The 57,671-nt window shown below is 48.9% G+C and carries 48 protein-coding genes and 1 pseudogene (1 of these 49 running past the window's edge); 41 read left to right on the forward strand and 8 right to left on the reverse strand.

What is annotated here, in order from left to right; translation table 11 throughout:
• Positions 1-410 precede the first annotated feature (410 nt).
• From HI950_RS18710 to HI950_RS18760, 11 genes are all read left to right on the forward strand, one after another.
• On the forward strand, positions 411-920 hold the full coding sequence (locus HI950_RS18710) for a GNAT family N-acetyltransferase (RefSeq protein ID WP_169089846.1): 510 nt from the start codon (positions 411-413) through the stop codon (positions 918-920).
• A 37-nt stretch (positions 921-957) separates the two neighbouring features.
• Positions 958-1,542, forward strand: a complete 585-nt coding sequence (locus tag HI950_RS18715; protein ID WP_169089848.1) for a GNAT family N-acetyltransferase — start codon at positions 958-960, stop codon at positions 1,540-1,542.
• Between the two features lie 193 nt (positions 1,543-1,735).
• Positions 1,736-2,152 carry a DUF2203 domain-containing protein gene (locus HI950_RS18720; RefSeq protein WP_169089850.1) on the forward strand — a complete coding sequence of 139 codons (417 nt, stop codon included), beginning with the start codon at positions 1,736-1,738 and terminating at the stop codon, positions 2,150-2,152.
• 510 nt (positions 2,153-2,662) lie between these two features.
• Positions 2,663-3,433, forward strand: coding sequence for an IclR family transcriptional regulator (locus HI950_RS18725; protein WP_169089853.1), 771 nt, complete (start codon positions 2,663-2,665; stop codon positions 3,431-3,433).
• Positions 3,434-3,553: 120 nt separating this feature from the next.
• On the forward strand, positions 3,554-4,255 hold the full coding sequence (locus HI950_RS18730) for a type 1 glutamine amidotransferase (RefSeq protein WP_169089854.1): 702 nt from the start codon (positions 3,554-3,556) through the stop codon (positions 4,253-4,255).
• Between the two features lie 53 nt (positions 4,256-4,308).
• Positions 4,309-5,217: an aldo/keto reductase gene (locus HI950_RS18735; RefSeq protein ID WP_169089856.1), complete on the forward strand. Its 909-nt coding sequence runs from the start codon at positions 4,309-4,311 to the stop codon at positions 5,215-5,217.
• Positions 5,218-5,489: 272 nt separating this feature from the next.
• Entirely contained in the window at positions 5,490-6,254 is a 765-nt protein-coding gene (locus tag HI950_RS18740) for an RNA polymerase sigma factor (RefSeq protein ID WP_169089858.1), read from the forward strand.
• 40 nt (positions 6,255-6,294) lie between these two features.
• A complete protein-coding gene (locus HI950_RS18745) occupies positions 6,295-7,293 on the forward strand; it encodes a hypothetical protein (protein WP_169089860.1) in 999 nt (332 codons plus the stop codon).
• Between the two features lie 39 nt (positions 7,294-7,332).
• On the forward strand, positions 7,333-7,740 hold the full coding sequence (locus HI950_RS18750; RefSeq protein ID WP_169089862.1) for a VOC family protein: 408 nt from the start codon (positions 7,333-7,335) through the stop codon (positions 7,738-7,740).
• Between the two features lie 151 nt (positions 7,741-7,891).
• Positions 7,892-8,335: an Rrf2 family transcriptional regulator gene (locus tag HI950_RS18755; RefSeq protein WP_169089864.1), complete on the forward strand. Its 444-nt coding sequence runs from the start codon at positions 7,892-7,894 to the stop codon at positions 8,333-8,335.
• 207 nt (positions 8,336-8,542) lie between these two features.
• On the forward strand, positions 8,543-9,559 hold the full coding sequence (locus HI950_RS18760) for an LLM class flavin-dependent oxidoreductase (protein WP_169089866.1): 1,017 nt from the start codon (positions 8,543-8,545) through the stop codon (positions 9,557-9,559).
• A gap of 451 nt (positions 9,560-10,010) precedes the next feature.
• Here the strand turns inward: HI950_RS18760 and HI950_RS18765 are convergent, their stop codons facing one another.
• The gene (locus tag HI950_RS18765; RefSeq protein WP_411268110.1) at positions 10,011-10,637 is read right to left on the reverse strand and encodes a M15 family metallopeptidase; all 627 of its coding nucleotides are present in this window, start codon (positions 10,635-10,637) and stop codon (positions 10,011-10,013) included.
• Between the two features lie 153 nt (positions 10,638-10,790).
• Between HI950_RS18765 and HI950_RS18770 the strand changes: the two genes are divergently transcribed.
• From HI950_RS18770 to HI950_RS18790, 5 genes are all read left to right on the forward strand, one after another.
• On the forward strand, positions 10,791-11,234 hold the full coding sequence (locus HI950_RS18770; RefSeq protein ID WP_169089870.1) for a MarR family winged helix-turn-helix transcriptional regulator: 444 nt from the start codon (positions 10,791-10,793) through the stop codon (positions 11,232-11,234).
• A gap of 50 nt (positions 11,235-11,284) precedes the next feature.
• Positions 11,285-12,262: a ring-cleaving dioxygenase gene (locus HI950_RS18775; protein WP_169089872.1), complete on the forward strand. Its 978-nt coding sequence runs from the start codon at positions 11,285-11,287 to the stop codon at positions 12,260-12,262.
• Between the two features lie 120 nt (positions 12,263-12,382).
• Positions 12,383-13,996: an S-layer homology domain-containing protein gene (locus HI950_RS18780; RefSeq protein WP_223285378.1), complete on the forward strand. Its 1,614-nt coding sequence runs from the start codon at positions 12,383-12,385 to the stop codon at positions 13,994-13,996.
• A gap of 36 nt (positions 13,997-14,032) precedes the next feature.
• Complete coding sequence (locus tag HI950_RS18785; RefSeq protein WP_169089874.1) at positions 14,033-14,881, forward strand: pirin family protein; 849 nt, start codon at positions 14,033-14,035, stop codon at positions 14,879-14,881.
• Positions 14,882-15,128: 247 nt separating this feature from the next.
• Positions 15,129-16,367: a TraB/GumN family protein gene (locus HI950_RS18790; RefSeq protein ID WP_169089876.1), complete on the forward strand. Its 1,239-nt coding sequence runs from the start codon at positions 15,129-15,131 to the stop codon at positions 16,365-16,367.
• A 67-nt stretch (positions 16,368-16,434) separates the two neighbouring features.
• Here the strand turns inward: HI950_RS18790 and HI950_RS18795 are convergent, their stop codons facing one another.
• Together HI950_RS18795 and HI950_RS18800 are read right to left on the reverse strand one after the other, a co-directional pair.
• Positions 16,435-17,322 carry a DUF6999 family protein gene (locus HI950_RS18795; RefSeq protein ID WP_169089878.1) on the reverse strand — a complete coding sequence of 296 codons (888 nt, stop codon included), beginning with the start codon at positions 17,320-17,322 and terminating at the stop codon, positions 16,435-16,437.
• Positions 17,319-19,184, reverse strand: a complete 1,866-nt coding sequence (locus tag HI950_RS18800) for a 3-oxoacyl-[acyl-carrier-protein] synthase III C-terminal domain-containing protein (protein ID WP_169089880.1) — start codon at positions 19,182-19,184, stop codon at positions 17,319-17,321. The genes HI950_RS18795 and HI950_RS18800 overlap by 4 nt, the downstream gene beginning before the upstream one ends.
• Positions 19,185-19,619: 435 nt before the next feature.
• Here HI950_RS18800 and abc-f point away from each other — a divergent pair, with 435 nt between their 5' ends.
• Positions 19,620-21,434 carry a ribosomal protection-like ABC-F family protein gene (abc-f, locus tag HI950_RS18805; RefSeq protein ID WP_169089979.1) on the forward strand — a complete coding sequence of 605 codons (1,815 nt, stop codon included), beginning with the start codon at positions 19,620-19,622 and terminating at the stop codon, positions 21,432-21,434.
• A 105-nt stretch (positions 21,435-21,539) separates the two neighbouring features.
• On the opposite strand, the gene HI950_RS18810 is transcribed toward abc-f, so the two are convergent.
• Positions 21,540-21,848 carry a thioredoxin family protein gene (locus tag HI950_RS18810; RefSeq protein WP_169089882.1) on the reverse strand — a complete coding sequence of 103 codons (309 nt, stop codon included), beginning with the start codon at positions 21,846-21,848 and terminating at the stop codon, positions 21,540-21,542.
• An 85-nt stretch (positions 21,849-21,933) separates the two neighbouring features.
• On the opposite strand from HI950_RS18810, the gene HI950_RS18815 reads away from it, so the two are divergent.
• The 16 genes and pseudogenes from HI950_RS18815 to HI950_RS18885 all read left to right on the forward strand — a co-directional run bounded on the left by HI950_RS18815 (position 21,934) and on the right by HI950_RS18885 (position 36,776).
• Positions 21,934-22,239: a hypothetical protein gene (locus HI950_RS18815; RefSeq protein WP_169089884.1), complete on the forward strand. Its 306-nt coding sequence runs from the start codon at positions 21,934-21,936 to the stop codon at positions 22,237-22,239.
• 711 nt (positions 22,240-22,950) lie between these two features.
• Positions 22,951-23,544, forward strand: a complete 594-nt coding sequence (locus HI950_RS18820) for a TerD family protein (protein ID WP_169089886.1) — start codon at positions 22,951-22,953, stop codon at positions 23,542-23,544.
• 26 nt (positions 23,545-23,570) lie between these two features.
• Positions 23,571-24,152, forward strand: a complete 582-nt coding sequence (locus tag HI950_RS18825; RefSeq protein ID WP_169089888.1) for a TerD family protein — start codon at positions 23,571-23,573, stop codon at positions 24,150-24,152.
• Between the two features lie 94 nt (positions 24,153-24,246).
• Positions 24,247-24,825, forward strand: coding sequence for a TerD family protein (locus HI950_RS18830; protein ID WP_169089890.1), 579 nt, complete (start codon positions 24,247-24,249; stop codon positions 24,823-24,825).
• A 24-nt stretch (positions 24,826-24,849) separates the two neighbouring features.
• Complete coding sequence (locus HI950_RS18835) at positions 24,850-25,428, forward strand: TerD family protein (RefSeq protein WP_169089892.1); 579 nt, start codon at positions 24,850-24,852, stop codon at positions 25,426-25,428.
• 76 nt (positions 25,429-25,504) lie between these two features.
• Positions 25,505-26,785 carry a TerD family protein gene (locus HI950_RS18840; RefSeq protein ID WP_169089894.1) on the forward strand — a complete coding sequence of 427 codons (1,281 nt, stop codon included), beginning with the start codon at positions 25,505-25,507 and terminating at the stop codon, positions 26,783-26,785.
• Between the two features lie 24 nt (positions 26,786-26,809).
• On the forward strand, positions 26,810-27,601 hold the full coding sequence (locus HI950_RS18845) for a TerC family protein (RefSeq protein ID WP_169089896.1): 792 nt from the start codon (positions 26,810-26,812) through the stop codon (positions 27,599-27,601).
• Positions 27,602-27,700: 99 nt separating this feature from the next.
• Positions 27,701-28,906 (forward strand): HpcH/HpaI aldolase/citrate lyase family protein, encoded by a 1,206-nt coding sequence (locus HI950_RS18850; RefSeq protein WP_169089898.1) that lies wholly within the window; start codon positions 27,701-27,703, stop codon positions 28,904-28,906.
• 76 nt (positions 28,907-28,982) lie between these two features.
• Positions 28,983-30,152 (forward strand): annotated as a pseudogene (locus HI950_RS35920) (phosphoribosyltransferase family protein); the annotation flags it as partial.
• A gap of 81 nt (positions 30,153-30,233) precedes the next feature.
• The gene (locus HI950_RS35925) at positions 30,234-31,331 is read left to right on the forward strand and encodes a cysteine protease StiP family protein (RefSeq protein WP_223285392.1); all 1,098 of its coding nucleotides are present in this window, start codon (positions 30,234-30,236) and stop codon (positions 31,329-31,331) included.
• Positions 31,328-32,125, forward strand: coding sequence for an HAD family hydrolase (locus tag HI950_RS18860; protein WP_169089902.1), 798 nt, complete (start codon positions 31,328-31,330; stop codon positions 32,123-32,125). The genes HI950_RS35925 and HI950_RS18860 overlap by 4 nt, the downstream gene beginning before the upstream one ends.
• 42 nt (positions 32,126-32,167) lie before the next feature.
• Positions 32,168-33,190: an ATP-grasp domain-containing protein gene (locus HI950_RS18865; protein ID WP_169089981.1), complete on the forward strand. Its 1,023-nt coding sequence runs from the start codon at positions 32,168-32,170 to the stop codon at positions 33,188-33,190.
• Between the two features lie 195 nt (positions 33,191-33,385).
• Complete coding sequence (locus HI950_RS18870; RefSeq protein ID WP_169089904.1) at positions 33,386-34,081, forward strand: hypothetical protein; 696 nt, start codon at positions 33,386-33,388, stop codon at positions 34,079-34,081.
• Between the two features lie 26 nt (positions 34,082-34,107).
• Positions 34,108-35,205, forward strand: coding sequence for a toxic anion resistance protein (locus tag HI950_RS18875; RefSeq protein ID WP_169089906.1), 1,098 nt, complete (start codon positions 34,108-34,110; stop codon positions 35,203-35,205).
• A 314-nt stretch (positions 35,206-35,519) separates the two neighbouring features.
• A complete protein-coding gene (locus HI950_RS18880; protein WP_169089908.1) occupies positions 35,520-36,083 on the forward strand; it encodes a hypothetical protein in 564 nt (187 codons plus the stop codon).
• A 102-nt stretch (positions 36,084-36,185) separates the two neighbouring features.
• A complete protein-coding gene (locus tag HI950_RS18885; RefSeq protein WP_169089910.1) occupies positions 36,186-36,776 on the forward strand; it encodes a thymidine kinase in 591 nt (196 codons plus the stop codon).
• A 115-nt stretch (positions 36,777-36,891) separates the two neighbouring features.
• Here the strand turns inward: HI950_RS18885 and HI950_RS18890 are convergent, their stop codons facing one another.
• Complete coding sequence (locus HI950_RS18890) at positions 36,892-37,338, reverse strand: tellurite resistance TerB family protein (RefSeq protein WP_169089912.1); 447 nt, start codon at positions 37,336-37,338, stop codon at positions 36,892-36,894.
• A 328-nt stretch (positions 37,339-37,666) separates the two neighbouring features.
• Here HI950_RS18890 and HI950_RS18895 point away from each other — a divergent pair, with 328 nt between their 5' ends.
• The 7 genes from HI950_RS18895 (at position 37,667) to htpG (ending at position 51,590) form a co-directional block, all read left to right on the forward strand.
• Positions 37,667-45,229 (forward strand): glycoside hydrolase family 3 N-terminal domain-containing protein, encoded by a 7,563-nt coding sequence (locus HI950_RS18895; protein WP_262985712.1) that lies wholly within the window; start codon positions 37,667-37,669, stop codon positions 45,227-45,229.
• Positions 45,230-45,540: 311 nt separating this feature from the next.
• Positions 45,541-45,741, forward strand: a complete 201-nt coding sequence (locus tag HI950_RS18900) for a hypothetical protein (protein WP_169089914.1) — start codon at positions 45,541-45,543, stop codon at positions 45,739-45,741.
• A complete protein-coding gene (locus tag HI950_RS18905) occupies positions 45,725-46,564 on the forward strand; it encodes a glycosyltransferase family 2 protein (RefSeq protein WP_169089916.1) in 840 nt (279 codons plus the stop codon). Before HI950_RS18900 ends, HI950_RS18905 begins: the two co-directional genes overlap by 17 nt.
• Before the next feature lie 8 nt (positions 46,565-46,572).
• A complete protein-coding gene (locus tag HI950_RS18910) occupies positions 46,573-47,271 on the forward strand; it encodes a glycosyltransferase family 2 protein (protein WP_169089918.1) in 699 nt (232 codons plus the stop codon).
• A gap of 5 nt (positions 47,272-47,276) precedes the next feature.
• Positions 47,277-48,401 carry a glycosyltransferase gene (locus tag HI950_RS18915; RefSeq protein ID WP_169089920.1) on the forward strand — a complete coding sequence of 375 codons (1,125 nt, stop codon included), beginning with the start codon at positions 47,277-47,279 and terminating at the stop codon, positions 48,399-48,401.
• A gap of 13 nt (positions 48,402-48,414) precedes the next feature.
• Positions 48,415-49,473: a polysaccharide pyruvyl transferase family protein gene (locus tag HI950_RS18920; protein ID WP_169089922.1), complete on the forward strand. Its 1,059-nt coding sequence runs from the start codon at positions 48,415-48,417 to the stop codon at positions 49,471-49,473.
• A 236-nt stretch (positions 49,474-49,709) separates the two neighbouring features.
• Positions 49,710-51,590 (forward strand): molecular chaperone HtpG, encoded by a 1,881-nt coding sequence (htpG, locus tag HI950_RS18925; protein ID WP_169089924.1) that lies wholly within the window; start codon positions 49,710-49,712, stop codon positions 51,588-51,590.
• Between the two features lie 30 nt (positions 51,591-51,620).
• On the opposite strand, the gene HI950_RS18930 is transcribed toward htpG, so the two are convergent.
• The 3 genes from HI950_RS18930 to HI950_RS18940 all read right to left on the reverse strand — a co-directional run bounded on the left by HI950_RS18930 (position 51,621) and on the right by HI950_RS18940 (position 56,782).
• Positions 51,621-53,162, reverse strand: coding sequence for a diguanylate cyclase domain-containing protein (locus tag HI950_RS18930; protein WP_317618405.1), 1,542 nt, complete (start codon positions 53,160-53,162; stop codon positions 51,621-51,623).
• Between the two features lie 181 nt (positions 53,163-53,343).
• Positions 53,344-54,972, reverse strand: a complete 1,629-nt coding sequence (locus HI950_RS18935) for a response regulator transcription factor (protein ID WP_169089926.1) — start codon at positions 54,970-54,972, stop codon at positions 53,344-53,346.
• Positions 54,962-56,782 (reverse strand): cache domain-containing sensor histidine kinase, encoded by a 1,821-nt coding sequence (locus tag HI950_RS18940; RefSeq protein WP_169089928.1) that lies wholly within the window; start codon positions 56,780-56,782, stop codon positions 54,962-54,964. Before HI950_RS18940 ends, HI950_RS18935 begins: the two co-directional genes overlap by 11 nt.
• 195 nt (positions 56,783-56,977) lie before the next feature.
• Between HI950_RS18940 and HI950_RS18945 the strand changes: the two genes are divergently transcribed.
• Positions 56,978-57,671, forward strand: the 5' portion of a protein-coding gene (locus tag HI950_RS18945; RefSeq protein WP_169089930.1) for an ABC transporter substrate-binding protein. The gene runs 674 nt beyond the window's last position; only the first 694 of its 1,368 coding nucleotides appear in the window; the start codon lies at positions 56,978-56,980; its stop codon lies beyond the right edge, outside the window.

Consider the following 57,671-nt stretch of genomic DNA (forward strand, 5'->3'; position numbering starts at 1 on the left):
GTGGCGGAATGGCAGACGCGCGCGACTCAAAATCGTGAGGGAAACCGTGGAGGTTCGAGTCCTCTCATCGGCACCATTTACATCCGTTCAAACTCTTAAGATCAATGTGATCTTAGGAGTTTTTTTGTTTGCAGCATGGTTGCTTTCTAAAGGGATTTTCTGTAAGCTATGGTGAATGTGCTACCTGTAATAATACAGAAAGAAAGGAAGTGTGCTCATGATATTTGGGGTATTTTCTTCAATTATGTTCATCTTTTACGGTCTACTGGGGCTTATGGGCATATATTGTCTGTATTTATTGATCAAATTTTTAATTCGGGCTATTCAAGCGCTGGATATTCATTTGGATGAAAAGAGAAATAGACATTTATAAAGAAAGCGAATTTTTATGTTGATGAGGGGGAAGAACGATGTCATCTGATTTTATAATTAGCGAGCTGTCCGAAATATCGGAGAAAAGGCTAAGAAGTCTTGCAGCATTACTCGTTGAGGTAGTCGATGAAGGAGCCTCCATCGGTTTTTTGCCTCCATTAAACGTGGCAGAAGCGACTTCGTATTGGTCACAGGTCATCAATGATGATGTTATTTTATGGATCGCAGAGCGGAACGGAGAAATTGTCGGTTCCGTTCAATTGCATCTTTGCTCGCGTCCCAATGGAACCCACCGCGCTGAAATTGCGAAGCTCATGGTGCATCCGCAAGCCCGCCGTAAAGGGCTGGGACATATTTTGATGGCTGCGGCTGAAGAAAGGGCGCGAGCGGAAAATCGCAGTTTGCTCATCTTAGATACGCGGGCCGGCGATCCCTCCAATCGACTATATCGCTCAATGGATTATATAGAGGCAGGGCGAATACCCAGATATGCAAAAGCTGCAGATGGGGAGCTTCATGACACGGTGTATTATTATAAAAACGTATAGACGCCATCATTAAACCTGGTTTAGGAGGCATGCCTTTATGAGCGAATTGATTTCCAATCCCTTATTGCTATCCATTCCCGAAAGTATTGAAAGCGATCGACTGCTCATCCGTGCACCGAAATGTGGAGACGGCATTCAGCTTAATGAGGCGGTCATTGAAAGCATAAACGAGCTTAAGCCATGGATGCCATGGGCTCAAAGCATTCCGACTGTTGAGGAATCCGAAATCGTCATTAGGCGCGCCCGCTTAAGGTATATGGAGCGCACCGATTTGATGCTCTTGCTGTTCTTGAAGGAAACGGGTCAGCTCATCGGCAGCAGTGGCCTTCACCGAATCGATTGGGAATCACGGAAGTTCGAGATCGGGTACTGGGGCCGTACAGCTTTTAATGGCAACGGTTATATTACGGAAGCAGCTGAAGCGATTACGAATTTTGCTGTCCACGCTCTTAACGCCAATCGCGTTGATATACGCTGCGACTCACGCAATCAACGAAGCGCGCGAGTAGCGGAGCGATTAGGATTTACGCTAGAAGGCATTCTTCGTTCTGAAAAATGCGCAATTGACGGCTCACTGCGAGATACGATGATATTTGCAAAGGTGAGAGGGAAAGAGTTTTGACGACGTTCATGGACACATGGACTCCTCCTCATTTATATTTCCGGTACCTCCCTCATCTTTTTCATTTTTTACTGATGCAATACAGCAAAGGGTCAAATACAGCCGAGCTATGCTTTTGGATGAAAAGAGGTTACCATATTATAAAGAGGTTGATCGAAAAAAGAAGCGCAATCGGATAAGGAGTGTACACAGGATGGGGAACAAAACCTTTACACTGGAAGAAGCCAACGAGCTGCTGCCGCAATTGAAGAAGGATTTAAAGCTGCTTCAGCAATTAACGGCGCAGTTCGAGAACTTATATGTAGATTACCAAAAGGAAAAGGCTGCTTATGAGCAAGCCTTCGCTGCGGTAGAAGGCAGCAAGGACCCGTTCTTCGAGCAGGAAAGCCAGCTTGAATTCATGAAGATGGAGGCGGACCTGCTGATTGACAACTTTTCGCGAAAAGGCGTGCTTTTGAAAATGATCAATCCAGGGCTGATCGATTTTCCAGCCGAGCTGGATGGCGAGGATATTCTCATTTGCTGGAAGGAAGGGGAAGAGCATGTTAGTCATTATCATGGATGGCATGATGGCTTTATTGGCAGAAAGCCTTACCCGGAACAAGACTGATCATAACGATGAAAATGAAAATGATCGGTGAGGGCAAAAAAGCCTTAATCTGGTCATTTTTTTGTTGTTAGGCGGCATTGCATAATGTGAAACCTTTGCCATTTTTGAGGTGCAGCTGCTGAGGATGAGGGAGCAAAGCTGAATGCAGTCCATCAAGGCTTTCTTCCATAGAGAATAGATCTAGAAAGTAGATCTATTCTCCGCAAACCAGTCACAATTACAGAAATAGGTCTAGAAAATAGACCTATCTCAGCGCCTTCACTTACTATATGAACGCTGGAGCGCCGTATGATCACAGATAGATCTAGAAAGTAGATCTATTCTCCACAAACCAGCCACATTCACAGAAATAGGTCTAGAAAATAGACCTATTGCAAAGCGTATATGGTCCCCAACAGCTTTACACCAGCCATTGGGGCTGTCTCAAATGGTTGGATAAGACCTGCGAGATGGTCCCTCTTGCAGCTGGGTCAGCAAGGATGAGATAGAGACGAAATGAGGCGAGCCGCCATGTCAGGCGTAATTACGAAGGCAATTCACATGCTGGATCTTCTGCTTCCGCAAGGAACGGAGAAGGAGATGAGCGTTACGGAAATAAGCAGGGAGCTGGATATGCCGGTTCAAAGCGTTCACCGGATTTTGGCCTCCTTAGTAGAGCATGGGTTCGTAGCGCAGAATGCGAAGACGAAGAAGTACAAGCTAGGCCTGGCGATTATGAAATATGGCTTCCTGATGTGGGACAGCCTGATGCTGCGCACGGTTGCGAGGCCGTTCATGGAGGAGCTTTCGCAAAAAACGAAGGAAACCGTCTACCTCGCTACCCGCGAAAATGCAGAGGGCGTCTATATCGACTCCGTTGATTCACCGCAAATTTTGAAAATATCCGAACCGATCGGGCTTAAGCTGCCCTTGTTCATCGGTGCATCCAACCGTGTGATCCTCGCCTATTTGCCAAGAAAAACGCAGGAAGCACTGCTGGCTGATGTCGACTGGTCGTCGGCGCCCTCGCTAAAGCCTTTGACGCGGCAGTATATAGAGGAAGAGATTTCAACGATACATAAGCAAGGGTATGCAATAACGGCAGGCGAGGCAACGGAGGGAACGACCGGTATCGGTGCCCCGATTTTTTCTTATGAGAACATGGTGATCGGCTCGTTGAATGTGGCAGGGCCTTCCCTTCGATTTATGGAGGATACGATTGAAAGAAACAGCTCTCTCGTCAAAAAATACGCGGATCTCATTTCGAACGAGCTTGGATATCGGTATAAGTTGAAGCGATAAGCTATTATTTATTTTTCATTTCCCATTATTCGGGATAATGGTATTTCGGATACTGAATAATGAGAATATAATAACCTTCATTAGCCGCAGCCCCTGCGTAAATTGGAGGAGAACTGGACGATGAATATGCTTGCTTTTAGACACTTTGAATTTGATGATGATTATGCGCTCCGTTCATGGGCAAGCCTTAGAGGGCATCGGCTGGAGATGCGAGATCCTTCTGTTGAAATAAACACAGCTTGGCTTGATGAGATAGATTTGCTCGTTATTTGCGGCGGACCGATGAGCGTTTACGAGGAGGAGCGGTTCGTATGGCTAGCTCACGAGAAACAGTTTGTGAAGCAGGCGATTAAGCGCGGCAAAAAAGTGCTGGGCATCTGCTTCGGCGCTCAAATGATAGCTGAGCTGTTAGGCAGTCCCGTATATCGCAACGCCTATAAGGAAATAGGCTGGCATACGATTAATCGCACGGGGGAGCAGCATCCGTGGCTCGATGGCTTGCCGGAGCAGCTGGTTTCGTTCCAGTGGCATGGCGACACCTTTGACCTGCCGGCTGAAACGCGCCTTCTCGCCTATTCGGAAGCGTGCAAGGTGCAGGCTTTTGCCTATAGGGAGCATGTACTCGGGCTGCAATTCCATCTGGAGACGACACCGGCATGCATCGAATCGATGTTTGCGCACTGGTCCTCCGAGCTGATCGATGCTCCGTATATTCAGACGGAAGAGCAAATTCGAAGGCAATTCGGTCAAAGCGAGCATTCGATTAAAGCTCTCCACCGTATACTGGATCAGATTACTACCTATGCAGAGGCAGCATGCTGAAGTAGAGATTTATTTTTTAAAATAGGATCGGAAAAGGAAGGGAGTGTTCAAGGATGAAGCGCAATCGTCTAGGAAAATCAGAGCTCTACGTTAGTGAGGTTGGTCTTGGCTGCATGTCGCTTGGAACGGATAAGGAGAAGGCGGTAGCTCTCGTACATGAAGCGATTGACGGGGGCATCAATTTTTTGGATACGGCGGATCTTTATCATGAAGGGCTCAATGAGGAGTTTGTCGGTGAGGCTATTCGTGGGAGGCGTTCAGAGGTAATACTCGCGACGAAAGTCGGCAATCGCTGGGAGCCTGGCAAAGAGGGCTGGACATGGGACCCGTCCAAGGCTTATATCAAGGCAGCAGTGAAGGACAGCTTAAGAAGGCTTCAAACGGACTATATTGATCTCTATCAGCTGCATGGGGGTACGCTGGAAGATCCTATCTCGGAGACCATAGAGGCGTTCGAGGAGCTTAAGCAGGAGGGGCTTATTCGCTATTACGGTATATCCTCCATTCGGCCGAACGTCATTCGAGAGTACGTGGATCGTTCAAATATCGTAAGCGTGATGAGCCAGTACAGCATATTGGATAGAAGGCCGGAAGAGCAGGTGCTTCCTCTTATGGCAGAGAAGGGGATAAGCTTAATCGCCCGCGGTCCGGTGGCAAAAGGGATTTTGACTCCTGAGGGCGCTGGGAAAGCGGAGAAAGGTTATTTGGATTACGGCAAGGAGGAGCTGTCGGTATTGCGTACTGCTTTGCATGAATTAGGAGGAGGCTCCCGTGATATGGCCCATACGGCAATCCGATATGCGCTAGCCCATTCAGCTGTTGCGACAGTTATACCAGGTGCAAGCTCAACTAGGCAATTGCTGCACAATATAGCGGCGAGTGAGGCTGCTCCGCTAACGCCACTTGAATTAGAAGCTATTCAGAGCTTAAGCCGAAACAGCCGTTATGAGCAGCATCGTTAGAATAAATCCGATGAAAGATGACCTGGCAAAGTTGTCATTTACAGAACAAACGTTCTGCGTTATGATCTCTTTGTGGGTATGGAGAAATGTGGAAGCTGCCTGCCGGGCAGCTTTTTTTGAGCCTATAAATAGTGCTCAAAATGGTTCGTATGCTGATTAATACTGAGTTAATACTGACAAACGTTAATATGAAGACAAGCCTCTATAAATATAAATAGAAAAGCGGATAGATATTTGAAGTAGTCGGCATCAGTCATGCAGGGGGGATAGATGTGGAAGTATGGGCACTAGGTTCGGCTTCCTTGACAAGCAGCGAAGCAGAGGCGGGAGGGCAGGAGCAGGCATTAGTCGAGCGGGCTCGATCCGGCGATGAGGAAGCGTTCGGAGAGCTTGTTCGGAGGCACCGTGCCAAAGCGCTAGGGCTTGCAGGGGCGCTGACGAAGGATTCGTTTATGGCGGAGGACATCGTGCAGGAAGCGCTAATACGCGCGTTTTTGCACTTGGGTACGCTTACAGATGCGAGTCGCTTCATGCCTTGGCTCCACCGGATCGTTCGCAATCAAGCCTATATGAAGCTGCGAAGGGGAGGGCCCTACAGCAAGGAAAAGCCATTCATTGGCTTTATGAGCGAGTCGGGGATGACGAAGGACGCTGGGAAGAGCGGGCAGGCGATTGACTGGGGCGATATTGACAGCATCCTGTTTCATCTGACGGATCATGCCTTGTATGAGTCGAATGGACAAAGCCCGGAGCAGCATGTCATGCGCCAAGAAATGCTGCAAAGCATTCATCGGTTGATTCGATGCTTGAACAAGCGGGAACGGGATATTTTCGAGGCGAGATTTTTTGGAGAGCTGCCTCCGGCTGAGATTGCCGTTCTATTCGATACGACGACCGCTAACGTCTACAATACGCTTTCAAGATCCCGCGCTAAGCTGCAGAAGGAGCGCCTGCGCATGTCAATCAGTCTTTACGTAGAGCAGCGTGCAACGCTCGGTTTGCATAGACGCAGGATTTTGGCGCCTCCCCCCTTATAGACGAGAGTAATATGCCTTTGAAATGGAGATGAATGCTTGGATGACGCAGGATAGGGACTGGTCAAAAACATGGACCTCAGCAGCTGCCGCCATTCATGGCGCGGTGAGCTACACGGACAAAAAACATTTTACATTAACGGATGTGATGGGCTTTACCGGCCACGCCTTTCGGATGAACATTGATCCTAAGAGCATTAACGCAGCGGGGCCTACCTCTTTTCCAGGGGGATATATACTCCGTCGCAACCTTTGCAATCTCGGTTTTACGAGCTGCTTGGCCGACCCCTTTATGCCGATTGCGACCGATAAAGTAAACCGGACAATGGCACTCGTTCAGCAATCGATTGACCGAGGGGTTCCCGCAATCTCGTTTGATTTATTTACTCCTGAATTTGGCTTGATTTATGGCTACGATGACGAGAAACAGCTGTTTTATGCGAAGGATGCTGCACATGATGGGACAGTAACCTATACCTCGTTTGCTGATCCCAAGATCGATTTGCTGTTCGTAACAACGATTAGCGAGAGCCTGCCTCACTCGAAATACGAAATTCTCCGCATGGCGTTATCGATGATCGTTGATCATGCAAGGGGTAAGGAGTGGACGCATGTGTTCAGCGATAACTTCGTACAGGGACTTGCTGGTTATGAGGCATGGATTGGAGTGATGGAGCGGCGTTGCGCTGATGAAGCAGGCCTAGCCTACAACGTTGCTGTCATCGCCGATGCGAGGGAATTCGCCGCTCGTTTTCTGCGGCAATTGGCATTCCGCTGGGACGGAACGAACATCGTGGAGCGAACGGTTCGGAAGCATGCGGGCGAAGCAGCCCAGCATTACGAAGTGACGGCGGAAGCGCTCGGTGGTCTCAAGGAGCTGTTCCCCTTTCCTGAAGGCGGCCAGCCGAAGGACCCGGATATCGCCGACCGCGCAATTCTCATGCTTAGGCAAGCGCAGGAGGCAGAGACGAAGGGAGTGGAGCAGCTGGAGCAGCTGTTTCATTTTATGAAGGAATACCATTCGGAAATTTGGGTTAATTGATTTTTATTCAAAAATGACGAGAAATGGAGTGGATACGCGATGATCAAACGAATCGAATGTGCCTATGTGCCTGTATCTGATGTGGAGAGGTCGGCAAAGTGGTATGAGCGTGTTTTGGGCATGAGCCTGCGTTCCGCAATAGAGCCGGGGCGTGGTGCGATAATGGTGATGGAGGAAGGAGGATGGTTATTTCTTCTTCCAAGCCCTGATATGACGCCGCTAACGTTCGCCACGAATGGCTGGAAGGAAGATGGTGAGTCATTCGAAATGTTCCCGCTTTGCTTTGAAACCAATCAGATTCATGCGCTGTTCGCTTCGCTTAAGGAAGCTGGGACATGGGTGGAGCAGGACATTCGGGATGAGGATAGCTGCGGCCTGCAGCTAAATTTCAAGGACCCTGATGGAAATAAATTTCAAGTATGGCAGCAACCGGGACTAATAGGTTAAAAAAGCAGGTTTTGGAGCCCTATAGAGTAGGTGCAGAGAGGGAAGTCTATGCGAGAACTTTCTCTCTGTGCTATTCTTAGATTGGAAGGTTTGACTTTATCAACTGTATGCAATAATATTACAGTATCCTTCTTGAGAGGGAGTCGTGAAAATGAATAGTGAATTTACGGTAGCGGTTCACAGTCTCGTGCTGTTAGCCTACTTGCCTGATCATATGGCCAGCAGCGATACGATCGCTCGTAACGTTTCGACGAATCCGACGCGCATTCGTAAAATTATGAGCACGCTGCGGAAGCACGGATTTGTGAGGACGAAGGAAGGAATCGGCGGCGGATATATTTTGAACTGTGAGCCCGGTGAAGTTACGCTGGCTCAAATTTATCGCGCGATTTCCGGAGGAACGCTGAAGCCGCATTGGTGTTCGGGCAACCCAGAGGTGGATTGTCTCATATCGTCTAATATTCAGGTCGTTATGGATCACTTTTTCTATGAAGCGGAGCAGCATTATGAGGCTTACCTGGAACAAAATACGCTGCAAACGGCTTTGGATAAGATCCGCAAATGTCAGCAGCAGCAAAAAGCACAGCAGGTATAATGTTTGAAGTGGATGTGAGGAATCACGGCTGCTTCATCAACAATTAGCGGTAAAAAGTTAGTAGGCAGTTTTTACCGCAGATTGTTGCTGTCCTCCATAAAAGCAGCTTTTTTATTACTCAATATGTATTTAATATTCATACAGTTAATTTTCGGAAATGGATTCTGGAAGGCTATAATTCCGATTTTAAAGAAAAGGGTGAGCGTTATGTCAGAACAGACGCAAGTAAATTCAACATTTAACATTCCACTGTCGGTGCTCGATGTTTCTCCAATTGTTGAAGGAGGCTCCGTTGCCGAGTCGCTTAGAAATACGTTGGATCTTGCACAGCATGCGGAAAAATGGGGCTACAACCGCTACTGGCTGGCGGAGCATCATAATGCGCCAAGCATAGCAAGCTCGGCAACGTCAATTGTTATCGGGCATGTAGCGGCAGGCACGTCGACAATTCGCGTAGGCTCAGGCGGCATTATGCTGCCGAACCATGCGCCGCTTGTCATTGCGGAGCAATTCGGCACACTGGAGTCTTTGTTCCCAGGCCGTATCGATCTAGGACTTGGCCGCGCGCCAGGCACGGACGGTCTCACAGCAGCGGCGCTTCGTGGGAACAGAAAAAGCAATGGGCATGATTTTCCCGAGCAGCTGGCAGAGCTTCGCGCATTTCTAGATCCGTCCAGCGCAGAGGTGGGCATGCCAGTAAGGGCTATTCCAGGCGAAGGGCTGGACATTCCGATTTGGCTGCTGGGCTCAAGCGATTTTAGCGCTTTGCTGGCTGCGCAGCTTGGCTTGCCGTTTGCATTCGCCGGACATTTCTCGCCAAACTTTACCGTTCCAGCTATGAATCTATACCGCAGCAGCTTCAAGCCATCGGCAATTCTTGATAAGCCAAAGGGAATGGTTGCAGTCAACGTTGTGGCGGCAGATACGGATGAAGAGGCGGCTTACCTCGCGACGTCCATGCAGCAGCTATTTCTTTCTTTTATTCGCAACACGCGTGGTCCTTTGCCGGCTCCGGTTCGCGATATGGATACCGTATGGACGCCGCAGGAGAAAATTGCTTTGCAGCAGCAGCTCGGCTCTTCCATTGTCGGGGGCCCAGATACGGTTCGCAGCAAGCTTAAGCAATATATTGAGGCGACACAAGCAGATGAGATTATGGTTGCGGCTCATATTTTCGAGCATAAGGCACGCTTGCGTTCTTATGAAATTATAGCTGGGCTCTAATGATCGGGTTGGGTGGACCAGATTGTACTCCGTATTATTCAAATGTTGAGAAGTAGCGTAGTGACAGGACATTTTACTATCTGCTAAGTCACCTGTCTTTATGCTGCAATGCAGCAAATAAATTCAGGTGTTCAGAGGCGCTGAGACAAAAGTAAAGGTGAGGCCACGTCAGACTTTGAAGACATTCCCTTCCTGTTAAGAGGGAAGAGCCCAGTTTCACTAAGACAGGTCGCTCGCCAAAAATAGGTCTACTTTCTAGACCTATTTTTGCGATTCGCGTCAGTTTGAGAAGAATAGATCTAGTTTCTAGATCTATTCCCGCTGCATAGCGCCCAACCAACCTGCCCCAATTCCCAACTGCCCATTTGCACGCAAATTAAATAAGCTGTCCTACAAGGTCGAAAACCTTCTGGGACAGCTTATTTTTTGCGAACTCGGAGCTGTTCTTCGATCATTCAGTTGGCGGCCGCTGTCCATTTCGGAGCTGACGGATTGAATAGCCGAAGTCCATCTGCAGGTGCGGGTAGTCAGGGAAGTTATTCCAATCACCGCCCCAAGAGAAGCCAAGCTGCTTCGCAATGGCAACAACCTCCATCCAATCCGCTTGCCCGTTTTTGTTGCCGTCATATTTCATGTCCCACACGACTTCGCCCTTCTTGGTGCGCAGAGCAAAATCGATGGCTAGGCCGTAATTATGATAGGAATGCCCGCCTTGCACCTGCGTAACGACCTTCCCCTCCGCCGTTCGACCTTTAGCGTAAATAGCATCCTGCTCCTCGCTTGAGCGGAAGCCGTCCGTAATGAGAATCTTGATGCCAGCCTTGGCCGTTTGAGCGATCAGTTCATTTTGCTTCGCAAATACGATCGGATGCAGTTCCGTTATCGGAGCAGCGGGAATGATATCGTCGTTAGGCAAGTATGGCTCGAAAGTGAGGATAACTTTCCATAATATGGCCGCAGTTAACGCCAAAATAATCAGAAGAAGAAGCCTGTTACGCTTGCGTTTCGCTCTTGTTACGAGGTCAAGGGGAGTCTGACCAATCGGCAGCGGCTGCCGTGTATAAGGGTTTCGTTCTATCATGCTGGCTCTCCTTACGCTTTATATCCGCCTATCTTAACATATTGCGCTTGCGCTGACCCTAGCCCGTGGTAGGGGATTGGATGTCGACATTTGACTTTTTATCAGTTTAGGTCTAAACTGATACATATAACGAAGGAGCGAGGTGATCCAATGAGTCAAAAGGATACGGAATCTTGTCTTTCGAAACGAGATGAGCGATTAGGCTTAATGATATGGTATCGCTTATCGCGGGTTTATAACCAAAGCCTGAAAGAAACCCATGAGCATTTGAAAAAATGGAACCTGTCTGTCTCCCAGTTTGATATACTCGCGCAGGTTGGGGCAAATAACAGATTGACGCAGCAGCAGTTAGCCGACAAGCTGTTTGTCACTAAAGGAAATATTACGCAGCTGCTTGGCAAGCTTGAGGAGCTGGACTTCGTAAAGCGCGAGCAGGAATGGAAAACAAAATATGTATCCTTAACAGAGAAGGGCAGAGCGCTGTTTAGTGATGTCGTCCCCATGCAGGAGCATTTTCAGGCGTCGCAGTTCAACGCATTGAACCGGGATGAGAAGCGGCAGCTGCTCGACTTGCTCAAAAAAATACAAAATTAAAAGCGTTCAAAGCATCAGTTCTACCCAAAATTGATTAGGAGGTTGTTATTATGCAACTTAAAGGCATTCACCATGTATCCGCGATTACAGGTACCGCATCCGGCAACTTTGACTTTTATACGAAGCTGCTAGGACTTCGCTTAGTTAAGAAGACGGTTAATCAAGACGAGACCTCGGTCTACCATTTATTTTATGGCGATGAGAAAGGAAATCCGGGAACGGAGCTTACTTTCTTCGAATTCCCGATGACGGGCAAAAACCGCGCCGGAACTAGCAGCATTTCATCCCTATCCCTTCGGGTGGCGAATGATGCAGCGCTTCGCTATTGGAAGGCGCGCTTCGAGCAGTTCAGCGTTGACCATGATGAGATCATTGAACGCGCAGGCCGCAATACGATTGCTTTTAGAGATTTTGAAGGGCAGCGTCTCGTGCTCGTATCCGACGAGAATAATGAAGGCGTCAAAGGCGGCATTCCTTGGGACAAAAGCCCTGTACCTGCTGAATTCGGCATTCTCGGACTTGGTCCAGTACAGCTGACGGTTCAAAATCCGGAGCCGACCGTACTCGTTCTAACGAAGCTGATGGGCTTCCGCGAAAAAGGGAAGTATCCGTCCACGATTGCAGGCCAGCCGGATATCGTCGTATTCGAAACCGGCGAAGGCGGAAGCGGGGCCGAGGTTCATATCGAGGAGCGGCATGATTTGCCGCGCGAGCAGCAGGGCCATGGCGGCGTTCATCACGTAGCGTTCCGCGTGGACAACGACGATGAGCTTCGCGAGTGGATTGAGCATATACGCGGGGTTCGCATTCCTAACTCCGGCTTCGTCGATCGCTTCTATTTCCGCTCGCTTTACTTCCGTGAGCCGAACGGCATCCTTTTTGAGCTCGCGACTGATGGTCCGGGCTTCGCTACAGATGAAGATATCAACCACTTGGGCGAATCGCTGGCATTGCCTCCTTTTCTAGAGTCGCAGCGAGCGCAGATTGAAGCGAGACTTAAACCGCTGGAAACCAAATCAAACGGTTAACCTTTTGGATCTCGCATCTCTGGCATTTCGCTTATATCGCATCGCTACCAATAATTTAGCAATGAGTAATAGACGATAGTTTGGTATGATTCGAAGATTCGGCCTTATGGGAGGGTCTTCATGAAGTACAGAAAGAATCGTATTATACTAGCAACATTTGTTCTACTACTTTTGTTAACGATGATCATGCAATCTGCAAGCGCACAAGGCTCTCTGCCTTTTGATGATATTTCGAGAAGCTATGCCAAGCAGGAAATTATCGATTTGTATCAAAAAAAAATAATAACGGGTACATCGGATCGTACCTTTTCTCCAGCCCAATCGATTTCCCGAGCCGAGTTCGTTACCGTGTTAGATCGGCTGCTTGGACTAGAACCTGTAGCATCGCCTGTCTCGCCTTTTACTGACGTGGCTAAGAAGGCATGGTACTATGGCTGGATTCAAGCAGCCGTGCAGCTTGGTTTAGCCGATGGCGTAAGCGCAAGTGCCTTTGCGCCGGCAAAGCCTGTCACGAGGCAGGAGGCAGCCGTATTGCTCTCGCGTGTTTTAAAAAAGGCGGATTACGCTTCGAGCACGATCCTGAACTTCGCCGATGGCAGCCTTATTGCAGAATGGGCGCTCCCGTCCGTTATGACCGTTCGCGAGCTTGGCCTTATGAAAGGCGACGATTCGGGCTATTTCCGTCCAGCGGATGCCATTTCCAGACAGGAAACGGCGGTAATGATCCATCGGGTGCTGCAAAATATGAAATGGGCAGCAGAGCTTGCAGCGAAGCCGAAGGAATCGATAAAGCTTGGCTGGCAGTATGCGCAAACGACGCAGCAATATGAACAAAATATTTTGTCGTCCAATGTGAATACCTTGTCTCCGCGCTGGTACTTTGTAGGGGCTGCGGGAGAGGTAGCCAACGATACCGATTCAACCCTAGTGGCTTGGGCAAAAAAGCATAATAAAAAAGTGTGGCCGATGGTCGGCAATCGCTCCGATCAAGCAGCTACACATCAAATGCTGTCCAGTTCCGGAGCGCGAAATACAGCGATCACGAAGCTGGCGGCATTTGTCCAAAAATATGATCTAGACGGGCTTAACGTCGATTTCGAGAATGTAGCGCCACAGGATCGTACATCGTTAACGGCTTTTATCATCGAATTATCGAAGAAGCTGCATAATATGAACGCCACACTCTCGATTGATGTATCTCCCGACCGGGGAACCGACTGGACGGATGCTTTCGATTATGCCTCGCTTGGCGAGTATGCTGATTATGTCGTATTGATGGGCTATGATGAGCATTGGGGCGGCAGCTCAGTCGCGGGATCTAATGCCTCTTTAGACTATGATAAAGCTGCGATTGACAAGCTATTAAGGCTAGTGCCTAACGAAAAGGTCATATTGGCATTGCCATTCTATAATCGCGATTGGGACTTAAAGAAGGATGGAAGCGTGGAATCCTCCGCATTCATTTCATTTAGCCGGCAAAATGCTCTGATCGCTAATTATTCGATTAGGCCGGTATGGAATGCTAAAGAAGGACAATACACGGCAACCTATGTGAAAAATGGCGTGACTCATAAAATGTGGGTGGAGGACGGCCGTTCGTTAACCGCAAAATACAAGCTCGCAGTTGATGCAAGACTTGCTGGCTTAGCCTATTGGTATATAGGCGGCGAGAGCGCTGATATTTGGTCCAGCATGAGAAATGCCGATCGTTTTTTGGGATATTCGTTTGAGTAATGAGACAGCTTTCCTATCAGGAGGAGGGATAACGTTATGAGCGGGAAATCGCAGATCTATAAACGCAGCATTAAGAAGATACGCACGCCGGAAATTAATCATATAAGCAGCCAGCATCAGAACAGCTTTATTTTGGAGCAAGGGCAATTTGAAGAACATGACCCATTTCTGATTTTGGCGGAGGATTGGTTTCAGAAGGGCTCCTTCGGCGATCATCCCCACCGCGGCATTGAAACGGTAACGTATGTGATCAAAGGACGGCTTGAGCATTATGACAATTCGTCTGGCAGCAGGGAAGAGCTGGCTGCAGGCGATGCACAGTGGATGACGGCTGGACGCGGTGTTATCCATAATGAGGACCCTGTGGAAGGTGAAGTGGTACATTCGCTTCAGCTATGGGTTAACCTGCCGGCTGCCGACAAAATGACAGCTCCCCGATATCAAAATCTAAGGAGCGCCGATATGCCTGTCCGTGAGGAAGCTGGTGCCGTCATTCGTGTCTTTTCCGGCTCATCGGGAAGCGTTCAGTCCGCAACTCAAAATGTAGTCCCTGTTACCATGGTAGAGTTCACGCTTGAGCCCGGTGCTTCGGTCAAGCAGCAATTGCCGGGTTCGTACAGCGGCTTCCTCTATGTGCTTGAAGGGGAAGGGGAGTTTGGCAGCGAGCGAACTAAGGGCAGCCAGCGACAAGTATTAACGCTAACGAGAGAGGAAGGCATCGAGACAAGCGAGCTTGAAATTACAGCCGTAACGAAGCTGCGCGTTATGCTTTATGCTGGTCAACCGCTAAATGAGCCGATTGTCGCCCGCGGACCGTTTGTGATGAACACGGAGGAGCAAATTAGGCAGGCTTATACGGATTATCGGAATGGTAAATTTGTTTAACGTATTGAGAAAGGCATGCCCGTTCATAGCGGCGCGTGCCTTTTTTTTATTGGCGGACAACATTCCTCCGAATTGAAAGCGCATTATATATACTTCCATTACGAGACGCAACGAAAACAATAATGGTATTTTCCGATATTGTTATTGCGCGGGCCCTAATTGTAAAATATGGAACGTCAGGGTCTATTTGACGTAGAAAAAATAATACGGCTTAAAGCCGACCAGTAGTGAAGGAGAGGGTCCATTCATGAAGAAATTCGCAGCATTATTTCTAACACTAGCACTACTATTTTCATTCGTAACAAACGTACAAGCGGAGACCAAGCCCGTATCGGTTTGGGTAGAGAGCCAGCAGGTACAGCTTGGCGGCCTCCAACCTATAGTAGAGAAGGGAACGACGCTAGTTCCGGCGAAGCTGCTGCTAGAGAAGCTTGGCTTTGAAGTAACTTGGGATGAGATGAACCAAGTCATTTCCGGCAAGAAGGACGGACTAGTCCTTTTATTCCAAATCGACAACCTAGGAGCAATGGTTAACGAAATCGAGCAAGGGCTGCTTGTTGCTCCAAAGCTTGTTAAGGGCACTGTTTATATCCCATTGCGCACGGCAAGCGAAGCGGCAGGCTACAAGGTGTCTTGGAACAAAGATAAGCGCACCGTTTCCCTGGAAGTTAAGGAACCGAGCCGCGGCTTCCTATGGAAAACGGAGAACGCAGGCAACACGGTATATTTGCTAGGCTCGATACATATTGCAAACGATGCGATGTATCCGCTTCGCCCAGAAATTCAGAAAGCCTACGAGGCTTCCGACTATTTGGCCGTAGAGGCGGATATTTCGAATGCGAATGACGAAAATATTCAAAAGCTTGTGCTTGATCTTAGCGTCTATAAAGATAATACAACGCTTAAGGATCATATTTCCGCAGATGCCTATAAGAAGCTGGGAGAGATTTTGAAGGCGAACGGCTTGGCCGAAAATGTGCTGGACACGTACAAGCCCTGGAGCGTGTCTTCCACTATCGATTATCTTACTACGGCAAAATCAGGCTTTAATCCGGGAATCGGAATCGATGCTCATTTCTTGCAGCAGGCTATAACGAACAAGAAGCCGATTCTTGAGCTTGAATCGATCGAATACCAGCTTAAAATGTTTGATGGTTTTACAGATAAGCTGCAGGAGGAAATGTTAAACACTTCCCTTGAAAATTATTTTAAAGAGGATTCCGGAATCGAAGAGCTTACAGAAATGTGGGTATCTGGGGACGAGAAGCAGCTGCTTGAGCTGACTAACTCCATTTCGTCCAATGAAGAGTTTAGAAAAGCTCTGCTAACAGACCGCAACGCGCCAATGGTCGATAAAGTTACGGGCTATTTGAACGACACAGCTAAGAAAACCTACTTTGTCGTTGTAGGGGCAGCACATATGCTAGGCGAGGATGGCATCGTGCCATTGCTTGAGAAGAAGGGCTTTACCGTAACTCGTCAATAATACGGCAAATAAAGAAGGCAATCCCGCGAATAGCGGTGATTGCCTTCTTTTTATGATGGGGCGTTTCTTAATAAGAGTCCTGCTGCTGCTGTTTCTGCTTTAGCTCAACGAGCAGCGCATGAAGCTGCTCCGTCGCTAGCCCGTGCAGCACAAGACGAAAGCCTGCTTTCAGCGTCGTTAGCGGTACCATGGGATGCTTGTTATTGATGAGCGCGAGCCGGTCATTGCTGCCGATGATCTTGGACGCAAGGATGCCGATCGTTTCATCCAATTGGAGCGAGTTGGTCGCCCGCCAGAAGTCATTGTCCGTCAGGAACATTTGGTAGACGGGTGTGAAGCATTCAATCGCTGTCGTCAAATCCATAAAGTTGGTCCAGCGCGCCGGCAAGGGCTCAATGGGCAGCGGCGATTCGGTAATCGAGCTGAAATTAAGCATCGCTTGCTTCTTTACGACGAGTCCCTTTTCACGCAGCTCCCGGTTAAGGTTGATGACGAAATTATATAAATTTAAGTCATGAATTAAAAATAGATCATCCTTCACTGGCTCGAGATTCGTCGGCTTGAGCGGATTCATCTCAATCTGGACGCCAGGCACATTGTCGCGTATAAAGCCCAGCACCTCGGAGCCTAGGTAAAAGTGGCGCAGTATCATAAAGTTGGCGCTCGGGCTGACGAAGGTTTTCATTCCAAAATGAAGCACGCGGTGCAGCAGCCGAGACGATGTGAGCGCCTTCGGTACGATGACTTTATAAATTTGCAGCAAAATAATCATCAGCCGCGCGAACGGTCTCAGCAGGGGCAATAGAAATTGCCGCGATTTGCTGGAGCAATCCTTGAGATAAGCTGCCTTCGCCTCCTCATTAAAGGGAATGCTCTGATCCAAGTAGATGGCGAGAAACGGATTCGGATCGTTTTTGTCATGCGGCATATTTTCAAAATAATCGGCTTCACTCATACGTTTCCCAGCTCCTCTAATTGCAGCAGGTAAAGCCTTGCTGTCGTTTTAGCTGTTTTGACGATTCGCGCCGCAATTTCTGCCGTCAGCATGGGATGCGAAACGACGGCCTCAAGCCGCTCAAAATGCTTCTCGTCGGAGTCGCTGTGATAGAGCAGGAATGACACTTCCTCATCGCTAAGACCAAGCTGATCGCGAATCATCTCGCCCCAGTAGCGCGCCATTCGGCAGCCAAGTCCTTCGATAATCCACATGGCTCCGATGAGATCGATTGGATTATCGCGGCTTGCCCGCTGGAACAAATAGGCGGACAACGCCTCGCTGCCGATATTTTTTTCGCCTGCTTGAATCCTAGCGGGATCCCCTCCGACAGCTGCATAGTTGCGCTCTAAAATTTGAAAGTCGCGATGCTCGTCGCGCGCATGGGCGATAAACGTTGAACGAAGATCGATATGCTCAATCGCGATATACGAGGCAGCACGGGCGATCCATTGCGAGCCGTCAATAACCTGCTGGCGAATGTTTTCCATAAGCGCCATATAATCATGAAGCGTGAATTTGTTGCTGTACAGCTTATGAATAACCGGAACATGCGCGAGCTTTTGCTCAAAATCGATCCACACCTGCACGAGCTGCCTTACGAGCTGAGCCTGAACGCGATCTGCTTGATCGTACGCCAGATGAGGCGCTTCGGGCTGCCTCTCCTCGAAAGCAGGCTTCGCTGCATTAGCCTCAGAGCCAACAACGGTCAGCAGCATATACGAGGTTTGAAATCTGCCGCTCTCCGGTACCATGCACAGCACCTGCTCGCCAGCCTTAAGATGCCCCTCATTAAGCAGCTCCTCCAGCATAATATAGATCGACGCCGCGCCGGTATTGCCCTTCGTATAGAGGTTCGTGAACCATTTCTCCTCGGGAATCGTAAGCCCGCCAAGCTTCAGCAGCTTGAATATTTCCTCACGGAAAAAATGGGACGAATAATGGCATACCATCCAATCGATAGCCGCAGGGTCAACCTTGCCCTCCTCCACGAGCTCGAAGAAGCGATTAACCCCGATCTTCGGCATTTCGCGAACGAGCCTAATGTCCTGCTTTAGATTAATGGCGCCGTCACTCGCCGCTTCATGAATGGACGGATAGTCAAGCCAGCAAGCATGCTCATCATTCTCCTTATTGGTTCCAGCATACATGCAGACGTCATAAAGATTCGCATACGATTTGTTGTCGATCCATTCGATTCGAAGCGACAAGCCGCTCGCTGCGGGCTGGTGCTGGAGAACCGCCGCGCCTGCGCCATCGGACAGCATAAACCGCAGGAAGTCGGTATCAAAAGGGATGGGGCGGTCAGCCAATGCCTCCTGCGCTTCGAACCTCGTATGCTTAAACACGCGGCTCGGAAATTCGCTGGCGCAGGAAATCGCTGTCCGCTGCTCGCCGGATTGTACATGCAGATAGGCGTTTTTCATTGCTTGCATGCCGCTGGCGCAAACGCCATGATGGGTCGCGACCTCGATGACCGGCAGGCCCGTTTCGGCATGAACCATGCTGGCGAAGCCCGGCACCAGCATATCGCCTTGCGTCGTGCCGACAGCGAGGAAATCGACCTTGTCGCTAAGCACCTCCTTATTACGCGCAAGCGCATCCTGGATGGCGAGCCCAGCCATTTCCGCATTCGAGTAAAGGCTCTTCTGCTCCTTGTTTATGGCATAGTGCCGATAGCGAATTTGATTTTGCTCGAGGATGCGCCGTTTTGACTTAGAGGCTTTGCCGCCTATTTTGCCAAGATAATGCTCGATTTCTTCATTGCCGACAGGCGGTCCGGGCAAAAACTTCCCGATGCTCGTGATATAAACAAAATTCATGAAGCACCTCCACAATCAAAATATACCTATGTCATATGATCGATGATGCCGCGATTTAAGCCAAGTACCAACTTTATTTGGTACCGCTTGGAAAGTTAGGCTTGAAAACGGATTCGACAGTCCGATATAATAGATGCATATCAAAACTGATGACTGACGGAGGTAACCCAGCCGATGAAGTAAGTACACGATTCCTGCAAACAACTTGTCTAAGTACAAGCGGCGTTCTCGCAAGCGAGAACCGGTCAGGGATACGTGCGTCGATTTGGGGACTTATGGATAGTCAATCAGCAGCGATAGATATGAGATGCATGCCCGCGATTCTGTGGTGTGACGCATCCTTATTTCGTTTACCTGATATTCCCCTGCGTATTCGACCGTGTGCCGCTGGCCACGGTTTTTTATTATGTATTCGGAAATGGGGAATGTTCCTTGATGCTATTAAAAGTGAAACAGATAACGAAAGAATGGGACGGCAATACACTGTTCGAAAATATAAGCTTTGAGGTTAAGGAGGGTGAGCGGCTGGCGCTGTTCGGACGCAATGGCGTTGGCAAAACGACGCTGCTGCAGGGCTTGACCGGAAGGCTATCGCTTGATGGCGGCGAGGTGCAGCGCTTACTGCCTTTAGAAGCATGGGGCTGGCTTGACCAGCAGGCGCAGATGGACTCGTCGCTCACGCTGCTCGAGTTCGTTCAAGCAGGATCGAATCAATTGTTCGGTTTGAAGAGAGCGATGGCTGAGCTGACGCTGCGGATGCAAGAGGAGACGAGCGACGAGCTATTAAGCCGTTATAGCGAGCTGTATGAAAGGTATGCGCAGCTTGATGGCTATAGCTGGGAGATTAAATCGGAAAGATGCTTAACGCAGCTTAGCTTTGACTCATCATTATGGAGCCTGCCATTTGCGAGTCTCAGTGGCGGACAGAAGACGAAAGCACAGCTGGCGGCGCTTATGGTCAGGGAACCGAAGCTGGTCATACTCGATGAGCCAACGAATCATTTGGATTCGGACGCGCTTGATTGGTTGGAGCAATGGGTACGATCGTATCCGGGTACGATCGTTTATGTGTCGCATGACCGGACGTTTATCGACCGTACGGCAACGTCCGTTCTGGAGCTGGAGCGCCATGGCTGCCGCCGTTATCCAGGCGGCTACACCGAATATAAGGCGCAGAAGGAGCTTGAGCTAAGGACGCAGGAGGCGCTGCACAAGAAGCAGCAGCTGGATCGGGAGAAGCTGCTCGAGAGCATTCGGATGTATGCGGAATGGTTCCAGCAAGCGCATAAGGCTGCAGGACAAAATGATTTTTTGAGATCAAAATCGAAGAAAAACGTTTCGCGCCTGCATGCGAAGGAATCGGCTTTAGCGCGGTTAGACAGTGATAAGGTGCAGAAGCCACGCGAGGAATCGCAGCTCCGCATGCATTTGGAGACGGATGGCTTTGCGGCATCGACGCTGCTGCGCATGGAGAATGTTGGTTTTGCTTATGAGGGGCGCGGGCAAGTGTTCAGCCAGCTTAACCTTTCGATAGAACGAGGCGACCGGCTTGCTGTGTTAGGTCCAAACGGGGCGGGAAAGTCCACGCTGCTGAAGCTGGCGACCGGAAACTTAACGCCTACTGCCGGCAAAGTGACCATTCATCCGCAAACGAAGATCGGTTATTTTGAGCAGGAGCTGGATAAGCTCGATAGCGATACAACCATTCTGGATAGTTTGCTGATGATTCCGGAGATGACGCAATCACATGCGCGTACGATTTTGGGCTGCTTCTTGTTTTCGAAGGAGGATGTGTTCAAACGCATTGGGGATTTGAGCATGGGCGAGAAATGCAGAGTCGCGTTTCTGAAGCTGTATTTTGGCAAAGCGAATTTGCTCGTGCTGGATGAACCGACGAACTATCTAGATGTGAGTACACGCGAGCAGGTAGAGGAGGCGCTTTCGCATTATCCCGGCGCCGTTCTTCTTGTGACCCATGACCGCTATTTGATCCGCCAAGCAGCTAATCGCTTGCTTGTGATGGATGGGCATAACGAGCCGAGCTTGTTTCCCGGAACGTATGAGGAGTACACGTCAAAGGATCGCAGCCGATTGCTCTCGCCGGAGGAGCAGCTAAGCCAGAATGAGCAGGAAATGCTTCAGCTTCGTTTAGCTCAGCTCATGAGCAGCACCCAGCCGGACGACCATGAGGAGCAGCGGCAGCTTATGCTGGAAATCCGCAGAGTACGCGAGCAAATAAATAGCCAGTAACGATTTACCCGCAGAAGAAAGCAACCTTTCCTATACTTGCAGCGTTTGTATATTAGTTGAAATAATGGAAATAGGTGGACTTCGGAGCTTGCTAGCGGAGTCCCCTCACTTCAGCATCAGATAGACATGGTCTACGGACTGCATCGCATATTCCTTCTGAATCAGTTCGCCATCCTCGACTATAGCCAAGCACGGAACGCTGGAAATTTGCCACTGCTCACGAAGTCGCGGCGCATAGTTTATATTCAGCTTGTAAAGCGGGACGGAAATGCCGGTCAACTCAGCAATTTCCAGCATGCGTTCGCCGATTTTGCATGTGCCGCACAAAGGGGTAAAGAAATATACAGCAGCTTTGCCGCTTTCGGCTAACAGAATATTCTGCAGAGATGCTTCATTTTGTTCTTGAATAGCCATCCTCATACTCCTTTTTTACGTTTATAAAAGTAATGTACTCTATTCGCATGCGATACACAATAACGATTGATTTCATGGTTACGGGGTGAATACGATCATAAAGAAGAAGAAGATCATTCTTATAAGCGCCGCTATTTTGGTGATTGCCCCTTTGTTTCTAAGCTCTCTATCTCCTGAGTGGACCATTCGCAGGCATATTCTTGCGAGCTTACAGCCAATCAACAGCTTACAAGCTGCCATTACGCCAATGGGAGTAGTGGATGCGGAGTATGGCCATTTGTACAATGTCAGCGGTTATATGTCCAAGGCAACGGGAGATGAACTGGGTGTCGTTTATTTAAAAGAGCTTGGCCCCTTCTGGTATGTGGCAGGTGTAGGAACAGGGCCATAAGAAGAACGGCTTCATGTTGGGATGAGGATAGCTTACAGTGGCTGATGGTTAAAACATGCGAATAAAGGTATGGAATAAAAGGGGAAAAGCTAACTTGGAGTAAATGGCATATGGCGCGAAAAAAAAACGAAGTTGACGTAATGAAAAGAAGGCAGAGAGCCGTTGCGCTTGTTCTGCTTTTTTTATTTATTCGAGAGGAGGAGCGATAGCAAAAACAGTCCATTAATGAGGAGCAAAGCACCAAAGATAAGACCTGTTTTATTCCGTTTTATAAATTCCATACAAACACCTCGTTAATGCGTATTTACTGTTTATAATTATCTCGCTTATTATCTGATTTTTCCACCTTTTTTTTAGAGGACGAGCAGAGAATAATAATATGTCGGTTAGAGAGCTTGGATACGACAGTTTCGGCGGGCCATGATCCCTTTATGTTTCTTTATTTGAAGAAATTTGTAATTGGAATGTCGGTTGTTATAAAATTAAAAGCGTGGTGCTCCAAGATGGAGCCATCTCTGCAATACCGCTTTTCCCATGTGGAGTTTCCGTAAAGAAGAGGTAATATTCAGGTTTTGTAGAATAATGCAGTGATCACGCTTTTTTTTTGGAACTTACATGTCGAATAGGCGTATTGTTGGGTAGAGCTTTTGTAACAATACCTGCTATTAAATGATTCTAGACGTTTACATTATGGAAAGGGGGTGCAATACAATGGGTATCTCTCTCGTTAAAGGTCAAAAGGTTGATTTGACAAAAGGAAATGCCGGTCTTACTAAAGTAATCGTTGGATTGGGTTGGGACCCTGCTGAAGTGAAGGGCGGTTTCTTCGGAATGAAGAAGGCGGCTAACGTGGATTGTGATGCATCAGCTTTATTGCTGGATGCTAACGGCAAGCTAAGCGGCGAGAAAAATCTTGTTTGCTTCTATAATAAGCAGAGCGGTGACGGCTCCGTCGTCCATTCGGGCGACAACATTACGGGCGAAGGCGATGGCGACGATGAGCAAATTATCGTACAGCTTGACCGTGTTCCGGACCATATTCACAAAATTCTTTGCGTGGTCAACATTTACGAATGTGAATCCAGACGCCAAGATTTTGGCATGATCAAATCCGCTTTTATCCGCATCGTGAATCCAGCCAACAATCAAGAGCTTATTCGTTTCAATTTGACGGATAATTATTCTGGTAAAACAGCATTGGTCGTCGGTGAGCTTTACAGACACAGCGGTGAATGGAAGTTTAATGCAATTGGCGAAGGCACTCATGCTGCCCACGTTGATATCTTTGCTCGTCAATACCAATAATTTACCCAGAAAAGAGGTCATTTCAAATGGCAATCAGCTTATCCAAAGGTCAAAAAATCGATCTTACGAAAACAAACCCTGGTCTGACAAAAATTACGGTAGGCTTAGGCTGGGATACTAATAAATATGACGGCGGAAAAGACTTTGACCTTGATGCATCTGTATTTTGCTTGAATGCACAAGGAAAAGCTGGCTCCGAGTCGGACTTCATTTTCTACAACAACCCAAAAAACAGCAATGGCTCCGTTGTTCACACGGGCGATAACCGTACGGGCGCAGGCGACGGCGACGATGAGCAAGTGAGCATCGACCTCTCTGCTGTTCCAGCAGAAACGGACAAAATTGCATTCTGCATCACAATCTATGATGGACAAGAACGCAGCCAAAACTTTGGACAAGTATCCAACGCTTTCGTTCGTATCGTTGACGAGCTAAGCGGCACAGAGCTTATCCGTTACGATCTTGGAGAAGATTTCTCCGTTGAAACGGCTGTAATCGTGGGCGAGCTTTACCGTCATTCCGGCGAATGGAAATTCAGCGCAATCGGAAGCGGCTTCCAAGACGGCCTTGGCGGTCTTGCACGCAACTACGGTCTAGCTACCAACTAATCGTTCCTCAACCCGTAAAGGGTCGCCAGTGGCGGCCCTTTTTTGAGATAAAAGAAGCTTGTTTTATCGCAAATTCCACGAGGAGGCATTAACTATGCCAGTTAATTTATCTAAGGGGCAAAAGGTTGATCTGACCAAATCGAACCCCGGTTTGTCCAAAATTGCGGTAGGCCTCGGCTGGGATGTCAATAAGTACGATGGCGGCAATGCGTTTGACCTGGATGCGACTGCATTTTGCTTGAATGCATCTGGCAAAGTGAATAGCGAGAAGGAATTTATTTTTTACAATAATCGGTCGAATACGAATGGCTCCATTGTCTCCTCCGGCGATAACCGCAGCGGTGAAGGGGCGGGCGACGATGAAAGCATTAAGATAAACCTGTCTGCAGTGCCTGGTGATATTCAGAAGGTTGCCTTCTGCATTACGATCCATGATGCAGGGCAAAGAAACCAAAACTTCGGCCAAGTGGCCAATGCTTATGTTCGCGTCGTAAACGAGGAAACAGGCGAGGAACTGATCCGCTATGATCTAGGAGAGGATTTCTCTGTTGAAACAGCGGTCGTAGTAGGCGAACTCTATCGGTATAATAGCGAATGGAAATTTAGTGCAGTAGGCAGCGGTTATCAAAACGGATTAGAAGGGCTCTGCAGCGACTTTGGCGTTCAAACCTAGCCTACGTTAAGGAGGAGAAGAACGATGTCCATCAATCTTTCCAAGGGACAGCGAATTGATCTTACCAAAACCAATCCAGCACTTACGAAGGTTGTTCTTGGCCTAGGCTGGGATACGAATAAGTATACCGGCGGCGGTGAAATCGACCTGGACGCAAGTGCGTTTCTTCTACATCAGGATGGCAAAGCCAAGGATGAGAAGGATTTTGTTTTTTATAATGCCTTGATTGCTTATAACGGTGCGGTAGAGCATACAGGCGATAATCGTACGGGCGAGGGCGATGGAGACGACGAGCAAATCAAAATTGATTTTCTCAAGGTTCCCGCTCACATTCAGCGAATCGGGATTAGCGTTACGATCCATGATGCCGAGTCCAAGCATCAAAATTTCGGACAAGTCTCAAATGCATTCGTGCGTTTGGTCGACGAGACAACGGGAAGAGAAGTGCTTCGTTATGATCTTGGCGAAGATTTTTCTGTTGAAACGGCAATCGTATTTTGCGAGCTGTATCGTCATGGAGCGGATTGGAAGTTTCAAGCGGTTGGCTCCGGGTTCTCGGGCGGATTGGCTGCGCTTTGCCGCAACTACGGACTATCCGTGTAATTTATATGACGAATAGGGTGGCAGGGCAGGAGCGAATTTGTCACCCTTTTCTATTTTACCGAAGGGCGGTTTACGCATGGAGCTAGCATTAATGAAAGGCCAAAAAGCAGATATTACCAAAAACAACCCTGGTTTTCGAAATCTGCTTATAGGGATGGGCTGGAATAGCACAGCAGGTGTTGATGTTGATTTCTCAGCCTTTCTACTGCGCGCGAACGGGAAAACAGCTGGAGACCAGGATTTGATTTTTTATAGCAATCCGAAGGACGCTAGCGGCTCAATTGAGCTGATAGGCGACAACAAACGAAGCTTTGCAGGGAAAGTCGATAAGGAACAAGTGATGATACGGATCAACGATGTTCCACAAGCAATTGAACGAATTTCCTTTACCTTAACGATCTATGATGGGGAAGCGAAAAGACAAAATTTTTCTAACGTGAATGATGCCTATATTCGGATTGTTGACGAAGGAACAGGACGCGAAATATTGCGCTATGACCTTGGAAAAAATTTCTCTATCGAGACTGCAATTGTCGTAGGAGATTTATATAGATATAATGGCGAATGGAAGTTTAACGCCATTGGATCAGGCTATTCTGGCGGGCTTGCTGCGCTTTGCAATAGCTTTGGCATTGAAGTGAAGGCCGATGCGCCAGCTCCGAGTACGCCGCCAGCACCTGTGAATCCGCCCATTATTTCGGCTAAACCGCCTGTACCTCCTGCACCCGTTTTACCTGAACAAAAAACAGCTCCAGTAAACCTAAGCAAGATTTCGCTCACCAAACGCGGAGATGTCATCAATTTGCAAAAAGGTGCCGGCTCGCTCGGTGAAATCGTCATTAATTTGAATTGGAACCAAAAGAAAGCATCAACTGGATTTTTTGGCCGGTCAAGCGGTGTTGATCTGGACGTGGGCTGCCTGTTTGAATTGAAGGACGGGCTGAAGGGAACGGTACAAGCATTAGGCAATAGGTTCGGTGATTTCGCGAGGGAGCCGTACATTTCTTTGGATGGCGATGATCGGACGGGTTCCATTTCAACGGGCGAGAATCTTAGAATCAATGGCAATAAGGTTGCTGAAATAAAGAGAATCGTCATTTATGCCTATATCTATGAAGGAGCGACTAACTGGGCTGAGGCAGCAGGTATCGTAACGATCTCGCAGACAGGCGGACCGGATATCGAGGTGCGCATGGACGAGCATAACAATCGCAAGGGCATGTGCGCGATCGCAATGATTGAGAACGTGAACGATCAAACCTTCAGCATTCAGCGGCTCGTGCAGTACTTCTCAGGGCATAAGGAGCTTGACGAGGCTTATGGATGGGGTCTCAGATGGGTTCAAGGAAGCAAATAAAGCAATATTCGGAGGTATTTACAGATGGTTGATTTTTTTCAGAGCGTAATAGCGAATTTCGGGAGTTTCTTTCATTGGGACAACCTGTCGCAAGTTTTAACCAATCCTACCAACTGGGGGATTATCGCGACACTCGTAATATTGGAAGGCTTGCTTTCGGCAGATAATGCGCTTGTTTTAGCGGTTATGGTTAAGCATCTACCGAAGGACCAGCAGAAGAAAGCTTTGTTTTACGGTATTATTGGAGCCTATATATTCCGGTTTATTGCAATCGGAGTGGGCGTCTACCTCGTACAAATTACATGGATTAAAGTCGCAGGCGGCTTGTATCTGTTATGGATTGCGCTGAGCAACCTGTTCCATCTGGAATTCAAGCTTGCTCGTGTTGGCAACATTCCGTTAATTCCATACATCGGCAAGAAGGGCGATGGCGAAGAAGCAGAGGTTCAAAATAAAGGCTACGGCTTCTGGCGTACGGTTCTTGCCGTTGAAATTATGGATATCGCGTTTAGTATCGACAGCGTTCTAGCCGCATTCGGCGTGAGCGAAGAGGTATGGGTTCTATTCTTGGGCGGTATTCTCGGCGTACTTATGATGCGCGGCGTTGCTCAGGTGTTCCTAAAACTGATCGAGAAGTTTCCCGAGCTTGAGAAAGCAGCCTTTATTCTGATCATCTTGATCGCTGCGAAAATGATCGGCGGAGCGTATGGCCTGCATGTGCCGCATACCTTGTTCTTCGGCTTAATTATAGCCGTATTTGGAGGCACGCTTATCTATAGTGCAGTACGCAACAAAAAAGATTCAAAAGCCGTCTAGATCGTCACATACAAAGATTGTTGAAAATATCCCTCATTGGATCGCGAGGGATATTTTTTACTCTCAGCTTGGTTCCACAAACTTTTAGGAGGGATAACTTTGAGGTATTTTAACTATCTTACCAATGAAGAAGAGCAAAATTTCTTTTACTCCCTTCCGACTCAGTTCAATAATGATTCTGACAAAGAAATTATTGCTCACGCGATTGGTGCTGCGCTGTATATGCCGGCAACCAAGGATAATATAGCAGACGATTTGGTAGCCGTAAAACACGAAGGACTTGTGTCTATGGTGATAGACCTTGAAGATGCAGTAGGAGATAATCAGCTGGAGCATGCAGAAGAGACTCTGAAAGCAACACTACTTAAAATTGGTCGATATATTTCGATAGGTTTATTGCGAGCCGACCATATTCCACTTATCTTCATAAGGGTGCGGTCCGTGGATCAGCTTAAGCGGCTGCTCTCGTTTTTTGGAGAAGAGATCGAATATGTTACGGGCATTGTGTTTCCAAAATTCAATATGAAAACCGGCGGCGAGTATTTAAGGCTCCTTGCGGAATACAACAAGCGTAAAATGCCATATAGCAACGTGCTGTACGGCATGCCTATATTGGAGAGCTCAGACGTGATTTACCGTGAGAAGCGCGTCGAGACGCTGCTTGGCATTTCGGAGCTGCTGAATGAGTATAAGGAATATGTGCTTAATGTGCGGATCGGCGCAACGGATTTTTCGAGTCTCTTTGGGCTACGTAGAAGTCCGGACCATACGATCTACGATATTGGCGTCATACGAGATTGCATAGCGGATATCGTCAACGTATTTGGCAGGATGGACAACCATTATGTCATCTCCGGGCCTGTGTGGGAATATTTCAAGAGCGATCGCGTATTCAAGCCGCAGCTCAGGCAGACGCCATTTGAGGAGAGCATGGGGCGTCATGGACGGATTTTGCGCATGGATTATATTAATAGATATGTAGACGGGCTCATTCGTGAAGTAGCGATGGACAAGGAAAACGGCATTATCGGCAAAACGATTATTCATCCTACCCACATCAGGCCGGTACAAGCGATGTTTGTCGTTACGCATGAGGAATATATGGACGCCCTGCACATTATGGAAAACAGTCAAGGCGATTATGGCGTTATGAAGAGCCGCTACTCGAACAAAATGAATGAATTTAAGCCGCATATGACTTGGGCCAAACGGATTATGATTAGATCGAACATATATGGGGTGCTAAATGAAAACCAAAATTTCACCTGCTTACTCGCAGAAGAACGGGAATCAGCAATCGTTTAATATTATCGGAGATTTAGAGGTTACGATTGAGGTTACGAGCAATACCTTTCATATTCCGCTAGAGCAGTTATTTCAAATGGCAGCCCGCATTAACAAAAAACGAAGCTTTTTATTCGTAAGCAAAGTACTTGGCAAGCATATTCCGGTCCGTCCTCATGTCTCCTTGCTATCAGGTGCTGCGCTTGGACTGCTGTATCAGCAGTTCAGAGGAAAGCCGCTTCCAATTAAGATCGAACGGCTGCTGCACGCCTTTGAGGCGCCTGAATCGGCCGATGAAATCTATAATTGGATGAAGAGCAATAAGATGGCTGTTGACGAGAAAACACTGTTCATCGGTTTCGCGGAAACGGCCACGGGGCTTGGGCACAGCATGTTCGATATGTTTGGCGGCGATGCCAGCTTCTTGCATACGACAAGGGAAAGTATTGGCTATAAGACCTCCTGCATCGATTTTGAGGAAGAGCATTCCCATGCCACTACGCATCGCTGCTATGCGAGCGACCCCGCTATCTTCGGACAAGCTGAAACGATCATTCTAGTCGACGATGAGATGACGACAGGCAAGACTGCAATCAATATTATTCATGATTTACACGCTAGGTACGGGAAGAAAAATTATATCGTTGCAAGTCTGCTGGACTGGCGTTCAAATGAAGATATTGAGCGATTCAGCGAGCTTGAACGGGAGCTTGGCGTAAGTGTGGACTGCTTATCGCTCGTGTCCGGACAAATCGCAGTAAAGGGCGAGCCCATTGAGAGCACCGGCCATGTAGACGAGCAGCATGAGCATGGGGCAGAGCCGATTATCGACTTCTTGTATGTGAACAGCCATTTCGCCAGCCTTCCTGTCTCTAAGGGGGAGGTTGCCTACCTGAAGCATACGGGCCGCTTTGGCCTGACGGCGGAGGATAGTCATGCACTGGACATGGAAGTTGACCAGGCTGCTGCTTTCCTGCGAGAGCGCCGAGCAGGCGGCAGGACGCTATGTATGGGTACCGGAGAATTTATGTACATTCCGATGCGGGTAGCCGCTAAGCTTGGGGAGGATGTCTGGTACCAATCCAGTACACGCAGTCCGATTCATCCGAATACGAACCCTCATTATGCCGTTCGCTCCGCGTACCGATTCGTTTCCCCTGAGCAGGCCGATGTCATGAACTTTATGTACAACATCCCGCAAGGTCATTATAACGAGATGTTTCTATTTATGGAGCGTGAGGCAGCTGCTGCCCAGTTGGAGGAGCTTAAGCAGGTTCTGCTCTCCCTAGGGATTCCACATGTTCATATCGTTTACTTTAGCTCCAAAAAAATAGCCGATCCTGCTCCTATGGGCAGCTATAAACAGGAGGATGTTATCTTTCTGCTTAAGGATCTTAGCGACATTTCATTAGAGCAGCGAACGGAGGTACGGGAAGCGGCCATGCAAACGGGCGGCCATTACTCGGAGAGCCTCGCTATTGAGTATCAGCCTACCGCCGAATACATTCAATTATTCCAGGACACGCTCGACGATTCTGCTGTCCGAATTGCGAGAGCGGTCGGAACGGTATCCGAAATGATTATCCAGAAAAACGGATTTGACGTTGTCCTCGCTTCCTTGGCAAGAGGCGGTACGCCAATCGGTGTCTTGATCAAACGATATATAAAGCAAATATATGGAGTCGAGCTTCCGCACTACAGTCTTTCGATTATTAGGGGCAAAGGCATTGACGAGAATGCTTTGCTCTACATGAATCAGAAACATCCTGATAAACGGGTGCAATTTGTGGACGGCTGGACAGGGAAGGGCGCTATTCGCAAGGTGCTGATGGCTGCATGCTCCCTCATGAAGCAAAAGCATGGCCTTGAGCTGAATGACGAGCTTGCAGTGCTGGCAGATCCGGGCTATTGCGCGGGCACGTTCGGTACGCGAGAGGATTTCCTTATTCCGAGCGCTTGCCTCAATTCGACCGTGTCGGGTCTTATAAGCCGAACGGTGCTGCGCAGCGATCTCATCGGGCCGGATGACTTTCACGGCGCCAAATATTATAAGCAATGGAAAGACGCAGACCTGACGAGCGTATTCGTGGACACGATCTCTGCTCATTTCAACCAGACCGCTGCGAGCTCAAAAGCAGAGGCGCTTCATATGCAGGCGAATCCCGCACAAAATGATAGTACTTGGCAGGGTCTAAAAGATATTGCGCATATCCAGAGCGATTTCGGCATTACGGACATCAATCTTATAAAACCCGGTGTAGGCGAGACAACCCGCGTTCTCCTGCGTAGAGTGCCGTGGAAAATTCTTGTCGACCGGCTTGATAATGCCAATTTGAAGCATATTCTCCTGCTTGCGAAGGACCGCGGCGTTCCCGTCGAGGAATATCCGAATATGACCTATTCTTGCTGTGGTATCATTAAGTCGATAAAGGGGGAATCGGAATGATTTTTGCAAGCGATTTGGATCAAACGTTGATTTTTTCGGCGAGGTCGAAGGGCGAGGTAGAGATCGAAGAGATGGTTCCCGTTGAGCTGTACGAGGGCAGATATATCTCTTATATGACTAAGCCTGCCATAGAGAAGCTGCAGCAGCTAGCGGACATCGCCCGATTCGTTCCCGTGACGACACGGATACCCGATCAATTCAACCGCATATTCGGTATCAAGGAGTCATTCAGACCTGAATACGTCATCGTAAGCAACGGCGGCACTATTCTCGTGAATGGACAGATCGATCAGGATTGGCAGACATTCGTTCGGGCTGCCGTTAAGCAGCATTGCGCCGAGCATACGGAAATATCAAGCTTGTTTGCGAAGATCGCATCCTCGCATTGGGTGAAATCGAATGACCTGTGCGATGATCTGTTTTATTCGATCGTTGTCGAGAGGGATCAGCTGCCGCATGAGCCGCTTGAGGAGCTGAAGTCGCAGCTTGCGCCGCTCGGCTGGAGCTATTCGCTTCAAGGACGGAAAATTTATTTGGTTCCAGAGAAAGTAAGCAAAGGTGCAGCCATTCAATATGTGAAGGAGAAGCTTGCCTCTTCGTTCGTATACGCGGCGGGAGACAGCCTGCTGGATGAAAGTCTGCTGCTTGCAGCTGATTATGCGATTTCGCCGTCACATGGCGAGTTAAGCCGGTTTTATGATGCGCATCCGCATATTCAATTTACGGAAGCCAAAGGTGCGCTTGCTTCAGAGGAGCTGCTCGATACCATCTTAAAGCATGCACGGATATCATGAACGCTCTAGCCTCACCACTCTTAATGACATGGAAGAAGGTATATAGACATGACACGCGTTTATATGAATCGTTGGTTTTCGGTAGCGTACCATTACATTAATATGATTCGAAATAATCCAGAGGGCGAGCCGTTTGAGTTTTTTGGCACGCATCCTGACACTAACCATATGTCGCTGCTGGCATCCGATCATATCGGTGAGGAGCCGGCGGTCTTTGGCCTTGAGTACGTTCAGTTCTGTGTGGAATTCTGCAAAAAAAATCAAATCGATATTTTCATTCCTCGCCTGCATATGGAGGAAATCTCGCGATACGTGCATCTGTTTGACCAGATTGGCACCAAGGTGATGGTGTGCCGCGATATCGAGCTGCTGGATTCGATGATCGAGAAGGATAAATTTTATGAAGCACTGCAGGGTAAAGAGCTGGTTACGATTCCCGAATACCGCGTAGTCAATACGGCAGAGCAGTTTAAGCTTGCTTATGAGGAGCTATCGGCAGCCGGTCATAAGGTGTGCTTTAAGCCAACGAAGTCGGAGGGCGGAATGGGCTTTCGGATTATCGACAATGAGCGAGACCCGCTCCGTGATCTATATGGTTATGTAACTTTGTCCACTACGTTCGAACAAGCCTATGAAACGTTGTCCTTAACGGATCGCTTCGACAATCTGATGGTGATGGAGCTGCTGGACGGTACAGAATACAGCATCGATTGCGTGGCGAGCGCCGAGGGTGAATTAATTACGGCAATTCCTCGCCGCAAATCGACGGGAAGAACCTATTTGCTGGAGGATACACCGGAGCTGATGGATATTGCCCATCGCATTGCGACGTCGCTGCGTATTCCTTATGCTTTTAACATCCAAGTTCGCTATAATAATGGTGTCCCCAAATTGCTTGAGATAAATCCGCGTATGTCTGGCGGTCTTTATATTACATGCCTCTCGGGCGTGAACATGCCTTACCTTGCTGTGCAAGCGCTTCTAGGCAAAAAAATTGAACCGCCTAACCCGCAGTTCGGTATACAGGCGGGCTACGTTGAGCAGCCGCTCATTATGAAGCAATAAACAAGAAGGGGACGAGAGTTCCCTTTTTTTTATAAGAGCCTATTGGCTATACGAGCTTTTGGCGCCTAGCGTGTTGCCGGACGCCTCGCGCAAGTATTTTTAAAAAATTGACTTACCTGTACCAAAAACGAGATAATTGAAGATAATGACGGATATAGACATTAGGATAAGCAAGCTTAAATTGGAGGTGCAGCAATGAAATCATTAAAAACATCGTTAGGAATCGCGATCGGCAGCTACGCAGTCGCTCTAGTGGTTTACTGGATTTCCTCTCCCTATATAGCCATTGCTATACCAGCGCTTGGCATGCTGATCGCGCTCTCGTTAAAGCAGCGAGGCAGGAAAGAAATCAATCATTCTTCACGCGAGCCTGAGCTGCAGCAGAATCCGCAGAACAACGCCATACAACAGACACCAAGCGCAGCCGCCTCGGCTAGTGTCCCAGCTGCCGCGCAGACTGCTGGAGCAGCAGCAGCTCCGCCGCAGGTTCTAGATCCCGAGCTTGCTTCTGCATTAGAATACATCGGAATCATCGAAGATATGATTTTACTCGAAGGCGAGCAAAATAATTTAGACGATGAAATTGTTCAGAAGACACTTGCCCTGCTGTCGCGTCTAAACCGTTTAATTCCGGATTTAGTCGCTTTGGGCGATTCAAGCATTAATCACAACATTGTGCGCTTGGTACGGAAGGATTTGAACTCGACGATCAATCCTTTTCTGCGGCTAAGCGGCGAGGCGAAGCGCCAAAACAGGCGGCTATTGCTGGACGGCATCAAGGATGTAGATTCCAAGCTTACTTTTTATACGAAAACGATTGAACAGAAGGATCTTATGGAGCTTCGTACGAAGGCTGAATTAATGCAGCAGCGATACCGGCTTACGGACTAATTAAATGAATGAAGGGGGAAATAAGAATGTCACAACAGCTCGTACAATTAAAAAATGAAGACCTCCAGAAGCTGGAGCAAGAAGTACAAAGCACGATGCAGAAGGTAGCGACAACGGATGCGATGCATTTGGATACGCTAATGGATGAGATTACGAAAAAAGGCCAAAAGACGCTTGAGCGCTCCGGGCAGACGCTAACGATGCTGGAGCGTCCGTTATCCGATCTGATGTCAGGCAAGAGGTCTGAGGTAGCGAACAATATGCTCAAGCTGCGCAGCGAGGTTGAGGATTTGAGCAAGAGCAAGCAGCTGAGCCTCGTTCAGAAGCTGCTTCGCAAAGCGCCGATGAAGGCTTATATTTATAAATATCAATCGGCCAAATCGAATGTACAGGTCATCGTGAAGTCGCTTAGGGATGGTCGCGACAATCTTGAAGAGAACGTCGTGCACATGCGCAACCTGAAACGCAGCAGCTTGGACAATGTTTATGACCTGCAGCTGCTGGTCGAATACGGCAATCGCCTCAAAAAAATGTTCGAGGACGAAATTGCGAAGCCGGAGAACGAGCTGCGCAAGACGTATTTGGAGCGCGGTCTTCGCAAGGTCGTTACCAAGCTTCAGACGTACACGGAAATGATTATGCTGTATCAGCAAGCGATTGCTGCAACGGATATTATTAACGATACCAATGATAAGCTGATGGATGCGCTCGACAGCTCGATTGATAAAACGCAGCATTTGATGTCGGTATCGGTGCTCATTGCGAGCGCGATTGATGATCAGATGAAAGCGATTGAAGCGGTCAATTCGACGAATGAGATGTTAGGCAATCAATTTGCCGAGAATGCGCGCCTTCTGAATGAAACGAGCGAGAAGGCTAACCAAGCGTTGACGAAGCCGGCAATGAGCATGGAGCTTGTTGAGCGGGCGATGTCGGATCTCTTCTCGGCCATGGATAAATACGAGAATTCAAACCGCCAAATTATCCAAACCGTATCGCAGCAGACGGAGAAAATGACGCAAATCAACCAAAAGGTCGGACAACGGCTAGGCATTCAAGCCGCGTCAGGCGCAGGTCAAGCCGAGCTTCCTTCGGCATCGGCGGCTAAAGGCTTTTTGGAATAAAAGGCATGTGAATATAGGATGGACGAGCTCTTGTGGAGCTCGTCTTTTTGTTATGCAGCGGGGCATGGGAAGGGATGTCTCCATAATAATAGCTCATAAAAAAGGGACCGCCGGCATAGTTTTAAAGAAAAAACGAGGTGATCATGCTATGTTTGGCGGTATTGCGCTAGCTGCGCTCCTTATTGTTTTAATTGTTGTCGCCAGCTCCGAGAGAGTGGAGGCCATTATGGAGGATTTTAACTAACGGCTATTTGCGTACGACTCTGATTTGGTATAATGGATTGAAATTATACTGTTGATCGGAGGTATTCCACTTGGAATTCACTTATGAGATTATTTCGGAGTCCAATATTAACGTTCGGTTCATTTACGGCGGAGAATGGTTTACCTTTAACCTGTTCAACCGGGACCATCAGTGGGTGCTTCATCCGTTTGATTCCTCGCTGATACGCAACAAAGACATGAGCAGGCTTGTCATTGCAGATCTGCTTCAACATAAGCCCTTCCAAGTTATGCTGGCGAAAGAAGGCATCATTCTATCAGAGCTGAATACATCCATTCCGCTTGGCCAAAACCAGGAAACAGAGGCGGAATATGAGGAGCTTCCCCGCATCGACAGAGGATCTGACCGGATTTTTGACGAGCAGCGTCCTTCTAGCCCTTTTGAGTTCGATATTGATCAACTGATCGAGGAAAATGAGCTTGAGGATTTGGTCCAGCTGGAAGTGCAGCTCATCGAAGCGCGGCAAAACATGTATAATCAAATTTTGCACCGGATGTTCATGGCTAATTTGGGGCCAACCGATCCGGAGTTCCAGAGGGTCCAGCAAATTGTCAAAGCATATGGAGAAGCAAAAACAAGGCTCCTTACGATATAGCATTGTTCGTCGGTGATTGTGCGGCCTTCAAATTTTCCAATCGTTTCGTGTCGTTAAATCCTGTATAATAGGAACACTGAACTTTTTTTGGGGGAGATTTGATTGGCACAGCTTTATTACAAATACGGAACGATGAACAGCGGCAAATCATTTGAAATTATTAAGGTCGCTCATAATTACGAGGAGCAAGGCAAGCAGGTGCTTATTTATTCTCCATCCGTTGGCGCTCGAGACGGTGTGGATCGCGTAGGCTCAAGGGTTGGCTTCGAGCGTGAAGCGATTCCCGTTCATGAGGATACGAATCTCTATGAAAGCGTGAAGGCGCATGTAGCATCGGCGTTGCCGTCAAAAATTTATTGCGTTCTAATCGATGAAGCGCAATTTTTGAAGAAGCATCATATTTTGGAGCTTACTCAAGTCGTGGACGAGCTCAACATTCCTGTCATGGCATTTGGCTTGAAAAATGATTTCCAAAATCAGCTGTTCGAGGGCAGCTATAATCTGCTCGTGCAAGCGGACAAAATTGAAGAGATTAAGACGATCTGCTGGTATTGCGATCGCAAGGCGACTATGGTCATCCGCTTTAATGACGGAGAGCCTATGAATGCAGGTGAGCAAATTCAGATCGGCGGCAATGAGGATTATAAACCGGTCTGCAGGCGCTGCTACAATGAGGCATTTCGCAAGGCGTAGAGCACTATGCAGAAAAGCAATGCAGAACAGCAATACGTACAATGATATGATACATCTGCAATGAAGAAGAACCTCCCAGATCACGTGATTTGGGAGGTTCTTTCGCATGTCGGTATTACAGGCTGAATTCGCTAGGGTTCAGGCCAAGTGTATTACAGATGTCACGAACAGCTGCTTGCTCTTTCGCATCGAAGTCGCCGTCTGCTGCGCCGATCGCGCTGCATACGCCAACGATGACACGCCCAACCTCCGGCTTGCTGCGGAACTTGGCAATCGCTTTAAGCGCCTCTTGCTTGCCAATCATGCCATCAAACTCGATATTTCCTACAAAGTGATTGAAACGATTGATAACATCGCTCATGTCAAAAACTTTGAGCTCCTCGCTGCGGCCAATATAACCAGCCATTTTTTGCTTTTCTGCAGCGTCGATAGTACCGTCAGCGCCTGCAACAATCGCACAGCCCGCAACGACCGCATCCATGAAATCTTTATTTTTGAATTTTTTAACCTGTTCGTTTAGTCCTTGCTTTGTGTTCTGCAGCCATGATGTGAATGAGCTCATATTGCCCAACCTCCAATAGTTAAATTTTTGAATCTCTACCTCTATTGTAGGTTCTAATGGGGTCAATTAGCAAATGCTGTGGGAAAATGTCTGTTTTTGCAATGAAATTCATAGGTCTGGCGAAGTGGAACAATAGGCATGGCTAGTGGCTCGCAGTGAGGCGCGCATTTTTGGAACCGGTTGCAAAATACAAAAAAACAACGCACATAATCGCAAGAATGCGCCATATTTTCAAGGACCGTTCGATTTTATACTTGTAGGTAATCTCGTCTGCAGCAGAAGAGGCTGAGCGGTGAGACGCTACTATAGTTTTGGGGAGGGTTTGGTTTTGAAAAGAAAGATGTCGATGATGACAGTGATGCTGTTGGTCGTTTCGCTGATGACGAGCTTGCTCTCGGTTGGCGCGGCGCCTTCGTCGCAAGCAGGCGGAGCGCTTCCGGCGTATTTGGATCCGGCAGGGAGCGTTGAAGCCCGGGCAGCGGACTTGCTGTCCCGAATGACGCTGGAGGAACGCGCGGGACAAATGATACAGCCGGAGAAAGCGAATATTACGCCAGAGGAGGTCAAGCAGTATTTTATAGGCTCGGTGCTTAGCGGCGGGGGCTCATTCCCAAATGGGAAGCAGCAGGACAGTACAAGAGAAAAGTGGCAGACGCTCATAGACAGCTATCAGGACGGAGCGCTTTCCACGAGGCTTGGCATTCCGCTATTGTATGGCGTGGACGGGGTGCATGGCCATAACAACGTGAAGGGAACAACGTTGTTCCCGCATAACATTGGGCTTGGCGCGGCGAATAATGCTGAGCTTGTGAAGCAAATTGGTGCCGCAACGGCGAAGGAAATTCGGTCGACAGGCGCCAATTGGGATTTTGCGCCGACGATTGCAGCCCCGCAGGACATTCGCTGGGGCCGTACCTATGAAGGCTACAGCGGCAGCCAAGCGATCTCTAAGGCGCTTGGGGCGGCATATATCGAAGGACTGCAAGGTGAAACCGCTGCTGAGCGCAGCCAAACGAAGCATGTCGTTGGCGCTGCGAAGCATTTTATAGGCGAAGGGTATACCGATAATGGCACGAATCAAGGAAATATAACGAAGTATACGGAGGATGAGCTGCTTGCTTCTGATTTGTCGATGTACAAAGCGGCGGTTGACGCAGGCGTACAAACGGTCATGGCGTCCTACCACAGCATTCAAGGCTTAAAGATGCATGCGAACAAGCGGCTTCTTACAGATGTGCTGAAGGGTGAGCTTGGGTTTAAAGGGTTCGTTATTTCCGATTACAACGCGATTCAGCAAATTACGCGTGATCAAGATGGCAAAGCCGTCAGCGGCTTGAAAAATCAGCTGCTCGTGTCCGTCAATGCAGGCGTGGACATGTTCATGCTGACGGGTGATTGGAAGGCGAGCCTGAATCATTTGATCAGCCTCGTGAAGGATGGCAGCATTACGGAGGAGCGTTTGAACGACGCTGTACTGCGTATTTTGAAGGTGAAAATATCTTCAGGCTTGTTCGAAAATCCGAAGGCCGACGCTGATTTGGCAGGTTACTTCGGCGCTGATGAGCACCGCACGCTTGCGCGCCAAGCGGTAGCGGAATCGCTCGTGCTGTTGAAGAACGATGTTGTGAACGGCTCGCCGATCATGTCGCAGCTGAAGGGCATGGACAAAGTTTTTGTAGCCGGTAAAAACGCAAACGATATCGGCAACCAGGCAGGCGGCTGGTCGATTACATGGCAAGGCGCATCCGGGGCGATTACGACCGGAACGACGATTTACGAGGGGCTTAAGGAGGTTGCAGGGGCGGGCAAGACCGTAACCTACAACAAGCATGGCCGAGGCGCAGCGGGCTACGATGTCGCGATTGCGGTAGTCGGCGAAACGCCATATGCAGAAACGGCGGGAGACCGTACAAGCCTGAACCTCGATGAAGAGGATTTGGCAACGATCGCGAATATTCGCGCAGCTGATCCGAGCATCCCGCTTGTCGTCGTACTTGTATCCGGTCGGCCGCTCACGATAGCGGATCAAATGGATGATTGGGATGCGCTCGTGGCAGCATGGCTGCCGGGAACGGAAGGCCAGGGCGTCGCTGACGTGCTGATTGGAGACAAAGCATTCAAAGGGAAAAACCCGATCAAATGGCCATTCTATTTGACGAATTATCCGATCATGACAGAGAGCAGTCCAAATCTGCTGTTCCCTATCGGCTATGGCTTAACGAGCGAACAGGCTACGCCTGCATTGCCGGCTAAGCCGGTTCAGCCGGAGGCGCCTTCGCAGCCACTGCCAGGCAAGCTGGAAGCGGAGTCTTTTGTCGCTAAGAGCAGCGGGCTAAATACAGAAGATACGCAGGATACCGGCGGCGGCAAAAATGTCGGCTGGACAACCGGCGGCGCTTGGCTGGACTATACGGTCAAGGTCAATGAGCCTGGCACATACAGCGCAGCCTTCCGCTATGCGGGCAACGGCGGAGCGACCGGCATGAAGAACAAGACAGAGGAAGGAGCGACAGTCGGCACGCTAAGCGTAGGCTCGACAGGCGGCTGGCAAAGCTGGCAAACGGCTACAGTCGACAACGTCGTGCTGAGCAAGGCTGGCGTGCAGAAGCTTCGCTTGGAGTTTATAGCCGGCGATATCAACTTCAACTGGGTAGAGTTTACGCGTACTGGTGACGTTCCAGCAGGCGGTGGCGGCAGTACGGAGCCGGGCAATGGCGGGGAAGAGCAGCCGGTTCTTGTTGCCGGAGCCGTTGAATCATGGATTTCCAGCGAGCGCGATGCGGGCAACCGCCAGTGGTATTACGCAGATCGTTACCTCGCGGGAGACAAGAAGCTGGAGCAGCAAGCGAATTTAGACTTTACGCTGCCGGATAACAGCAAAGCAACAACGATTACGATCGATCCGGACAAAACCTATCAGTCGATGCTAGGCATTGGATCTTCGATGGAAGAAGCGACGATCCATAATCTTGTGAAAATGTCGCCGAGCAAGCAGGAAGAGCTTCTTCGCAGCCTGATCGACAAGGAAAACGGCATTGGCATGAGCCTCGTTCGCCTTACGATTGGAACATCCGATTTTACAGCGCAAAAGTTTTATTCGTATAATGATTTGCCTGCCGGCGAGACAGACGTTGAGCTGTCGAAGTTCTCGATACAGAAGGATATCGATTTTGGCATTATTCCAACCGTTAAGAAGATGCAAGCGATCAATTCGGATGTGAAGTTTTTCGCTTCGCCTTGGAGCCCGCCGGGCTGGATGAAAACAACTGACAGCATGGTGAGAGGCCAGGTGAAGGAAGAGTATCTTCCGGTGCTTGCCGCCTACTATGTGAAGTTTTTGGAGGCGTATGCGGAGCATGGCATTTACTTTGAAGGCATGACGCTGCAAAATGAGCCGCTGCTCGAAATTGATTATCCAAGTACAGCGATGTCATGGCAGCAAGCTTCTCGGTTAGCGAAGCTGCTTCGCGCGAAGCTGGATCAGAACAGCAATGAGAAGATCAAAAACGTAAAGCTATGGATGTTCGACCATAATCCTGGCGATACGATGGCTTACCCCGCGCAAATTTTGGGCAATCCGGTAGAGGGAGCCTACGACGCGATTGAAGGAACGGCGTTCCATGACTACGGCGGCGAGCTGTCCATGATGACGACCCTACAAAACCTGTTCCCGGAGAAAAGCGTCTATTTGACGGAGCGTGCAGTATGGGGCACTTCGGGCGCCGATCGAATCGCGCAATATTTCCGCAACTATGCAAGAAGCTACAACAGCTGGGTTACGATGCTCGACAGCGATATTTCTACTCATCAATGGGTAGGCATACCGGATCCGACACCGATCGTTCAGGATTCCTCGAATCCGGATAACTATTGGAAGCTTCCGGAATATTATTTGATGGGCCAGTTCACCAAATTCGTGAAGCCGGGCTATGTGCGGATCGATAGCAACTATGGCTCAGCAGCAACGGTAACAAACGTCGCTTTCGCAAGCCCGGATGGCAGCGAAATTGTTACGGTTGTCATTAACCAAACCAATGATCCGCAGCCTTTCAAAATGTTGATTGACGGTTTACAGATCAATGCCGTTATTCCGGCCAAATCAGCCGCTACTTACCGCTGGGATCGTACGCAAATCGCCAACGTTCCAGCAACGATTGATGCGACTCGCTTTGCTTCGGCTGAAGGCGTGTATCAGGTTAACCCGAACGGTTATTTGGGCTCGTTCGACGCAAGCGGAACAGCCGCCTTCGACTATGTCGTCCATGTGGACGAAGCGGGCGAGTATGACCTTGATTTGGCCCTTGCTGGCAAGCAAAGGGATGCTTCCGTAGACTTCAGCCTAGAGGGTCAGCCGCTTGTCACGCTGCCAATTAAGCAGCCGACGTACGAATGGGAAAATTTCACGAATCAGCGCGTTCGCGTTGTGCTTCCTGCGGGGACACATAAATTAACGATGGCTGCGAGCAAAAACGATTACAACATTAAGAGCATCACGTTCACAAAGGCCGAAGCGGCACCGATTCAGCTTCCTGGACTTATTGAGGCGAGCAAATTTACGGCTGCTTTGAATGTGCTAGTGAATGGCTCGGCGGTCAGCTATGCCGACCCGAACGACTGGATGGAATATCAGGTACAGGTTCCGGCAGACGGCAGCTACGGTATTACGTATCAATACGCCACCGAGCAAGCCGGTGCGAAGGCAGAGCTTTCAAGCGATGCTGCAGTGCTCCAAACAACCGATCTGCCAAGCAGCAATGGTTGGGATGCTTGGGCAACGGTGACGGATAACGTCACGCTGACGGAAGGCCTTCATACTTTGCGCATTCGAATCGTCGGCAGCGCCTTCAATTTGAAAGCGATCGCTGTAGGTCCGGCTATCCTTGCCGAAACAGCTGGTATTACGGAAGGCGCAGAGGCTGGAAGCGAGCTGATCGTCAAATTGTACAATGACAGCTTCAAAGAAGAATTGACGGCGGCCAATTGGTCGATTGCTGGGTATGCCGGAACGGTTGTAGACAGCGTGTATCGCGTGGATGACCATACGGCTAAGCTAGTTGTCGGAGGCTTTGCGGCTCGCGATTACGACTCTGATCGCGCCGTTACGGTCACATCCAGTGTATATGAGGCGGCATCGGGCAGCCTAGGCCAAACGATGAAGACTCAGGTTCTCTTTAAAGCGAATAATGACGCTGAATCGCTATCGCTGTCTGACAGCGCGCTTGCTTATGGCGTTAACGGCAAGGAGTTAGTGCTTTCGATTGCAGGGGGTACATTCGTAGAGCAAAATCTGAATGCGATCACCTTGTCGGGTTCTGGGACGACGCAAGGGGGTGTATCGCTCCGGTCGGCAGAGCTTCTGACTCCGCAATCCGTGAAGCTTACGCTGAACTGGAATGAAACGGTCTACTATAATGAATTGGAGCTGCAGGTAAACGTTCCAGTAAATGCCTACGATGATTCTACAGGAGGCACTGCATTAACGGCCAGGACAGCATTGCTTGGCACGGAAAATGTGAAAACGCCAATTCATCTGTTGACCTTCAATTCATTGGATCAATTCAATAAGCTGAAAGGCTTTGCGGTAACAGGATCGGGCAGCTCGAGCGGGCTTACGCAAATCGATGCGGGGGATTATGCCGATTATTTGGTACACGTTCCGGCTGCAGGCCCTTATGTCGTGACGTTAAAAGCGACATCTAATGGGCAGGCGCTAAACGGCATCGCACTTGAGGCGGAAAACGGCGCGGTTCGGAAAACGATCACCGTTCCTAATCTGTACAATCAAGTTGTGGAATTACGGGTCGTTATTGACCTGAAGGAAGGCGATCAAAAGATTCGACTAGCAGCTGGCGCATCGGGCTACTCGCTAAGCGGAATCAAATTTGAGCCGCATATCGTGCAAGTGATGGATCAAAGCGCTGCCATGAAAATTGAAGCGGAAAGCTATAGCCGCGCGGATGCGGCAGCCGTTCAAAGCAATATGGACGGGCAAACGCTGAAATTCAAAAACGTAGGCTTTATCGCGGCGGCGGGCTCGCTTTATTTTGACGTCAGCATTGCGAAGACCGGCTTCTACAAAGCGACCTACCGCTATGCGACGCCGCAAGCGGGCGTGAGCGGAACGTTGTCGGTAGACGGCCATAAGCTGTCGACTACGCCGCTTGGCGCGAGCGGAGGCTGGGACAGCTATACCGAAACCTCCGGCATTGTACAGCTTGCGGAAGGGATGCAAACGATCCAATTCACAAGCAATAATGATGGAGCGAACCTAGACTGGATTGCGCTTGAGGAGACCGAGGCGGTTGCGCCAATCGAAGGCGTCGCATCGCTTCCGACAGCTTCGCTTAAGGTTGGAGCCTACAAAGGAACGAAAACGGTTGAGTTAGCGTCAGCAACAGAAGGAGCGTCCATCTACTATACGACGGATGGCACTATGCCGAGCAGCACGAACGGCCAATTGTATAACGGACCGCTTACATTGTCGGAGCTGGCTGTGCTCCGCGTAATTGCGGTTAAAGCAGGCATGAAGGACAGCTTTGTTGCACCGTTTACGTATATCATTACGCCTGGCGAGGTGCAGCCAACGCCGGAACCAACGGTGACACCTGAACCAACGACAGATCCGTCAACAGAACCATCGACAAAGCCGACAGCATCACCAACGCCTGCACCGACGCCAGTGGCAACACCGGCGCCGACCACAGCACCGTCGACTGCACCGGGCGGAAAAGCGATTTCCGCACCAGCTCCGGTCATCGATGCCGCTAGCGGGCTTGGCAAAACGACAATAAGCCAAGCGCTTATCAACAGTGCCTTGAAGCCAGGCCAAGGCTCAAACGATGTCGTTCAAGTAGTAACCGTTGAAGTTCCGAAAGTGAACGGCGCTAAGGGCTATGAGGTGCAATTGCCAAAAGAGTCGATTAGCGCGGCGAAGCTAGCGGTACAGTATGAGATTGTAACGAGCGCCGGTACGGTTACTGTGCCGAGCAATATGCTGGCGTCACTGCCTGCGGATGCGAAGAGCGTATCCATCGTTATCTCGGGCGTAGACAAGACGAAGCTTAGCGAGGCTGCGCAAGCCGCACTCGGCAATCGCCTTGCCGTCGAGCTGAACCTCTACGTTGACGGGGTTAAGGTGGAATGGAGCAATCCAGAAGCTGCAGTAAACGTGTCGATTGCCTACAGCCCAAGCGCGGAGGAGCTGCGAAGGCCTGAGCTTATTACGGTATGGTACATTGACTCGGCAGGCAAAATCATTGCCGTACCTAGCGGCAAGTATGACAAAGCGAAAGGCGCCGTAACGTTTACCGTTCATCATTTCAGCACCTATGCGGTTGCTTTCGTGAACAAATCGTTTGACGACCTGGGCAAGCATGTCTGGGCGAAGCAAGCGATTGAGGTAATGGCATCCAAGGGCGTTATCAACGGCGTATCGGAAAAAGCTTACGCGCCTGCCGAGCAGGTGAAGCGGGCAGATTTCATTTCGCTGCTTGTCAAAGCACTCGGACTAAGCGCAGCGGTTGACGGCAACTTCTCCGATGTGGCGAAGGATGCCTACTACTACGATGCAGTGGCGATCGCGAAGAAGCTAGGCATAGTGACTGGGCGCGAAGATGGTGCCTTCGATCCGAACGCATCGATTACGAGACAAGAAATGATCGCGATGACAGCAAGAGCGCTCCATGTCTCCGGCAAAAAGCTGGAAGCGGGAAGCGCAGAACAGCTGAAGCCGTTCACGGATCTGAAGCAGCTGGCTTCATATGCGGAGAGCAGCGCAGCCCTTCTTGTTGCGAACGGAATCGTAAAGGGAGACGGCTCCAAGCTTAATCCGCTTGGCCATACGACTCGCGCGGAAGCAGCAGTTATCATGTATGCGATTTATAACAAGTAAATAAGCGGACTGTAATTGGCAGAGTATAATTGCTCGGCAAAAGGAAGGCAGGTCATGGTTCCCACCATGGCCTGCTTTTTTTTGCTGCATACGAAACGGAGATGATACGAGGAGGTTCTGCTGCACTTTGTGCAATGTAAGGACCTCGTACCCGGGAAGCGCTCTTTGCACGAGGGTATTAGCAGTATTTTGTGCAATGGCCTACATGAAGGAAGCGGAATCTATGAAAATTTTTTCAAAATAGCCATTTGCCGTTCACTCTCTTAATCTTTCGAATAGGATGTGGTTAACAACCGGAAGGAGCTGATCATGTGTCATTTTATCTAAAGCTGCGCACGTACCAAGGGAGAAATGTAGAGGTCGTTCTCTCGAATAGCGAAGCGATTGCGGGTGTTTTGATTAAGGTAGGCTTCTCCTATGTAGTCGTTCAAACCTTGAGTGTGCCCGGATACGATGGAACGGAGGATGTGCTTATACGCTCCCGTGTCATCGATTATGTACGAATTATATAGGCAGGGCTGTACAGACGGCGGGCGGAGACGTGACCTCGTCAAGCGACTGATGGAGGACAAGCAATCGTTGCCCGTGCTTGCGCATGGAATGGGTTTCTCCCGGCTCGGAAAACGCAGCCGCGTTCAGCAGCGCTTGTCCGTCATTATTCCGGCGCAGAACGAGGAAGCGACCATTGGGCATGTCATCCAAGAAATAAAGCAGCTATCGCCGGCTGAAATTATCGTTGTCGTAAATGGAAGCGATGATCGGACCGAAAGGATCGCTCGTGAGCTGGGCGCTTCGACTATCGTTTATCAGGAGCCGCTGGGTACAGATGTTGGCCGCGCAATCGGCGCCCATGCGGCATCCGGTGAGCAATTATTGTTTGTGGATGGCGACTTTGTCATCTCATGGAAGGAGCTTGTCCCTTTTGTGGATGCGGTGCTCAAGGAATGTGATTTGGCTGTTAATAAGCTGGATCACCACCTTCGCATGCGCGTTCCGTGGAGTGCTGTTACGACATTGAAAATAGCGCTCAATATGGCTTTGGGCCGCGGGGAGCTTGCGAATGCATCGCTTGTCCCTGTGCCGTTCGCCATGAATAGACGGGTGCTGGAGGTCGTTCATTGGTCCACGCTGCTATGCCCGCCGAAGGCTTACGCGCTTGCTGTGCAAGCAGGCTTGTCCGTCAAGCCGGCGCATAAGGTTGAGGTGGATCGGCTGAACCGCTATCGACCGCATAAGCACAATAAACGCGGGAATGATCACTCACTGGCTGCATTGCAAATCATCGGAGATCATTTTGAAGCTCTGCATGCCATCCAAAGCAGAAGGGGGATTTGAGGAGACAAATGGTACAGAGAGAGCCTGGAAAAGTAAGTGTTGTGATAACGAACCATAATCGTGCGGCATATCTGACAGAATGTCTGGATAGCTTGCATCGGCAGACCTATTTGAACAAAGAAATTATTATCGTGGACGATGCCTCGACCGATAGATCGGTTGACGTTGTCAGAGCATGGTGCGAAAAAAATAATGTAATCGGGACGGAGTCCGTCCTCCTTGTTCGGCTGCCTAGAAACGCTGGATTCTCAGGCGCTATTACGACGGGCTTCTTTCTTGCCAGAGGGGAGTATATTGCTGTACAGGATTCTGATGATTTTTCGCACTCGTCCCGCTTGGAGAAGCAAGTAGCATATTTGGTTAACAAACCGGATGTCGCATTAGTCGGAACGAACTATGCATCCTTTGAAGACGAAGCGCCAAAGCGGAAATACGTCCCGGCTAATTGGCTAAGCTATGGCGAGGAAATCCGCAGCGTTTACCGAAATGGCGGCCATTGCATTTGCCATGGAACCATTATGTTTCGCGGTGACGTATTCGATCGTATCGGAGGACTTAGCCGCCGCGTCGCCGGTGCTGAGGATTATGATTTTATCGTTAAATTTTTGCATCATCACGCCCGCATTGAAAATATGCCTGAAATTTTATATTACTACCGCTTGCATACGAATCAACGCTCATTAGCCTATTACGCCAAAAAGGAGTGAATGAAATGACGAGCTCGCCGTTATCCGTGTTGATGGCACTAGACAGTATGGATGCCGGTGGCACGGAAACACATGTATTAAGCTTGGCAACAGCATTAATAAACAGCGGTCAACGGGTAAGCCTGATTTCGTCTGGCGGGCCTCTGCGGCCACAATTCGAGGAAGCGGGATGCTCCGTATTTTCATTTGATTTCCGAGCAACCAGCTCTCCTCCCTATGCGGATCGATTGGCGAGGCTTAAAGACATTATTCGTAGTCAAAAGATTGATATCGTTCATGTCCATCAGACGCCATCCGGCCTGTTCGCCGCAAAAGCGGCAGACCAATTAGCTATTCCAATGATCCTTACCGCCCATGGCACCTATTATCCGCAAGTGGGCATGAAGAGCTTGCTTGCCTCCGCTAAAGCGGTTATCAGCGTCAGCCCCCCTGTTCAGCGCTATATTGAGCAGCTTGGCTTCACATCTGCAATCATACCGAATGGAATCGACTTGACGGCGTTTTATCCGTCTAAGCACTCGAAGCTGCGCTCAGACTTAGGCATCGCGGAGGATGCGGTCGTTCTGGTCTATGCAAGCAGGCTGGCATGGGGGAAGGGGTCGGCATGCGACACTTTGCTGCGAGCCATGAAGGATCTGCATCAATATGGGTGGGATCGGCTGCAGCTTATCGTCGTGGGGGACGGTCCCAAATATGAAGCGATAAATGCACTCGCTTCATTCATACAGGAGGAGAGCGGACGGAAATTCATCCACATGCTGGGCAAGCAGTCGCAAATGCGAGAGTGCTATAATGCTGCGGATATCGTTGTCGGCACAGGGCGGGTCGCGCTTGAGGCGATGGCTTGCGAGAAGCCGGTGCTTGCCGTTGGCAACCATGGCTATTATGGCTGGATAGAGCCGGACACTTATGAGCAGGCATGGTCGCATTATTTTGGTGACCACGGCTCTTACAGCCGATATTCTCGCTATCTTTTTTCAAGTGACATTGCACATGGCTGCCGTCGGCTAGAGGAGCTGCGGGCATGGGGAAGAGAAGGGAGACGGTGGGTGGAGCGCGAGTTTCATATTGACCGGGCTCTTGAACAGACGATGAATGTATATCGTTCAGCAACAGGCAAATCATCATGAAGGGCGGTATAGCATGAAACGAATTTTGTATGTGGGCTGGTTAGGATTCAACAATATTGGTGATGAGCTGATGTGGCTCTTGTTCCGTGATCGGTGCAGAGCCTATCTGCCTGACAAGCATTATGACGTCATACCATCGATACCGGGCGTCGATATCCGTAATCCGGGACCGTATGACACGGTCGTGCTGGGCGGAGGCTCTCTCCTCATTCCAGGGTATATTGACGTTGCTTATCAAGCCGCTCAGAAGGGCAAGAACGTACTGATCTGGGGAAGTGGCCATGACAGGCAGGACTTTCCCGTGTTCGATGCAGAAGGAAAAGTATCAGCTAATCTAGCCTACACGGGGGGAAACGAAGGGACAAACGAGAAGCTGGCGGAGCTCGTTCGAAAATCGGTGTATTGCGGCGTGCGCGGCCCTTTGTCCTATCAATTTCTGGAGCATTCCGGCGTTGATATGGCGCATGCGATTATTAGCGGCGATCCAGCCTTTCTGCTGCCCGCGCCATCGCCGCGAAAACGAGCGCAAGAGAGCCGAACGATAGGCGTAAACTGGGGAACGGCCTATAATCGGATTTTTGGCGGAAATGAGGAGAAGGTGGAGCAGCAATTGGCAGAGGCGCTGCGCAAGCTTATCTCACAGGGCTACCGCATACGCATTTTTCCGGTATGGGGCCCGGATCGGGAAGCATGCAAGAGGCTGTATGCCAGGCTTGGAGACAAAGATAAAGTTGAGCTCGATCTTGAGCTCTATCATCATGAGGATTTGCTCGATAGGCTGAAGTCTTGCGTACTAACGATTAACTTCAAGCTGCATGCTAGTTATCTGTCGGCCGCTGCCGACGTGCCTTTCATCTGCCTTGGTTACCGCTTCAAATCCATCGACTTCGGCTTCTCCATCAACCTTTCTGAATTCGTGCTGTCGACAGGCGACGAGCGGCTCGGGGAGAGCATATTGGATAGAGTGGGCAGGATTGAAAAAGAAGCGGCAGCTATCCGCGGGATGTTTTATACCGAGCAAAAACAATATCGGCTGCTGCTCGAAAAGCCTTTTCTAGAGGGACTGCTTTAAGCGAATTTGCTATTCTTAATGAAGAGAAGCTGTCTAAGGTCGATGACCTTGGGCAGCTTCTCTTTTTTTTGAATTTTTCCAAAATCAAGTTGACAGTAAAAAATAGTTTATGTTATATAAAAATAAGGATTAGCACTCTATAGATATGAGTGCTAATATGGAAGAGGTACAACCTTGCCGCCAAAGGCATGCAGTAACCGTTATGCTTGAATGATGAATGGAAAGGGGACTTACTCGTGTCCAAAACACAGTTTAAAGCCGAATCGAAACGATTGCTGGAAATGATGATTAACTCCATTTATACGCAAAGAGAGATCTTCCTTAGAGAGCTGATTTCTAATGCGAGCGATGCCATCGACAAACTATATTACAAAGCGCTAACCGATGATCAGCTGGTATTCAACAAAGAGGACTATTATGTCAAAGTCGTTGCCGACAAGGAAAAACGGACGCTTACCATTACGGATACAGGTATTGGAATGACGAAGGAGGATCTTGAAAACAATCTTGGCGTCATTGCGAAGAGCGGCTCCTTTGCGTTCAAAAATGAAAATGAGCTGAAGGACGGCCACAATATTATCGGCCAATTTGGCGTTGGTTTCTACTCCGCGTTTATGGTGGCTGACGTCGTTACGGTTGTGACTAAGGCTCTTGGCAGCAACGAGGCGTTCAAATGGGAATCAACGGGGGCGGACGGCTATACGATCGAGCCTTGCGAGAAGGATTCGGTAGGTACGGAAATCGTCTTGAACATTAAAGAAAATACCGAGGACGACCAATACGACGAGTATTTGGAAGAATACCGCTTAAAATCAATTATCAAAAAATATTCCGATTTCATCCGTTATCCGATCAAGATGGATGTGAAGGGCCAACGTCCTAAGGCAGATGCGGAAAACGAGTTTGAGGAATATAAAGAAGAGCAGACCGTCAACAGCATGGTGCCGATATGGCGGAAAAATAAAAATGAGCTTACGCAGGAAGATTACGATCAATTTTATTTCGAGAAGCGCTACGGCTTCGATAAGCCGATTAAGCATCTTCATATTAGCGCGGACGGCGCTGTTGTCTATAATGCGATTTTGTATATTCCGGAAAGCACGCCTTTCGACTACTATACGAAGGAATTCGAGAAAGGGCTGGAGCTTTATTCGAATGGCGTGTTGATTATGGATAAATGCTCGGACCTGCTTCCGGATTATTTCAGCTTCGTCAAAGGAATGGTTGATTCGGAGGATCTTTCTCTTAATATTTCGAGAGAAATGCTGCAGCATGACCGCCAGCTGAAGCTGATCGCCAAAAATATCAACAGCAAAATCAAGAGCGCGCTGCAGGGCATTTTGAAGGATGATCGGAACAAGTACGAATCCTTCTATAAAGCGTTCGGCAGACAGCTTAAATTCGGGGTTTACAACGATTACGGCGCCAACAAAGACGTCCTTCAAGATTTGCTGCTGTTCCACTCCTCCAAGGAGAACAAGCTCGTTACGCTGGATGAGTACGTATCGAGAATGAGCGAGGATCAGAAATATATTTATTATGCTTCAGGCGAGTCGATCGAAAGAATCGATAGACTGCCGCAAACCGAGATGGTAACGGACAAAGGGTTTGAGATTTTGTACTTTACCGATGACATCGATGAGTTTGCGATCAAGATGGTCGGGAAATATAAGGATAAAGAATTCAAGTCGGTATCAAGCGGCGATCTCGGCATTGAAGCAGACGCTAACGATACTGAAACGGCTGAAGAGCAGGATCTGAACAAGGAGCTATTTGAACAGATGAAAACGATCCTTCAGGATAAAGTGAAGAGCGTAAAAGCATCAAAACGTCTCAAAACGCATCCTGTATGCTTGTCCACCGAAGGAGAAGTTACGATCGAAATGGAAAAAATATTGAAGGCGATGCCGAACAACCAAGGTGTCCAAGCGGACAAGGTTCTGGAAATCAATATCAATCATGAAATTTTCCAATCGCTCAAAAACGCCTACAGCAACGATAAAGAGAAGTTGAGCCTATACACGAGCTTGCTCTATAATCAAGCGCTGTTGATTGAAGGGCTGCCTATTCAAGATCCAGTAGCATTTACGAACGATATTTGTAAAGTAATGGCATAGGCTTGCGCGACACAAACAACCCGCACCGGTTCATTCCCGTGCGGGTTGTTTGTCGTCATGAAAGCTAAAAGTGTTTTTACCGCTGCGCTTGGCATGATAGAGCGCCTGATCCGCGCAAGCGTACAATTCCTCGGAGTCCTGTGCATGCAGAGGAGCAATGGCAATGCCGATGGACACTGTCGTTTCAAAATCATTTACCACATTAATGCCTTTGATTTCCATGGGGCGCTTAAGCTCATGAATGATGTGGCCTGCTGCTTCGAGTGCAGCCTGCCTGGCATGGATATGGTTCAGTATCACGGCGAATTCATCTCCGCCAAGCCGCGCGGTTACAGCATCGGGATTCGCAATAGCGGAACGTATTCGTTTGCCGACTTCTTTTAAAAAGTTATCCCCCGCATCATGCCCTAGCGTGTCGTTGACCATTTTAAAATTATCGAGATCGATCAGAAGCAGTGCTGTGTTTCTCTGTTTTCGCTTATTTTTCTCGATGCTTGAAATAAGAGAGTTTTCAAAGGTCGCACGATTGGAAAGACCCGTCAATATATCGTGGGATGCGAGGTACATCGGTCTTGCCACAAGCCTCGTGATTATGTAAGAGATGATAAGCGCAATGGCTATGGTCGCTAACAGCTGAAGCAGAAACACCTGCCTGTTTTGCTGCAGCTTTGCAAGCAATTCCTTTTCGTTGTAAATAATCTCAATAATTCGCTGATCGGTAAAGCGGCTTATTGTATTGTCCACCTGAATGGTATACGGCACATACCGATAAGTGACTGGCAATCCATTTCTCTCGCTTGTTATTTCTTGTACGGTGGAATCCGTGTACGCTTTGTTGAAGATCGGCATATTTTGCTCGGCAACAGTGAGCGACTTTCCGTCCGTGCCCACTCTTCCAATCGATTTTCCCGTCGTTGTAAAAATGGTAATGTCGTTGATATAGCTGTATTCTTCGATAAGGCTGTTGCTAATTTCGAGAAAGTTGAAGCTTTGGAAGATCGGATTATGATCGAGATATAAGCCAAGCTCAATTAAATATTTATGATCTGGGGTAGGGATATAGCTGTATTTTCTAATTTTCCCCGTATTTGTTTCCTGATCAAGCCCATCCGCGATAAAGGAGTACCCCATCAGCCTTTCTTTCAGAAGATGAGAGAAGGAGCCTTCTGCGCCTCCGTCATCAGCAAAGCTTAGGCCAACATCGAGTGTAAAGCTGCTGTGCCGAATGGTTTGTGTATCATCAATGACGTAAATATCCATGCCGCCCATTTGTTCTTTGAGTGCCTGATAGTCCCAGGTGGCTACATCAGGGGTTTCATAGTATTTTTGCAGCAAACGATGGGAATATGTTTTCATTTTATTTTCAATATCTTGATCTGAGATGAGAAAAGCCTTGTCTGCTGCCGAGACTGCGGTGACGACCGTGTCTTCGACTAAAGCGGATTCACGTTTATAGCCGGCAATCAAATTATCCTTTAATCGATGCTGATTAACGAGCGATATGCTGAGCGTAAGCAATATGCTGAAAACACCCATGATGGTCATTAGTTTAGCATTGAAGCTAGACTGCACGGCAATACCTCCTCTAAGATGGTCGTGGCATTGCTTAAAAAATTAAGCCGAAGCGCGCTGTTAGGTCTATTTACCTATCCTATATATCGGTCGGCAAAACCATTAAGTTAACCGTTTTTTTGGAAATGAAGTAAAAAAAACGAGGCGCAGAAATACGCCTCGCTTCAAATGGTACCACTCTTTATTCCGCATTGTAATTTTTCTGATATTGCCGAGGCGTAAGTCCCGTCCATTTCTTGAAGGTTGAGCTAAAGTGGCGCTCCTCCTGATAGCCGACCAGCTTGGAGACGGCGTAAATTTTGTAGCTTTGGCGAAGCAGCTCCTTGGAGCGCTCCACGCGGTATTGGTGCAGATAGTCGAGGAAATTAACGCCGAGCTCCTGCTTGAACAGAGAACTGAGATACGAATTGCTTACGAAGGTTTCCTTGGCGGCCAGCTCCAGCGTAAGATTCGTGTTGTACCTTTGCTTAATGAGCTCAATCGTCGCATGTACGGTGCGGTGGAGCGACTTCTGGTTGGATACGGCCTCGACGATGCTCTGGACGATTTTTTGCAGGACGACGGAGCAGTCGTCCAGCGTCTCCATATTCGGAATTTGCTCAATCCAGTTGACGAAGCTGTCCTGCCATTCAATGGAGGCTACCTTGCGCTCCTGAGCAAACTTTTGCAGCTCGAGTATGAGGCTGGTCGCATATAATTGCACCTCAGTCTTTGAATAGCCGGAGTTGTTGCGGATATGGGACATACCGGCCTCGATCGCATCAACTGCCTGCTCATATTGTTCATTTTGCAAAGCGACGAGCAGTTCCTTCCCCATTCGGTTGAGCAGGGCATCATCCAATATAGAAGCTTTGGCTGACTGCTGCTTATCCTTGCCCGTATAGAAGAAGATGCCGCCACGGCCTTGATAGAATCGGCCCTGCATCGCTTCCATCGCTTCCTGATAGCCGATATGGGCATAATTGACCGAGGCATTCACCGAGCTGATCGATATGCTGATGGAAAGCTTCAAATAGGCTTCAAGATTGTACTGCAGCTCCTTCATTGCGCGTTCAATCGCTTCATGCGTAGTGTCAGCCGGATAATTGCCGATCCACAGCATCTCGTCGCCATGACGGAATACTTCAAGCCTGCCATCATATAGCGGGCGAAGTGTTTCGCCTGTAATGTTCAGCAGCGCGTAGCGAATGAGCTCTAAATCCCTTTTGGAGGTTGCGGCATTAGGGCCTATGCTGGAATCGATGCGGATCATGCCAACCTGAATGGAGCCGGGAAGAAGCTTCATTTCCACCTCTCTCATGACGTTGCACCGGTTCTCAAGCGGCATTAGCGGCTGCTGAATCCACTGGGACAAAATTTGGTTTTTGAGCAAATGAATGTTGCGATTCCAGCTGCGGTTCAGCTCGTTGACCGCCTTATCCTCGTTTTCCGACTCTTCGATCTTTTGTTTTAGCTCCAAAATGACGCGAACGATATCATGCGGCGTGCACGGCTTGAGGAGATAGTCGGATACGCCAAGCTTGATAGCTTCCTTCGCATATTCGAACTCGTTGTAGCCTGTCAGCAGCACCGAATGAAACTGATGGCCGGCTGCTTTCGCCGCGCGAATCAGGTCGAGTCCGTTCAAGTGGGGCATGCGGATATCCGTTAGCAGCAGATCGGGCGGATCATGATTAATCATCTCCAAAGCTTGCCGTCCGTTCTCGGCTTCTCCTGCAATCTCGATGCCGTACAGCTTCCAGTCGACGAGTGTTAGGATGCCTTCGCGGAATGATTGCTCATCCTCCGCAACGATCATTTTAAGCGCCATTTCCGTTGCCCCCCTGTTTGATTCGTAATTGCACTCTAGTGCCCAAGCCTTCTCTGCTTACAATTTCGAATTCCGCCTGCTCATAAAATAAAGCGAGCCTTTCTTTAATGTTGGATAATGCCATGCCGGAGTGAGGGGCATTCATTTGCAAATTTTTCATAGGCTGCTGAGCCGGCGCCTCGTTTAAATGCTTAACCTGTGATTCCGGCATGCCCAGTCCGTTATCTACGACCTCAAGAATAATCCATGAATCGGCCGTATAAGCTTTGACGTGAATATGTCCATTGCCGCCCGAGGGCTCAATCGCATGGATTATGGCATTCTCGACGAGCGGCTGAAGCAGCAGCTTAGGCATGCGGAAATGTTGAATGGACGGCTCCATATCGATCTCGAAATTAAACCGGGTCGTGAACCGTTTCTTTTGCAAAAACAAGTAGTTTCGCACCAGCTCTATCTCATGCTCCAGCTCGACGAAGTCGTTTCCGCTATTCAGGCTTAAACGGAACACCTGAGAGAGGGAAATGACCATTTCCGAAATTTCCTTATCGCCCTTCTGCATGGCGCTCCAGTTGATCATATTTAACGTATTGTACAGAAAGTGAGGATTAATTTGCGATTGCAGCGCCTTTAGCTCCGCTTCCTTCTGCTTCAGCCTCGAGGCATAGACATCGTCGATCAACGTCTTGATCCGCCCGACCATCGTATTGTACAAATGACCAAGCCTGCCGATCTCGTCGTTCCCGTTAAAATGGACACGCTGTGTAAAGTCGCCAGTCTGAAGCGCTTTCATAGAAAACATGAGCTTTTTCATCGGATTTGTAATGATGCGGGCGATAACCCATGAGACTAAAATCGTAATCAGCGTAACGACAGCCATAATCGAGAACGTAACGGAGCCGATATGCTTCAGTTCAAGCACCAGCTTGCTGCGGTCCTGAATGACGACGGAATGCCAGCCGGTAATGTCCGACACGGAATCGGAGACGATATATTGCTTCTTCTGCTTCAATTGCGCAAGGCCACGATCGGGATGAAGATTGGCAGCATCCGCCTCATCAAAAACGGGAAGCAGCGTGATCGGCTTGCCAATCCACTGCATATCGGTTGCAGCGAGCACGATGCCTTGGTCATTCATAATGAACTGGGTGGCATCCTCGTTGTCATGGTATAACGTTTTGCTCAGCTTATCGGCATCCATCCCAATAATGAGAAGGCCGCTGCGCGAATAATTGTAAAAGCTTTTATAGGGTTTAATCAAGACGATCTTGTGATGGTAATCGCCAGGCAAAATATAATCCGATGGATAGAACATATCCCATATTTGTCCGGTCTCCGATTTGGCAAGCCTCTCGTAGTAGCGGGTTTTCGTGAAGCCCTCCAGGCTTATCGCGCTTGCGATGCCTGTTTGCGTAATGACGAACGGCTGACCGGTTACCTCCTCCTTCAAGGTCGGGTATAGGATGAGCGATTGGATCGATTCCCCCGTAACCATAAGCGGCAGCAAATTTTTGAATACCTGATCGCGGCGCTGGGGCGTATCCCCATTCATCACCATGCCTTGAACGGTCGGATTCAGAAACAAATAATTGGAGAAGCTCAGCGTATTTTTGGCAAAATAGTCCAGCTGGTCCTTCGTCTTGATTGCCATGTTCATCTGAGACTGGCGAAGCTTATCGACGACCTCGCCCGAGGCGATATAGTACGAGTACAATCCCGTAATGCCTACGGTAGCTATAAGAAGAGGGATGACTAGAGTTAGTAATTTCCGCTGAAGCGTAATATGTCGAAAGGGAGGGAAAAGAGCTCTCATCGTTTTCACCTGTGGTCATTCAAATTTGTGATTTCAGTATACCAAGAATTAATTCGAGGTAGTGGTTTTTTGCCTATGATCCAAAAAATGAGGCATCTATTCTAAATTTTGAGTCATATTTTGGCGCATCAGTTCCACGTTATAATGGGGGCAGAACAGGAAACGCCTGGTCAAATAAATAAAGGTGGGGTAACGATGAAAAAGATATGGATCACGCTCGTGGCGATGCTCATGGTATTTACAGTGGCAGCATGCGGCTCCGGCAACAACGGAACGAATGGAAATAAGAGCACGACGGAGCCAAGCCCCAGCAATGAAGCGAAGGAAACGAACGCGGCGAATGCGGGCAAGGATGCGGAGCCGGTAACGCTAAAGTTTTTCACGGCACTTGCTGACCGCTCTAACGGAGCCGGCAAAATCGAGCAAGCAATCATCGATAGCTACATGGCTGAAAATCCGAACGTGAAAATTGAAGTCGAAGCGCTTCAGGATGAGCCTTACAAAGCAAAAATTAAAGTATATGCATCTACGGATGCGCTGCCTGACATTATTCAATCATGGGGCCAGACGTCTTTCATTAAGCCGCTTATCGACAACAATATGCTGCTTGAGCTGAATGCAGCTGAATTTGCGGACAGCAACTTTGTTCCAGGCGCGACAGACGGCTTCTCGCAAGACAGCAAGCTGTACGGATTGCCGCGCGGAACCGATTTTCTCGTTATCTACTATAACAAAAAGCTGTTTGACGACAACGGCTTGACCGTTCCGACAACGACGGCGGAATTGCTGGAGGTATCGAAGCAGTTAAGAGCGAAAGGCATTAATCCGATCGCGACAAACGCGATGGAAGGCTGGTCGCTGCCAATCTGGTTTGAATACGCGGCACAGC

The organism is Paenibacillus sp. PL91, from assembly GCF_012935325.2.
Taxonomy (GTDB): domain Bacteria; phylum Bacillota; class Bacilli; order Paenibacillales; family Paenibacillaceae; genus Pristimantibacillus.

Bases quoted from the DNA above. Each gene is read 5' to 3' on its own strand.
- HI950_RS18710 (WP_169089846.1), top strand. From the start codon at position 411: ATGTCATCTGATTTTATAATTAGCGAGCTGTCCGAAATATCGGAGAAA.
- HI950_RS18715 (WP_169089848.1), top strand. From the start codon at position 958: ATGAGCGAATTGATTTCCAATCCCTTATTGCTATCCATTCCCGAAAGT.
- HI950_RS18720 (WP_169089850.1), top strand. From the start codon at position 1,736: ATGGGGAACAAAACCTTTACACTGGAAGAAGCCAACGAGCTGCTGCCG.
- HI950_RS18725 (WP_169089853.1), top strand. From the start codon at position 2,663: ATGTCAGGCGTAATTACGAAGGCAATTCACATGCTGGATCTTCTGCTT.
- HI950_RS18730 (WP_169089854.1), top strand. From the start codon at position 3,554: ATGAATATGCTTGCTTTTAGACACTTTGAATTTGATGATGATTATGCG.
- HI950_RS18735 (WP_169089856.1), top strand. From the start codon at position 4,309: ATGAAGCGCAATCGTCTAGGAAAATCAGAGCTCTACGTTAGTGAGGTT.
- HI950_RS18745 (WP_169089860.1), top strand. From the start codon at position 6,295: ATGACGCAGGATAGGGACTGGTCAAAAACATGGACCTCAGCAGCTGCC.
- HI950_RS18750 (WP_169089862.1), top strand. From the start codon at position 7,333: ATGATCAAACGAATCGAATGTGCCTATGTGCCTGTATCTGATGTGGAG.
- HI950_RS18755 (WP_169089864.1), top strand. From the start codon at position 7,892: ATGAATAGTGAATTTACGGTAGCGGTTCACAGTCTCGTGCTGTTAGCC.
- HI950_RS18760 (WP_169089866.1), top strand. From the start codon at position 8,543: ATGTCAGAACAGACGCAAGTAAATTCAACATTTAACATTCCACTGTCG.
- HI950_RS18770 (WP_169089870.1), top strand. From the start codon at position 10,791: ATGAGTCAAAAGGATACGGAATCTTGTCTTTCGAAACGAGATGAGCGA.
- HI950_RS18775 (WP_169089872.1), top strand. From the start codon at position 11,285: ATGCAACTTAAAGGCATTCACCATGTATCCGCGATTACAGGTACCGCA.
- HI950_RS18780 (WP_223285378.1), top strand. From the start codon at position 12,383: ATGAAGTACAGAAAGAATCGTATTATACTAGCAACATTTGTTCTACTA.
- HI950_RS18785 (WP_169089874.1), top strand. From the start codon at position 14,033: ATGAGCGGGAAATCGCAGATCTATAAACGCAGCATTAAGAAGATACGC.
- HI950_RS18790 (WP_169089876.1), top strand. From the start codon at position 15,129: ATGAAGAAATTCGCAGCATTATTTCTAACACTAGCACTACTATTTTCA.
- HI950_RS18795 (WP_169089878.1), bottom strand. From the start codon at position 17,322: ATGAGTGAAGCCGATTATTTTGAAAATATGCCGCATGACAAAAACGAT.
- HI950_RS18800 (WP_169089880.1), bottom strand. From the start codon at position 19,184: ATGAATTTTGTTTATATCACGAGCATCGGGAAGTTTTTGCCCGGACCG.
- abc-f (WP_169089979.1), top strand. From the start codon at position 19,620: ATGCTATTAAAAGTGAAACAGATAACGAAAGAATGGGACGGCAATACA.
- HI950_RS18810 (WP_169089882.1), bottom strand. From the start codon at position 21,848: ATGGCTATTCAAGAACAAAATGAAGCATCTCTGCAGAATATTCTGTTA.
- HI950_RS18820 (WP_169089886.1), top strand. From the start codon at position 22,951: ATGGGTATCTCTCTCGTTAAAGGTCAAAAGGTTGATTTGACAAAAGGA.
- HI950_RS18825 (WP_169089888.1), top strand. From the start codon at position 23,571: ATGGCAATCAGCTTATCCAAAGGTCAAAAAATCGATCTTACGAAAACA.
- HI950_RS18830 (WP_169089890.1), top strand. From the start codon at position 24,247: ATGCCAGTTAATTTATCTAAGGGGCAAAAGGTTGATCTGACCAAATCG.
- HI950_RS18835 (WP_169089892.1), top strand. From the start codon at position 24,850: ATGTCCATCAATCTTTCCAAGGGACAGCGAATTGATCTTACCAAAACC.
- HI950_RS18840 (WP_169089894.1), top strand. From the start codon at position 25,505: ATGGAGCTAGCATTAATGAAAGGCCAAAAAGCAGATATTACCAAAAAC.
- HI950_RS18845 (WP_169089896.1), top strand. From the start codon at position 26,810: ATGGTTGATTTTTTTCAGAGCGTAATAGCGAATTTCGGGAGTTTCTTT.
- HI950_RS35925 (WP_223285392.1), top strand. From the start codon at position 30,234: ATGGGCAGCTATAAACAGGAGGATGTTATCTTTCTGCTTAAGGATCTT.
- HI950_RS18860 (WP_169089902.1), top strand. From the start codon at position 31,328: ATGATTTTTGCAAGCGATTTGGATCAAACGTTGATTTTTTCGGCGAGG.
- HI950_RS18870 (WP_169089904.1), top strand. From the start codon at position 33,386: ATGAAATCATTAAAAACATCGTTAGGAATCGCGATCGGCAGCTACGCA.
- HI950_RS18875 (WP_169089906.1), top strand. From the start codon at position 34,108: ATGTCACAACAGCTCGTACAATTAAAAAATGAAGACCTCCAGAAGCTG.
- HI950_RS18890 (WP_169089912.1), bottom strand. From the start codon at position 37,338: ATGAGCTCATTCACATCATGGCTGCAGAACACAAAGCAAGGACTAAAC.
- HI950_RS18905 (WP_169089916.1), top strand. From the start codon at position 45,725: ATGTACGAATTATATAGGCAGGGCTGTACAGACGGCGGGCGGAGACGT.
- HI950_RS18910 (WP_169089918.1), top strand. From the start codon at position 46,573: ATGGTACAGAGAGAGCCTGGAAAAGTAAGTGTTGTGATAACGAACCAT.
- HI950_RS18915 (WP_169089920.1), top strand. From the start codon at position 47,277: ATGACGAGCTCGCCGTTATCCGTGTTGATGGCACTAGACAGTATGGAT.
- HI950_RS18920 (WP_169089922.1), top strand. From the start codon at position 48,415: ATGAAACGAATTTTGTATGTGGGCTGGTTAGGATTCAACAATATTGGT.
- HI950_RS18935 (WP_169089926.1), bottom strand. From the start codon at position 54,972: ATGGCGCTTAAAATGATCGTTGCGGAGGATGAGCAATCATTCCGCGAA.
- HI950_RS18940 (WP_169089928.1), bottom strand. From the start codon at position 56,782: ATGAGAGCTCTTTTCCCTCCCTTTCGACATATTACGCTTCAGCGGAAA.